A 57,566-nucleotide genomic window follows, 5' to 3' on the forward strand; every position below is an offset into this window, starting at 1 on the left:
TTATATATTGTATATGCATAGTATCAAATGTAAGATTATAATATGTAAAATATCTATAACAATTGCAACATAAGCTTAATTATACGGCAAATTGAACAAAAATTTCAGGTAAATTGTCGAAATCAATAAAATGTCATTAAATAAAATATGGAGGATTCATACATGAAAAAACAACCCTTCTGGAGAAACATCAAGGTAGTGCCCTATCTATATATCCTTCCCAATATGATTTTGTTTATGATGTTTATGATCATTCCGATTTTTATGACTTTTTATTACAGTTTAATGGACTGGAAGGGCATAGGAACCCCCAAGTTCGTAAGGCTGGAAAATTATCTGCGTATGCTGACCAATGAAGTATTTTGGAAAACCATGTGGAATACCGTCATGTACACCCTTATGACAGTGCCCCTGATTATGGCCTTTGCCCTGTTCTTAGCCATACTGCTGAATACGAACCTGCCTTTTAAAGGAGTTTTCCGGTCCTCTATTTATCTTCCTGCGGTAGTGTCTACGGTTGTGGTGGGAATGGTTTTTACCTGGCTGTTTCAGGATCAGGTGGGATTGATCAATTACCTTTTAAATCTCATGGGAATGAAGTCCATTAAATGGGCCAATGATCCCAGGTTCGCAATGCTGATGCTGGTTGCCGGAACAATCTGGCAGCGTACCGGCTATAACATGGTAATTTATCTTGCCGGGCTCCAGGGAATATCTTCGGATTATTATGAGGCAGCGGTCATGGATGGTGCCAACGGGTGGCAGAAATTCCGGTATATTACATTTCCCCTGCTGCGTACAACCCATGTATTTGTATTGGTTACATGCATCATACACAGCTTCCGCTCCTTTGATCTGGTGTATACCATGACAAAAGGCGGCCCGTTAAATTCCACAAAGACATTAGTTATGTACATATATGAAACGGGATTTGTAAAAAATCAGTACGGCCGGGCAGCTTCTGCAGGCGTGATCCTGTTTCTGGTAATGGCCGGACTGACTGCGGTGAGATTTTTAAATAAGGAGGATGAAGCATGAAGCTGAAAAAACGGGTATACGGCATCATCACCTTTTGTATGGTACTTTCCGTGGCTCTCATCACGCTGTTTCCCTTTTACTGGATGTTTATCACAGCAGTGAAGCCTGTAGGAGAAATCTTCGCCTTTCCGCCAAAGCTGATACCGTCCAAGTTCATGCTGGGCAACTTTTTGGAATCCCTTAAAACCACTGACTTTGGAAGGTATTATAAGAACAGCACCATTGTGACAGTCATTTCCACCACAATCACAATTTGCATTAACCTTTTGGCCGGATTTGCCTTTGCCAAGTATAACTTCAAGGGAAAAAACATCTTTTTTATGATCGTTCTCAGCACCCTGATGATTCCTCTTCAGGTGACAATGATCCCTAACTTTATCATTGCCTCCAAACTGGGAATCCGAAACTCTTATGTGGGCCTTTTCCTGCCGCCATGTGCGGAAGCCTTCGGTTTGTTCATGTCAAGGCAATTCATTGAGGAAATTCCCAATGAACTGCTGGAAGCGGGAAGAATTGACGGTGCCACGGAATTCGGCATTTTTACAAAGATCGTTCTGCCCAACGTCAAACCTTTGATCAGCGTATTGGCCATCTTTACGGTGATGTGGAGATGGAATGACCTTCAATGGCCTTTGATCATGGTATCAAAGGATCAATACTATACTGTGCAGTTAGGCCTCTCCATGCTGAACGGTGCACAGTATGTCAATTGGAATCATTTAATGAGCGCTTCACTGATATCAACAATTCCGGTGGTTATAGTATTCCTTGTTTTTCAGAAACAGTTTGTACAGGGAATCGCCTCCAGCGGAATTAAGGGATAATAAAAAACAGGAGGATTGTAAATGAAAAAAACAGGAAAGAGACTTTTGGCACTTGGGCTGGGGCTTATGCTTACAGCCGGATCGGTGGCTGGATGCGGTTCATCCGGCAGCGGGAACACCACACAGGCAGCATCGGAAGGAACTGCTGCACCGACTGAGGGAACATCAGCCGGAAGCGCAGCGGATGAGCTGACGGCAGAAGAAGGGGCTGAGATCGAAATTACATATTGGGAAGGTTCCCAATCGGATAAGGCTGCCTGGGACTGGGCCATTGAAAATCTGCAGAAGGACCACCCGGAGATCACCATTAAGCCCCAGGTCTATCCATCCAATACATACCGGGATCAGCTTGACACCAGAATTGCCGGAAATGACTGGCCTGATGTCATGCGCTACACCTATCAGAGGCTGGGAAAATTCAAACAGACCGACACCATGCTGGATCTGACTCCTTATATTTCTGAAGAAAACTTAAACGACCTTATTCCTGCATTCAGGGCAGCCTGTACCTACAATGGCAAACTGATTGCTATGCCGCACCATACAGATGTAATCGCCTTGTTTTATAATAAGAAGATGCTGGAAAGCTCCGGAATCGAAGTTCCCAAATCCATTGATGAAGCATGGAGCTGGGAGGAACTTACTGAAATAGCCCGCAAGCTGAAGCAGGATAATAGCCTGGATTATGCCATGGCCGGAATATGGGAAAACTCTTCCGGTTACCGCTATCTGCCCTTCATTTATATGAACGGCGGTGCTTTGATGAACGAGGAGCAGACAGAAATCACCATGAATACGCCTCAGGTTCTGGAAGCTCTTAAGCTGTATGAGTCCTGGAGAAAAGAAGACCTGATCAACAATGTAGGATTTACAGCAACTCCTGCTGCCAATATGATGTTTGTGGCAAATCAGCTGGCCTTTGATTTTGCAGGAAGCTGGCACTGCTCTTACATGCAGGAAAATATGCCTGACGGCTGGGGAGTGACTTATATGCCTCAGAGAAACGGCAAGACAGGTTCCGACATGGGCGGAAACGGCATATTTGCTTATAAAGAAACAAAATATCCGAAAGCAGCAGCTATCGTTGTGGAATACCTCACGGCTGCCGAGCAGATGAAAGGCTTTTGTGAAGCCGGAAACTTTATCCCTGTAAGAGAAAGCCTGATGAAAGAAGGCATAAATTTCACGGCATTCCAGGATGAAATGAAGCTGTTTATGGAAATAGCAGGCACCATCGACGCAAAGATGGCTGCTGATGAAACTTCTGTTCCTTTCCAGAATCTGAATGAAAGCTTCAATGAGGCAATGGACCCCATGGTTGTAGATGGCTCCAGTACGGCAGAGGAGGTTGCCGCACAGCTTCAGGAAAACATGAGCGAGATATTAGAAGAATATAAATAAACTGCAGTGACATGAAATGCAAAAATCCGGCCGGATCGTCTAACATGATGATCCGGCCGGATTTACGCCCTTTTAACAGGCTCTATTTCTCATACCGCTCTTTCGTTTTCCCGGACAAACCGGTTCACTACCTTTGCAATCTGAGCCCTGGTATAAGGCTTTACAATGAAATCATATGCTCTTATTTTCCAGGCTTCCAGAGAAAACCCCGGAATTCCTGATAACAGCACCACTTCGGGATGGTTGGGAAGCTCATACAGCTTGGCTGCAAAGGTAATGCCGCTGATATCCGGCATGACCACATCGGAAAATACCAGATCCACTGGATTTTCCTTCACATACTGCATGGCTCCGATTGCTTCGGGGAAGCTACCGCACAGCTCCACCCCATTCATTTCCTTTAAAATACCTGTAATTTTTACCAACAACTCTTCTGAATTATCTACAGCTATGACTCTGATGCTCATAACGCCTCCCGGCCTTTCCTTAAGTCTCAATCATCCTTTAATTTCAGCTTTGCAAATGCGTCTGCAAAGGCTGAATTGATAGGCTCTTCCGCCTCTTTTTTCTGCTTGTTCAAATATTTTGTCACGTCCTTTTTGGACACACCTGCACCTTCCTTGGTTCGCCGGTCCTTAAAGGCAGATAGTTTTTCCTTATAACCGCATTTGCAGACGAAAATCTGTCCCTCTCCCTTGCCTTTCAGCTCCAGCTTTTTGTGGCACACCGGGCATCTGGCATTGCTTGTTCTGGACACCACTTCCCTGTGGCCGCATTCCCTGTCCTGGCAGACCAGCATCTCGCTGTTTTTTCCCTTGACCGACAACATCCGCTTGCCGCATTCAGGGCATTTGGTGTTGGTCAGGTTATCGTGGCGGAAGCTTCCTTCCCCGGACTTGATCTGATGGATTAAATCCCCGGAATAACGGCGGATATCCGTCATAAATGCAGCCCGTTTTAATTTTCCTGCCGCGATTTCCGACAGCTTCATTTCCCAGTCAGCAGTCAGCTCCGGCTTTTTTAAGTCCTCCGGCACAAGGGTCAGAAGCTGCTTTGCCTTGGAAGTGATGAAAATGTCCTTTCCCCGCTTTTCCAACAGAAAGCTGGAGAACAGCTTTTCAATAATATCCGCCCTGGTAGCCACCGTTCCCAGACCTCCGGTTTCTCCCAGGGTCTTAGCCAGTCCGGAATCCCTTGTCTCCATATAGGAAACCGGATTTTCCATGGCAGAAAGCAGGGTAGCCTCGTTAAAGGGTGCGGGAGGCTTTGTCTTTCCCTCTGTCATCAGAATGGTGAGGTCAGAAATCCTGTCTCCCTTTTTCATAACAGGCAGAGTCTGTTCCTTTAATTCCTGTTCCTCATCCTCTTCCTCCTGATTCTCATAGACTTCCTTCCAGCCGGTGACAGTCACAGCCTTGCCTCTTGCTGCAAAAGTCTCTCCTCCAATATCCAAAGTCAGCTCTGTCTGGTCATACTCAAAGGGAGGATACAACACGGCAAGGAACCTGCGGACCACCAGGTCATAGATCTTCCTCTCATCAATTGTCATATGGTCTAATTGGACAAACTGCTCTGTGGGAATGATGGCGTGATGGTCCGATACCTTCTTGTCATCCACAAAAAATGGCTTGGCCTCGATTTTCCGGTTCATAAGCCGTCCCGCCAGCTTGCGGTAAGGGCCTACGCCGCAGGCATCCAGCCTTTCTTTAATAGAAGGAACAATGTCAGAGCTTAAATACCGGGAATCGGTTCTGGGGTAGGTCAATACCTTGTGGTTTTCATAGAGCCTCTGCATAATGTTTAAAGTCTCTTTTGCAGAGTAATTAAAGCGGCGGTTTGCCTCTCTCTGCAATTCTGTCAAATCGTAAAGCTGAGGGGAGTAAACCTTTTTGGGAACGCTTTTCACCTCAGTGATCACGCCTTCTCCCTGATCCTCTGTCTTATTTAAAATGGCCTCCATCCGATCCCGGTCAAAGGAACGGAAACTTTTTGATTTTTCATCCCTCCAGGTAAAGGTGAGGGACGGCTTAGCGCATTTGGCCGCAATTCCGTAATAGGGCTTTGGAACAAAGTTTTTGATCTCTTCCTCACGCTTGGCAATAATAGCCAGGGTGGGAGTCTGCACCCGTCCGCAGCTTAGCTGGGCATTGTATTTGCAGGTTAATGCCCTGGTGGCGTTGATTCCCACCAGCCAGTCCGCTTCTGCCCGGCACATGGCCGCATCGTATAGGTTATCATAATCTTTGCCATTTTTTAACTTGGCAAACCCTTCCTTAATGGCTTTATCCGTAACAGAGGAAATCCAGAGCCGCTTCATGGGCTTTTTATTCCCTGCTTTTTCTAAAATCAGCCTTGCCACCAACTCTCCTTCCCGTCCGGCATCGGTAGCAATAATGATCTCTCCCACATCGCTGCGGTGAATCTGGGACTTTACCACGCTGTACTGCTTGCCGGTCTGCTTGATTACCTCAAGTTTGAACCGGTCCGGTATCATGGGAAGATCCTCCATCTTCCATTCCTTATATTTAGAGTCGTAATCTTCCGGGTCCGCCAAAGTGACCAGATGGCCCAGGCCCCATGTCACCACGTAGCGTTCCCCTTCGATCACGCCGTTATTGCTTTTTTTGCATTGAAGCACCCGGGCAATATCCCTTGCTACCGACGGCTTCTCCGCTATAATTAAAGATTTCATATGTTTCCTCCAGATTTGTGATTCTTTCACAATTATATCCTATCAGGCCCGTTATTACAACCCACGCAAAAAAGCCGCCCCTGTTATGCGGTTACAGGTGCGGCCCTTTTGTAGGAGTCTTAATCTCTCACAGGTCAATGAAAGATAATTTCAGAGGGTTAGTCTGATGTATAGAATATTCACATGTTGTTAGCTATTACTAACTGTTTATATGTTAGCATAGACTAACCAAAAATACAAGCCCTTTTTTGAAACATTTTCTCATTAGTCCTGTTTTTTATGATTTACGGTTTCTGCAATACTTCTGATATAGCAAATATTGTTTTTTATCTTTTTTTCCGGACTCTCTGCAGGAGAAAAATCTTCAAAGGTGATGACTCCGTCATATCTCACCTCTTTCAGTGCCTGGAAAAACTTTTCAAAATCTGCATATCCGTCTGTAAAAGGAGCCCAGTCAGGAACAAACTTTTCCTTTCCCTCCGTTTCCTTTTTCACCCATCTGGCATTTTTTACATGAACCAGGTCCAAATATGGCCCTAAAATCTCCAGGGCCATCTTATACTCTTCAAGCCCTTCATAAATCACATTTCCCGTATCATAAATGACTCCTATGTAAGCCGGATCAAACCGGGAGGCCAAACGAAAAGCAGCGCTGGCACTTGGAACAATGGTTTTCATGTGCATTTCAAAATCAACCTTCACTCCATGCTTTTTAGCCAGAGTTTCCACCCTTTCAAATCCTTCAATGGCCTCGTCAAGCAGTTCCCCGTAAGTCCGTTTAAAATCATAGGAAGGTGCATTGATGCGGATTCTGGCGCAGTCCATCTTCTTTGCTGCTGTCATACAGCGCTCGATTCTCTCCTCGCTGTCCCGGCAGGTCAGGTAAGTGCACAGCATATTAATATGAATGCCGTATTGATGGCAGAGAGCTTTTATTTCCTCCGCCTTTTGATCAATGGTTTCTATGTCAAGGGTACAATGATTATTTCTCCAGTAAGACGGCTCTTCCTTTAAGATTTCCGGGTCGTTTGGAATGGCAGCCACTCTCCAGTCCACGCCGTCATATCCGCATTCCTTCAGTTTTATTAAAGCCTGTTCCGGTGTCAATTCCGGCACACTTACAGTAAACAATGAATATTTCATAGCTTCTCCTTTTCTCGTTAAAAGTTATGCCAAAGGCAGAGATACGCAAAAATGATTCCCTGATTTCCCGTCATTTTCTGCCCATATTTTCCCCTTATGTCCGTTTACAATGCTTTGGGCAATGGAAAGTCCAAGACCAAAGCTTCCGTGACTGCTTCTGGAATCGTCGAGGCGGTAAAAACGCAGGAAAATCTGCTCCAGTTCTTCCTTTGGAATGGGGGTTCCTTCATTGGAAACCTTCAGCAAAAGGGTATTGTGCTCCCCTTTCCCCAAAGCGAGGCCAATCTTTCCTCCGGAAGGACAATACTTCCCGGCATTGTCAAGAAGTATATGGATCACCTGCTGCAAGCGGGCCTCATCACCCATGACTGAAAGATGATCTTCTATTTCATAGGAGAATTCCTTTTCCTCATCATAAATGACAGGTTCATACACAAGAACAGCACTGGTTACCAGGTAACTGAAATCCACGGCAGTATACACCTGGCTCCTCTCCCCATGATCAGACCTTGCAAGGAACAGCATATCTTCCACAAGCTGCTTCATCCGCATGGCCTCTGCATGGATGTGATCCAGCCGCCGGGCAGCTTTTTCATCCTCAAAGGAATTGCCTGTCCGCAGCATACCGGCATTGGATAAAATGACGGTCAGAGGGGTTTTCAGTTCATGGGAAGCATTGGCAATAAACTGCTTCTGCCTGTCCCAGGCAACTTCCACAGGCTTTACCGCCCAGCGGGCCAGAAAAATGGTGATCAGGAAGAATACCGCCATGGAAGCCCCGCCGATGAGGAGAGAATTTCCAATCTGAGCCTTCATCATTTCCTTTTCCATTGATATGTCCGCAAATGCGATCCTGCTGCTGCCTTCCCCTGCCTCCTTTAAATAACGCAGTTCATAATTCGGAAGAATGCCAAGATCAGCTTCCTTGGTTAAAACCAGTTCTGCAAGAGGCTCCACATCTTCCTGGTCAATGAAATGCAGTTGGTTGACCACCGCAGACACGCTCTCATCTTCTTTTATGTCAACCACAAGAACCGGAAAACGCCTGCCCGGTCCCTCTCCTCCAGGGGGAAGAGGTCTTGCATCACCGGCAGGGGGACCGTCATTATAAGGAAAGGAGCCTGTCTTTATAGCCTGGCGGAGCATGCCCTCGCTCATTCTTTCATTGTTTCTCTGAGTAGTCATCATCATGGTGAAGAAAATTGCCAGCAGTATGACTGACACAATGGACATAACAATTAATATAAACTTAATCCGCAGCTTTCTGATCATTCTCTGACCTCCAGACGGTAGCCCACCCTGCGGACCACAGATATTTTTACCTTTGAGCCGATGTGATCCAGCTTTTTCCTCAGGAAAGAAAGGTAGACTTCCACAATACTGTCCTCAGCCTCTCCCTCATAACCCCATATTTTTAAGTAAATGTTCTCCTTTGGCAGCAAAATGCCCTGATTGGCCATGAGCAGCCGGATCAGCTCCAGTTCCTTGGCCCCCAGTCGCACGGAACGGCCTCTGCATATAAGCTCACTGGCGGCAAGGCTGACTTCAATATCCCCATAAGTCAATTCCTCCGACTTCATCTCTCCGCCCCTCCGGGTAATTGCCTTTAGACAGGCCAGAAGCTCCGGAGTTTCAAAGGGCTTTGTCAGATAATAATCTGCACCGTTATTCAGCCCGGTGATACGGTCCTCCAGTTCTCCCTTAGCCGTCAGCATCAGCACTGGAGTAGTATTTCCCTGCTCCCTCATACAGCGGACAATATCAAAGCCATTGATGTGAGGCAGCATGACATCCAGGATCACAGCATCATAAATGCCGGAAAGGGCATGATCTAAGCCCTTTTGACCGTCATGGCAGACATCGGCAGTATCTTTATTTTCAGTAATAATATCGGCAAGAGTTTCTGCAAGGCGTTTTTCATCCTCAACAATAAGAATCCTCATAAACAATTCCTCCTTATGGTAATTATAACATATTACAATGCCATATTACCTCAACAAGTTTAATCAAAGCTTAAACAAATACCGAACACAAAATGTTCACGGTTCCATTAAGCTTTAATTAAGCTTGGGGCTTTAGTATGGGAGCAGGACGGAGGTGAGAACATGAACCAATTAGAATACCGGCACGAATATAAGCATTCCATCAATATGCTGGATTACCGAACTTTGAGACAGAGAATCAGGACAGTGGCCCGGCTTGATCCAAATGCAGGAGCGGATGGCCGTTATCATATCCGCAGCCTGTACTTTGATAACGATGACGATAAAGTGCTGAAAGAAAAACTGTACGGTCTGCCAAACCGTGAAAAATACAGAATACGAATTTACAACGGGAGCGGTGATTTTATCCGCCTTGAAAAGAAAAGCAAGGTCCATGGCCTTTGCAATAAACAATCAGAACCCCTGACAAAAGACCAGGTCCAACAGATACTGGCAGGAGATACCGCCTGGATGCTCTCTTCCGGAACTCCTTTGCTGGCAGAATTTTATGGGAAATTGGCTTTTCAGAGACTTAAGCCTAAAACTCTGGTGGACTACTGGCGGGAAGCCTATATTTTTCCATATGGAAATGTGCGGGTAACCTTTGATTCCGAGATACGGACCGGAGTTTATTCAACCGGATTGTTTCAGAAAGATTTACCTACCTTCAGCACCCAGGAACCGGGACTGCTTCTGCTGGAAGTAAAGTACGACAGCTTTTTGCCTGATGTGATTCGCGATTTGATTCAGACCAACACGCGGCATACGGAAGCATTTTCAAAATATGCGGCCTGCCGCATTTACGGATAAGGAGATTATCATATGAATTTTAACGATTTATTTAAGTCAAGCTTTCTTGAAAATATCACCAGTTTTTCAGCCCTGGACATGGTAATCGCCATGGGGCTGGCCTTTATTTTAGGGCTGTTTATCTTTTTTGTTTACAAAAAGACCTACACCGGGGTCATGTATTCATCCGGTTTCGGGGTTTCCCTTCTTGGACTCACTTTAGTGACCACCCTGATTATACTGGCTGTTACGTCAAACATCATTTTATCCCTGGGTATGGTCGGCGCCCTGTCCATCGTCCGGTTTAGAACGGCAATCAAGGAGCCTCTTGATATTGTATTTCTGTTCTGGTCCATTGCTGCAGGAATTGTATTAGGCGCAGGGCTTTTGCCTCTGGCAATTCTGGGCTCCCTGTTTATAGGCGTAATCCTCGTTGTGTTTGTCAATAAGAAAAGCGTAGATTCTCCTTTTATTCTCATTGTTGAAAGTGAAAGCCCTCAGCCGGAAAATGATATTTTAAACATTATTAAGGCAGGGGTAAAGCGTTACAGCCTTAAATCCAAGACTATTTCTGATTCAGGCATGGAATTCACCCTTGAGGTGCGTTTGACTGGAAATTCCACCCGCTTTATGGCAGATATCAAAGCCATTCCCCAGGTAAAAAGTGCCGCATTGGTCAGCTACAATGGCGACTACATGTCATAAGGAGGTGCCGTCATGATAAAACATAAATGGATAGGAGCAATCACAGCACTGCTCATGGCGGCTGTCCTGTTGCTTCTGGCAGGGGTGTATTTATTTCCGTCTGCCTTAACCACTTTCTCCGGTTCATCAGAACTGCCCTATGTTTCTGCAATGGATAAGACCCAAATCCTGGACGTTCAGATCATTGCCGATGAGAATGATTGGGCTGATATGCTGGATAATGCCACGGCAGAAGAATACATACCGGCTACTGTCGTCATCAACGGCACAAAAATAGAAAATGTGGGTATTCGCCCGAAGGGCAATTCAAGTCTGCGCACAGTTGCCCAGGATGACACAACGGACCGGTACAGCTTTAAAATAGAATTTGACCATTATATTTCAGGCCAGACCTGGATGGGGCTTGATAAAATTGCTTTGAATAACATGCAGGGAGATTCTACCTATATGAAGGAATACCTCTCTTATGACTTAATGGATTATGCGGGGGTAGAAGCACCTCTTTATACCTTTTCCAACATAAGCGTCAACGGTGAAACCTGGGGATTTTACCTGGCCGTGGAGGTGCTGGAGGACAGTTATGCGAAACGGGTATATGGGAACAACCATGGAAAGCTGTATAAACCAGAAAGCATGGACATGGGCGGTTCAGGGCAGAGGAATGAAGGAAATACCGGTGGAAACAGACAGAGGCCGGAACGGCTTCCGGCACAGGAAGGCGTATCAGACGGAAATGCGGACTCTGGAAACACTTCGGGACAGGAAAGAGTAACTGCTGGAAATGCTCCTGTATCGGAAAACACTCCCGCATCGGAGAACATAATCCCTGGAAACACTCCTGCATCGGAGAACAGGCCAGCCAGAAACATTCCAGATGACACATTGCAAAGAGAACAGGGCAGCCCCGGTGGCTTTGGCGGACAGTCCGGCGGTGCAACCCTTCAATATACAGATGACGAAATTTCCAGCTATTCCACCATATTTGAAAGCTCCGTTTTCGACACCTCAGACAAGGATTTTATGAGAGTCATAAACGCTCTTAAGAAATTAAATGCAGGCGAAGACCTGGAAAGCGCTGTAGACGTGGAAGCCACCCTGAAATACTTCGCCGCCCACACAGTCCTTATCAATCTGGACAGTTACGTATCCAATATGTGCCACAACTATTACCTATATGAGGAAAACGGCCAGCTCACCATGCTTCCATGGGACTTTAATCTGGCCTTCGGAGGATTCCAATCCGGCAATGCCTCCTCCGTTGTAAACTTCCCCATTGACACACCAGTTTCCAATGTAAGCCTGGAAGAGAGGCCCATGATCGGAAAGCTTCTGGAAGTACCCGAATATCTGGAACTGTATCACAGCTACTTAACAGAAATCGTTGACGGATATTTTAACAGCGGCTTGTTTGAACAGACCATAGATTCCCTGGATTCCTTAATTTCGCCCTATATTGAAGCCGATCCTACCGCATTTTACGATTACGCTTCCTATAAGAGCGGCGTAGCAGAACTGAAAGAGCTGGGTCTTTTAAGAGCACAGAGTGTTGAAGGACAGCTTAATGGAACAATCCCGTCAACCACTGATGGACAGAACACAGCCCCCGATGCACTGGTGGATGCATCAGATATTGACCTATCCCTCCTTGGCAGCATGGGAGGCGGATTTGGAGGCAGACAGGGCGAAAGCACTACCAAAAAAGAGGAAGGAGAAGAAAGCACCCCATCGGAGGCCCAAGGCGGAGACGGCTTTCAAAGAGGCGGCAGACCTCCCGGCAACATGCCGGAAAATATGCCGGAAGGTATGAACTCTATGTCCCCCCGGGGAGACCAAAGCTTTACAGCAGAAGCATCAACTTCTGCGTCCGGCTTTGATAAAACAGCCTGGATACTCCTGGGCAGTTGTACAGCTTTTCTGTCAGCCGGACTATTATTTGTAATCTTCTTCCGCCGCAGACGCCCTCTATAATCATCTTTTATAATAGAAAGGGGGAGTTGGGAAATAACTTGAAAAATCAGTTATTCCACAACTCCCCTTTTTGGTGCATAATACATCAGCCCGGATTTACTATTCTAATCTTTCGCCCATTTATACAGCCTCCATCTTATTGATGCGTCTTCTCAGGTTTCTCCTTATCAAACAGTATTCCCCACCATATCCAGATACCGTATGGCATTCAAATGAGTGGCTTCCAGCCGGACCGCTTCCTTCAATGCCTCTTTTGCTTCCTCCAATTCCCCAAGCCCCAGCTTTCCAAGCCCTATGAGATAATTGCAGTGAGCTTTGTTTTTCCTGTCCAGGTCATCTTCAAAAATAAGGAAATCTGGCAGTGATACGGCAAAATATTCAATCCTCATCCGGTCAAACATGTGCTGTTCCCCGTAGTCCAGCAGTTTATGAAACCTCGCCTTTGCCTCTGTCAGCCTGCCAAGCTTTGCCTTTGCCAGCCCCTGGTAATAAATCATATCCGCAGGCTGGTCATTATAATACATCATTCCTGCAGGTTCATTGCTGCCCTCTCCGGCCGCTTCAAAGAAACCTTCTGCCTCCTGCTGCCTTCCCAGGTTTTCCATGACAACGCCGAGATAATAATGAATATGATTGTCCTTAGTCCCCTCCAGCTTTCCTTCACCCAGGTTTTCCGGATACACCAGCACCTTTTTTAAATATTCCTGAGCCTCTTCCCATTCCCCTTTCTTCATGGACTGCCTGGCAAGCTCTGTCAGGGCTGTGCTGTACTGGGCAGTCACCTTCCCCTCTCCGCCTTCCCAGGGGTGGAACCTGTTTTCCATTATAAACTTATAAGCCTCTTTATAACGCCCCAGAATATTGAGAAGGGTCGCATATTCGATCATAAGATCATCCCGCTTCATAAACACTTCCCGATTGGATTCATACCGTTTCAAGCGTTCCTCTACCGGCATATCCAGCTTTTTATAAAGCTGGTCCAGTTCCAGAAAGATCCTGGCATCCTGGGGGTTTAAGCCATAAGCCTTTTCCATTGCTTCTCTGGCCTTTTCCCTTTCATTTTCTTTGTTATAATAAGCCAGCGAAAGATTTCTCCAGACAATAGAAAAATCAGGATTTAACCGGGCAGAGCGTTCCCAGTAAGACACCGCAGTCCGGTACTGGATCTTATCATAATATAAATTCCCCAGATAATAACAGGCATTGGCCCCTTCCGGATTCTTCTCTGCAGCAAATTCCAGTACCATAATATCCTCTAATTTATTAGGAAAACAGTAATCCGTGGTGCAGCTTTCCGCCTTTTTCAGCGCCTCCGACGGGTCCTGCCCCATAAGCCCCTGATAATAGGCCTTATAATAATATAGCATGGGCCAATCCTCAGGGCATTGTTCCAGGGCATCCACTGCTTCCTCATACGCACCGAATTCCCCGTAATGCCTGGCAGCCAGCAGGTAATTCTCATGAAATCCCCTGGTCAGCCTGCCTGTCTCTTTCCGTATTTCCTCCCGGCGTTCTTCCTCTATATAAGCCAACTCCATACGGGACACGTAATCAAAGGAGTCTACATTCAGATTTTCATTGATAGCTTTTACAGCCTCCCCTACCCTTCCAAGTCTGCGCAGTAAATAAGCCTTCAAGCCTCTGGCTTTTACATTATGGGCATTTTTCACCAACCCCTTTTCCACCAGCTCCAGGGCACTTTCGTAATTTCTCCTTCCGGACTCGATGCAGGACAGATAATAAAAACTCATCTCCTGCTGCTCACTGGACCAGGTCGCCTTGTAAAATGCATCAAATGCCTCATCAAGCCTGCGCTGATACAAAAGAACCAGGCCCAGATTATAATAAGGTTCCGAATCATAGGGGTTGGGATTTTTCCAGGTTGCCCTTTTAAGTGCCTTTCTGAAACATTCTTCCGCTTCCTCAAAACAGCCTCTGCGCATAAGCAAGGCCCCATATGCATTATTAATGCGGATATCTCCCGGGTCCCTTTTAAGTCCCTCCAGATAATAGGGGTCCGGTCTGTAGGTTGCATGGCGGTACTGTTCAATATGAAGCCCGGTAAGGTACAGCTCCTCATTTGTCATGATCTGCTCCGGTTCCTTTGCCGCCTCGGCAGGACTTGGAATCCTTGGAATCTCTTTTTTTAAGGGAGTGTAGGAAACCAGTTCCCTTCCTTCTTCCAGCACCTGCAGCTTCAGCTTTGTTTCATCCTCCACACCCACATTCAGCTTTGTTTCATAAGTATGGACCGGAGAAAGCAGCACCGTTTCATCCAGAAGGATATCTCCGTCATAAGTAAGTAAAATCCTGGCTTTGGGGTATTCCCTGGTTCCATATGCAATGATCCGGATTTCATCTGCCGTTGTTTCCAGGTTTACTACCGCATGTACAGAAGCATTTTTAACCGCTCCCACAGCCTTGTAAGGCATGAAATACTGGGTAAAGGTCTTTTCCTCCATAGGCTTTAACCATGTAAAATCCGGCTGGTTATCCGTATAAACGCCGGTCATCAGTTCCACATAAGGGCCATCCTCATCGGTTAAGTTCCTGTCCCAGGCTTTTCCAAAGTCCCCGCACCCCCAGGTCCATTGCTTTTTTCCCGGTGAAATATGGTGATCTGCCACATGAAGGATTCCTGCCCTGGCCTGGTAATCATAGCCGCCCACGAAATCAAACCCGCTCTTTTCCGCCATATAAGAAGTGGGAACCGGAATATTCTTATAGCGGGAAATATCCACTCCCTCACTGTAATCATGCTTATAATACACTCCCGTAGCAATGGGGAACCGGGATACATCCCTTTTTCCATGGTCCATGACAGCATGGACATCAGGCGGAAAAATGGACTGGGTATGGTCATTGACCGGAACAGCCGGATTGGCCCACCATAAAAAAGTCTGAGGAAGGGGCGTGGGATTGTAAAGCTGGCCTTTAATCTCTATGTATGCCTTTCCCGGATACAGGGTAAAGCTGGCCTCTCCCTTTGTTCCATACATCTGATCCACATCGCAGATGCGGCATGTTTTTGATCCGTCCTCCCGTTCAATCAGCATGTAATCCACAGGAGAGCAGGTATTGGGTCTGTGATGCTGGGGCCAGTTAAATTCAATTCCTCCGCTGATCCATGGGCCGCAAAGCCCTACCAGGGCAGGTTTGATGACCCGATTATAATAGACAAAATCGTATTGATTTGTTTTGTCAAATGCCCTCTGGATTCTTCCTCCCAGCTCCGGAAGTATCATGACCTTTAAGTACTCATTTTCCAGCCATACGGCCCGATAGGTTTTATCAATTTTTTTATCATATATTTTTTCCACCGCAGGATAAGGATAAATCCTCCCTGAACTTCCCTGGTAAACCCGCCTTTCAAGAAACATGGGGTTCTTATCCGCCTCGCCTGCTTCATAGGTGGGAATGACAATGGACTCCTCCCATATCTTCACTGTTTCCATCTTCTGCCTCCTTTTTAGTTCTTGCCTATACTATATAACCTATATCTTTTAATTTCATTACATTTAGTTGCTTTATAATTTATAAAAATTGCTCTCATAGAATTGACTAATCTCAGTTTTTTTTCTATAATGATTTCACATACAAGGAAAGGAGGCCCTTCCATGCTCTCAACAGAACGAGGCATTATGACCGGCTCCGATTATTACGTCTATACCCCCAGCACTCAGGCAAAAAACCTCTTCTTATACCCCATTAATATGGGCTTATTCCGGTATCAGCCCGGTTACTCCCTCCACAGGAACGCCTATGACAGCTTTCTGATCATGTTTATGCGCAAGGGTGAATGCCAGGTGGAAACCGGAGGGCGGACCTTTTATGCCCATGCCGACCAGGTGGTCCTGTTAAACTGTTACGAACCTCACGCCTACTGGACTTCCAAAGGCTGGGAAGCGGAATGGCTTCATTTTGACGGCAGTGCTGCCCCAGGGTATTATGATGCGATTCTGGCAGGCGGTTCTCCTGTCATCACCTTAAGGGATACCTACCGCCTGGAAAAATATCTTCACAAGATTTATCTGCAGTTTAAGGAACGCATTTCCGTGAAAGAAGCCCTGCTTAATAACTACATTGTCAACATCCTGACTGAACTGCTGGTCAATAAGGATATGGAACATTCTGAAAACATTTCCTCCAGCATCATTGAGGATACCATTGCCTATATCAACGACCATCTGACAGATCCCCTCACCTTAAAAGACTTATCCGATCAGGCTTCTTTAAGCCCCTTTTATTTCAGCAGATTATTTAAAAAGGAATCCGGCTTTTCTCCTCATGAATACGTCATCGCAGCACGGGTCAACAATGCCAAGTTTCTTTTAAAATCCTCTGATACCAGCATCAAGGATATCTGTTACAGCACAGGCTTTGCCAGTGAAAGCAGCTTTTGCACCACCTTTAAGAAGGTAACAGGAACCACGCCTTCTGAGTACCGTTTTTCCATCCGAAGCTGAAAAAACAGCCCTGCATTGCAGAGGCTGCTTTTTCATTCTCAGGCAATTTATTCCGCTGCCTTGCCCATCACTTCTTTGTAATTTTCAGGTGTAACGATCACTGCATCCACTGCCGTTTCCATGGGAACTTCTTTTCCCGCAATCACATCGTATAAAACCTTGACAGAGCCGGCTCCTACGGAGTCAGAAGAAAAGTAAGCTGCTGCCTTCATGCTGGTTCCGTCAGCTCCCTTATTGTTCCATTCATCTTTCGCCAGGTAACCGCCTAATCCTACTACACACCCATCTTTATCAAGGCCTGCACTCTCCAAAGCCCGTACCGCTCCTATGGTTCCTTCTTCATTGGCTCCGGTTATGAGCCACTTTTTAATTTCCGGATGGGCGGTGATCACTGATGTAGCGGCAACATTGCCTTTTTCTGTGGTTCCGTCATAATCTGCTTTAAAAATCCGCTCCTTGGCAAAACCTGGGCTTACCTCAGTGAATTTGTCATACTCTCCCTCAGCACGGGGCACGCAGGAAGAAACCGTATCCATGGTCATGATGAGAAGTCCGCATTCAGGGTCTTCTGCCAGATTGTTTTCATTGGCATAGTCAGCCAGCCATTGTCCGTTTGCCTCTCCGATTACATATGCATTGATTCCCACCCACGGAGCAATTTTATCTCCTGCATCGGTCTGAAGGGCATCATCAGCCGCCACAATGGGGATTCCAGCTTCCTTGCACTTGTCAACAACCGCCTGGGACATGGTCTGATCGGGAATGCAGGTTACAATTCCCTTTGCCTTGTTGGCAATGGCATTGTCAATGGCCTTTAAATATTCTTCAGGGTTCATCTTTGCATCCACATAAATGAATTCATCTCCCTGTTCCTCCACAACTGCCTGGGCCGCCGCGCCCTCATCAATAAACCAGGTCTGGTCCCCCGCCTTGTAAATGCCGTAAATGACTCCCTTTTCCGTACCGCCTGTCGTACTTTCTCCCAATTCCGCCGCCTTGGTTGTCTCCGCTCCTGTGGTGGCAGGGGCAGCCCCTTCATCTGAAAATCCGCTGCATGCTGTCAATCCTGCCGCCAATGCTGCTGCCATCATCAATACTGTTGTTTTTTTCATTGTGTAACCCTCCTGTTTTATATTTGATCTATTCTAAGAAAACCTGACGGTTTCCCCTGGAATCTTTATAAGTTCTTCATAGACGCCGCCAGCAAATCCTTCTCCCTCTTCTGTTTTCTGACATAGTCCGTCGCCAGAGCAAACAAAAGCAGACCGCCTTTTGCTACATACTGCCAGAAGCTGGGAACATTGACCATGGTCAGTCCCGTATTAAAGGACTGGATCAAAATAATGCCCAGAATCGTTCCCCCCATATCTCCCACACCGCCTGCAAAGGAAACCCCTCCTAAGATAACGGCAGTAATGGCATCAAACTCCAGGTTTATATTGGCCGCCGGCTGGCCTGAGTTCATGCGGGCCGCAAAAATAATGCCGCCGATGGAACAGAGAATTCCCATCATAATATAAGAAGTAGTAATAATTCGTCTGGGATTTAATCCGGCCAGCCTGGCCGCCTCCCTGCTGCCCCCAATGGCATATATGCTTCTTCCGAATTTGGTTCTGGCAAGGATGATTCCAAACAGAACCATGCAGATCACCATAATCCACACGGAAAGAGGAATGTTTAAAATTCTGGCTCTTCCCAGGATGATAAATGTCTTATTGCTGATGGAAACCGGCTTCCCTCCGCACAGAATATAGGCAAAGCCTCTGATAATGGACTGGGTCACCAGGGTTGCAATAAATGCCTCAAGGTGAATCCGGTTCACCATAAAAGCATTAAAAAGCCCCACCAGAATGCCGCAGCCAATGGTGATCAGAACCGCAGCCCCAAAAGGCACCCCTTTGCCCACCAGCAATGCCGCCACAACACCGGAAAATGCCGCCAGAGAACCGGGAGATAAGTCATTTTGTCCCGCAATGATCAGATATGTATGTCCCACCGCAACCAGCCCCACAAGGGATGCCGCAATCAAAATGTTGATCATATTGGTGACAGAAAGGAAGTTCTTGTTCAGTGCGGTAAAAAGTGCAAATACCGCCCCAATAGCCGCCAGCAATACGATCTTGTCACCGTTAATTTTTAATCCGCTTTTCTTATTGATCCCCATTATTCCTGTACCTCCCCAATCATGCCAAGGCTTAAAAGCCGGCTTTCCGTCGCTTCTTCCGCCTTTATTTCTCCTGCGATCTTCAATGATTTCATGACAATGATCCGGTCTGACAGCCCGATGACCTCCGGAAGTTCGGAAGAAATCAGGATGATCCCCAGTCCCTGTCTGGCAAAATTGCAGATCATCTGATAAAATTCTGATTTGGCCCCTACGTCAATTCCTTTTGTGGGCTCATCCAGAATGAGCACCTTGGGATTGGTGCTGATCCAGCGGGCTACAATGCATTTTTGCTGGTTTCCTCCGGAAAGCTCCACAATCTTTTTATCCGGAGAATGGGTTTTAATCTTAAAATCCCGGATTCCTTTTAAGGCCTGCTTCTCTTCCTTTTCCCGGCTGACAAATCCCAGCCTTCCCGAATTGGCATCCAGAAGGGAAATATTAATATTGTGGCTGATGCTTAAATTAGACAGGATCCCCTGAAGCTTTCTGTCCTCCGGCACCAGCACAATTCCATGCTCCATAGCTTCCCTGGGAGACCGGTTGCGTATTTTCTTTCCCTCCAGGTAAATCTCTCCACTCCTTGCAGAATCAGCTCCAATGACTGCCCGCATCAGTTCTGTCCTTCCCGCCCCCACAAGGCCGGAAAATCCCAGAACCTCCCCCTTTCTAAGCGTAAAAGAACTTTCCTTTACATAATCGGAGGACAAACCTTTAACCTCCAGAAGGACCTCTCCCACCTTTTTATTCCTATCCAGATTCCGGTAAATATCTCCTAAATCCCGCCCAACCATCATGCGGATCATCTCTGCTTCCGGAACCTTTCCCGTTTCCACGGTTCCCACATAGCGGCCATCCTTAAAAATTGCCACCTTATCCGTAATCCGTTGAATTTCATCCATGCGGTGGGAAACATAAATAATGATCTTTCCCTCTGATTTCAGCTTTTCAATGATTTTAAACAGGGATTCGATTTCCGAATCCGAGAGGGAGGCAGTTGGCTCATCAAAGCAGATTACCTTTAAATTCTCCCTGGAATAGGCTTTCATGATCTCCACCATCTGCTGATAGGCAATGCTCAAATCCTTCACTTTTACAGATGGACTGATGGGAAGCCCAAAGTCCTTAATGATTCCCGCTGCCATCTCATTTGCCCTGCGGCTGTCAATGAACCCCAGCCTGTTTACAGGCATTCTTCCCAGATAAATATTCTCTGCCACCGATAATTCCAGAAGAATCTGCCGTTCCTGGTATATGACAGAAATCCCGTCTTCAATGGCTTGATGGGGCGACTGAAAATGCTTTTCCACCCCATCCAGAAGATATTTCCCGCTGGTAGGCTGGTAATCTCCATTCAGCACCTTTAAAAGCGTAGACTTACCGGCTCCGTTTTCCCCCAGAAATGCCAGCACCTCTCCGGAATGGGCCTGAAAGGAAACCTGATCCAGGGCCTTTACTCCCGGAAAGTATTTGGATATACTTTGAAATTCCAGCACACTCCCCATCCCTCTCCCTCCTTCTTTCACACGTTGTGCAACCATTCACTAATCTTATTATACCGCTTATTTTCCACTCATCATTATTTTCATTTGCTCTGTCATTGTTAAAACTTGCTTTTCTTTTGACATCCTGTTTTTCTTTTCAAATAAATCTATTATACTTATTTTAAAATGGGGGAGAAAAATATGAAGATCACAACCACAGAATTATCAGATAAAAACAGAAGCTTGCACACCATCTACCACATGTCCACCAGTCTTGGCATGGTGGTTTCCATTACGGCCCTTGGAGCTGCCATTCAAAAAATTGCCATAACCGATAAAAACGGAAACTTAAAGCCCATTACCCTGGGCTTTGAAAATATAGAACAATATGAACGCTGTAATTGCTATGCCGGCGCCACCTTAGGCCCCAATGCAGGAAGAATCCGGAACGGCCGCCTACCTGTAAACCAGCATGTCTGCCAGTTGACCTTAAACGAACGCAGCAGCCAGCTTCACGGCGGCATAAACAATCTGTCTGCCTGTCTCTGGCAGGTGGAATCCTTTTCCTGCGGCTTGGAATCCGCCTCCATCCTGTTGTCCGCCAGCCAGCCCCACGGCCTGGATGGCTATCCCGGCAATCGGGTCTATTATACCAGATATACTCTGGAGGACACCAACTGGCTTACCATAGAATACAGGGCCAAAACCGATGCTCCTACCTATATTAACATGTCCAATCACACTTACTGGAATCTGTCAGGGGATTTCTCCCGCCCCGCCCTGAAACAGGAGCTTCAGATTTTCGCCAACAGCGTGTGTATAAACGATCAGGATCATCTGCCTGTGGATATTGTTCCCGTGGCAGACACAGTATTTGATTTTCGCCGTATCAGGCCAATAAAATCCGCCGCCCATTCCCCCTCCAGTTCCGTATACCTGGAACAACTGGAGATTGGAAGGGGGTATAATAATGCTTATATACTCAATAAAAATCATGCCTTTCGAACCCTTCGCTCCGTCAATCACACAATGCCTCTGAAAAAAGCCTGTATTCTCCGGGACCGTGAAACAGGATTGACCTTAAAGATGCTGACCGATGCCCCTGCCCTGGTCCTTTATTCAGGCGGATTTTTGACGGACAACATCCCCTTGTATAACGGTGCTTTTGCCTCCCCTTCCTGTGCCATTGCACTGGAAGCCCAGGATGTTCCTGATGTTATGAATATTCTGCCTGACGGCTACCGGCTCACCACACCGGACAGGCCATTTCACCGGACCATCCGGTATCATATATAGAACCTCAGGCAAGCCCCGGTCCATTTCCCTTAGATGTAATATTCAACAGGGATAACGCTGTCCTCGAAAAATTCAGAATAGATTTCTTTTCTGATTTTTACAAAGTCAAAGCTGCTTCTGTCTCTGGGCCTCCCCATGGAAACCGGAATGATCTTTTTTATCATACCGGGACGCTTAGACATGATAAAAATACGGTCACTTAAGAAAATAGCTTCATCGATATCATGGGTAACCAGAAGCATGGTAGTCTGTTCTGCCTGCCATATTCTAAGAACTTCATTTTGCATATTGATCCGGGTCAGGGCATCTAAAGCTCCAAAAGGTTCATCCAGAAGCAGTACGGAGGGCTGGTTGATTAAAGCTCTGGCAATGCTGACCCTCTGCTGCATTCCTCCTGATAACTGCCTTGGCAGAGATTTTTCAAAGCCGCTTAAATTCACCAGACGGATGTGCTCCCTGACCAATTCCTTCTTTTCCCTCTCCGGCAGAGGCTTATGAATACCAAATTCTATGTTCTGTTCCACATTAAGCCAGGGGAATAATCTGGATTCCTGGAATATCATTCCCGTTTCTACAGAGGGCTTAAGGACAATCCGCTCCCCTACTTTCGTCTCGCCTTCAGAAGCTTTTTCAAGACCGGCTATAATCCGAAGCAGGGTGCTCTTTCCGCAGCCGCTGGCACCCACAATGCTGATAAATTCTCCGCTTTTAATTTCCATGTTAATATCTGACAAGACTTCCAGATTACCGCTCTCAATCCGGAAATATTTCTTCACTCCGTCAACCACCAGATTTTTATTGACTTCCATCGGCCTCACTCCTGTTCTTCTGCTGTATTCCACCGCAGCACCCTTTTTTCTATTCTGATTAAAGCTGCATCTATGATAAGCCCTATCATACCGATAGAAACTACCCCGACCAGCATAATATCAGGCTGGGATAACTCTCTGGAATACATAATTAAATATCCGATTCCCTTCGCTGCTGCTATCATCTCCGCCGCTACCACACAGGACCAGGCAGCTCCGATTCCCAAACGGATACCGGTAAAAACCGAAGGCAGGGCAGAGGGTATCATGACCTTTGTGAGTATCTGCCTTTTGTTCTTCTCCAAAATATAAGCCACTTCCAGCAGCTTCTTATCTGCATTTTGAATTCCTCTGACAGTATTGAGCAAAACAGGCCAGAAACTGCCAATGGCAATTAATGTAACTTTAGAGCCCTCATCAATTCCCATCCAGAGAATCAGTACAGGAACCCAGGCAATAATGGGTATAGGCCTTAAAACACCTATGAACACTGCTGATAACTCATTGACCTTTTTCGATAAGCCAATGAGAACACCCAGAAATAATCCCAGGAAAGTACCTGCCAAAAAACCCTTAATTACCCGTATCATACTGACCAGCAAATGCTTCTGCAAATCACCTGTCCCTATCATTTCCACCAGGGTATTCCATAGAATGGAAGGCCTGGGAAGGATAGACTGGTTAATAGCGCCTGTTTTTCCAAACCATTCCCACAATACCAGAAAGATGACTGGCAGAATTGCTCCTGCCGCCATCTTTCTGATTTTATTTTGGTAATTCCTGTTCTTCGAATTTTCCATATGATTTCCTTTTATTCTGTTATTCCCGCTGCTTTTAAAAATGACAGGTCAATGACCGACTCTATGTCCACATCACTCCGTATGGTTCCCTGCTTTCTTAAGTAATCAGCAGTCTCTTTAATGGAATCAATTTTTTTCTGATCTAAAAATAAGCTGCGGTCAAATTTTTCAAAGGTAGCAGCAAATGCAGAGGAATCCAATCCGCTGGCCTTTGCCAAAATATCCAGGGACTCTTCCTCATGTTCATCAGCCCACTTTGCAGCACGGTTGAGTACCTTCAGCAGTCTGGCAGATATTTCAGGATTTTCTTCCAGAAATGCCACATCTGCAATAATTACATTTACATTATACTTATAACCGGTTCCATCCTGAATCACATCGGCCACATCAGAGGATACGCTTTTCGTAATATAAGGCTCCCAGGTGACACCTGCGTCAATGGAACCGCTCTCAAGTGACGTATAGATATCGCCCGGAGACAGGTTTAGAAGTTCCGCATCGTTTACAGTCAGCCCTTCTGCCTCCAGGAATTTCAGCAAGAGCTGGTGCCCCACACTTCCGGCAGTATAGCCGATTTTCTTTCCCCTGATATCAGAAAGTGTTTTAATTCCCGAGTCAGCAGATGCAATCAGCGCATTTCCCTTTTCCGTAGAGCCATAGGAACCGATAATCTTAAGAGGAAGATTGTTTGCTTTTCCCTGTACCGCAGGCTGATCTCCCACCAGGCCAAAATCCACCTCTCCCGCCGCAAATGCTTCTATAATAGGAGGTCCTGAAGCAAACTGCTTCAACTCGACGGTAATACCGTCTTTGGCAAATTCCTCTTCAAAAAACCCCTGATCTCCGGCAATTAAAGGCTGTGTATGTCCGGGCTGGTGAGCCAGGCGAATAACCAGATCACTTTTAACATGATCCTGCCCGGCAGCTTTCTGGCAGCCTCCTAAAATTCCAATCACAGCAAATACTGCCATAATTCCTGCTATTATTTTCTTCATAAACTCTCCTCAACTTTCTTTTATTTGACGAGCCACCGGTCCAAATGTCCTAATATCGGATGTTCCTTTTCTTCTGCTGCTCTCCTCTTTTTAAAGGATTCTTCCACAACTTCCTCAGGCTCAATAATCCAGACGGTGGATAAATCCATATCCCCGTGCTTTTCCTGTATTAGATTGTAATGACGCTGGAATTCCCTGCCTGCAATAACCGCCTTGCGGGGTACTCCTTTAATTTGATAACTGGTTCCATCCGATCCAAGGATATTAACCGCCACCGGCTTCTTAAACCAGATGCTCCACACCATATTTTTATTGGTCCGGGAAGATTCAAGGAGTTCGTAGAATTCCAGGTTCCCTTCGTCATTGATGTGAAGGGAGCCCTTGTAAGCAACATGGGGATTGCCTTCACGGTCTACGGTGGCTATGGCCTTGACGGTGGTTTTCTCTAAAAGCAAAGCTTTGATTTCTTCATTTAATATTACTGCCAATTTTCTTTCCTCCTACACTCTGGATAAATCTGTATCAGGATGATTGCCGCATCTGCGGTAATTGTCCATATCCACATGAATGCCATATTTTCTGCGCAGGCTGTCAAGGCCTTCTGAAATTCTCACATAATATTCCAGAGAGGGGCTTTTCTGATTAAAGAAGAGAGAGCCTGGCGCCACCGTCCAGACACATCCCACCGGACTTACTCCGTTTCTGCAAAGCTCCTCTGCTTCTGTCAGAATTGTTTCAATTCCCTCCTCCTCCGTCTTAAAACCGTAAGGCTCTGCCATTTCTGTTCCCACCACAAGACCTGTATTAACGTATCCCCTGCCAAAGATATCAACAGCTTTATACAAACGCTGCTTCCATTCTTCATAACCAATCTTTGCAGCTTTTCCCGGGCAGATCCAGTTAAACTTTTCTTCATTCAGAATTTCAATATCTGCAGTATAGCTCATCAGACCTGTTTCTTCATACAGCCGTTTTAACTGGCGCTCATTAAAGGCAGTGCCGATGAGCTGGCTTGGAAACCGTTTCCCACCAAAATTTTCTCCAATCCGTTTTAATATCTCAATATAATAATCCACTTCCTTATCCAGCAGTTCCTCTCCGTCTAAAATGGTTCCTCCGGTGAGAAATATGCTGGTGTATCTGCCCTTTTCTTTCAGTGCCTCTTCTACCGTCTCGCCTATGTCATCTATACTTAGAAACTGTTCCTTGTCACTGGATTTATATGCCGCTGCAATGGAACAGTATTTGCATCCATGACCGGGCGTCTCCCAAAACTGGCAGAACTGGTTGGGGTTAATGTCAATGCGCTGGGGCCTGGCCCAGGCAATCTGCCACATGGGTTTCCCGCTTCTTGTGACCTTGTCATAAAATTCCGGTTTCTCCCAGTATTCTACCTCCTCGAAAACTTCTCCCTCATCGCTCAAGACAATTTTCCCATCTATTACATCAACTACAAAAGGATCCCGTTTCACTGGAGTTCCCCGGTAAGTACCGCCTGTTAATACACTTGTGCCGTCTCTAAGCATCAGGGACACCGGTGTGTTATCAGACTTTTCTCCTGCAAAATTTCTATGTACAGTCTGGTGTATGTTATGGTTCACCTTTTGCAGCGCTGCATCAGTGAAAATGACGCCCCTTCTTTGAACATCCGTCTTAATAATGATAAATGGTGAGATGTGAGGATACTTTTCAATCACTTCTCTTAGGCTTAGCTCCTTTTTTCTCCAATCCCTGTCATATACTGCTTCAGCCATGTTCTATGTTCCTCCTTGTTCCGCAGAGAGTCTGCACACGTTTCAAATCCCGGTTCCTTTATCACTTTTCCTGATTATGAGGTACTTCTTCCGCATAAAACTCCAGGGCTTCTTTTAAAGGTTCCACTTTACTCACGGATTCCCAGGGAAGATTCAGATCAGTTCTGCCGAAGTGTCCATAAGCAGCGGTCTGCCTGTAAATCGGACGGCGCAGATCCAGTTCCCGGATAATTGCCTGAGGACGTAAATCAAATACCTTATTTATGGCCTTTATGATTGTGTTTTCCTCATACTTTCCCGTACCAAAGGTCTCTACAGCAATGGAAACAGGTCTGGCGACGCCAATGGCATAGGATATCTCAATCTCCGCCTTATCCGCTGCTTTTGCGGCTACAAGAGTTTTGGCAATCCAGCGTGCTGCATAGGCGGCCGAACGGTCCACCTTTGTCGGGTCCTTGCCTGAAAATGCACCTCCGCCGTGCCTTCCTGCTCCGCCGTAGGTATCTACAATTATCTTACGTCCTGTAAGCCCCGAATCACCCTGAGGTCCGCCTATGACAAATCTGCCTGTAGGGTTTATATAATATTTCGTATCAGCGTCCAGCAAATTGGCCGGAAGAACCTCTTTGATGATTTTTTCTATAACATCTTCCCGGATTGTTTCCAGAGCCGTTTCTTCTGAATGCTGAGTGGAAACCACCACCGTATCAATACGGGCAACATCACCTTTATCGTCAAATTCCACGGTCACCTGGGATTTTCCGTCAGGGCGCAGATAGGGGAGGATTCCCTCTTTTCTGACTCTGGCCAGCTGCTTGGTTATCCGGTGGGCAAATGAAATGGCAGGAGGCAGATACTCGGGAGTCTCATTGGTTGCATAGCCAAATATAATGCCCTGATCCCCGGCTCCGATGATGGAGTCATCATCGTCATCACCTTCCCTAGCCTCAATTGCCTGGTTGACACCCTGGGCAATATCGGGAGATTGTTTGTCAATTGCAGTAAGCACTGCAATGGAATCTGCATCGAATCCGCCTATATTTTTTTCATAACCAATGCTTCTGACGGTTTCCCGGATAATTTCCGGAATATCCACGTATGCAGTAGTGCTCACTTCTCCCGCTACCAATGCCAACCCTGTAGCTACCACAGTCTCTACCGCCACTCTGGCAAAAGGATCTTCTGCTATGAGGGCATCTAAAATGGAATCCGATATCTGATCCGCTATCTTATCCGGATGCCCCTCTGTTACTGATTCTGATGTAAAAAATTTTCCCATTTTCATTTCCTCGCTTTTTTTTATTCACTTGCTGAAATTTCCGCTGCTTCTTTTCTCTTCATTTCCATCAAGTCCTTTTTTACCTGTTTGTCAAATTCCAAATAGATCCGATTCAAAAAGGAATTGTGCCGACCTCTGCTGCTGGTTCCGGTTATATTTGATAATTGCGCTTATATAATCCTCCGCAAGCCGTAAGGCACCGTTAATCCCGATGTATGTAGAGCCCAGCACGATCTGATTTTCAAGAGGATACTCCACCGCCAGGCTGGCAATCTTAAGTTCCTCTCCAAGTCTGCTTTCCAGAGAACTGCCCAGAATGAACCGGGAACCGGAGCTGACAGCCCATTGCCCGGGCGTATGGGGCGGCTGTCCGTTCTCCTGGTGATCGGCTGGGATGATTTGAACGTCATCCGCACCCAGATACCGGCTTAAGAAATTACCATAGCCTCTCCCATAATTTTCATCGGAGACAACGGTAAGGTTCTTCCTGACATCTTCCGGATAATAATAATCAAGAATCCGCTGAAAGATATGCCGGAATTCCCTTTCCCGTTTTCCGGTATATTCCTCAATCTTTTCCAAAGGCAGGTTTAAAGCATCTCCCACTGTTTTTAAAAACTCACCCACAGCGTCAGGGCCTACCGGAATATCCGGTATCAGGAGCCAGGGCACCCCGAAAAGTTCTTCCAGACGCCTGGCTGCCTGCACACCCCATCTGGAGAATACAAGGGTGAGAGATGCCTCTGGCAGACGGCATAGCTGGGACCAGCCATTTTCATGAAATAAATAATTGGATGATATTCCAATGCCGTTTAACAAAGAGGATAATTCTCTTAAGTCGTTCTGGAAATGAATATTCACCCCCGGGATAATGCCAAACAGGTTAACAGATATCCCCTGACCGGAGGGAGCGGCTTCCTTTGAGTCTGATACCAGAGGCAATGCCCTTATGAGATTATCCATAAATACTTCATAACCGGCGTGAGGCAGGCCCTTGAAGCCGGCCGTTTCACTTCCGAAAACCGGTATGCCCTGACCGACGGCTTCTTTTACCATAGCCGGAATGTCGTCTCCCACCATGGCCGCCTCACATCCGTTTAAAACTGCGTAAAGATTTGCTTTTACAACCTTTGCCGAATTTTTTATCTGCTCACGCAGCCGGGAGCCGCCGCCGAATACCACATGGCGCTCCAGTACATTGGTGGACGGTATTTCGGGACCGCCGTGGAAGCCGTATCCTAAGCCTGCTCCATAGTCTGACAGGCTTCCCTGCAGGGCGCATCCCCCGTTGGAATGCACCAGAGGAACAATTCCGGGAATTTCCAATGCAGTGCGCAAGGCCCCCTGAAAAGCGCAGCCATAGCGCCCTTTCTGCAAACAATCATGTGTCATCTTCAGTTGACCTCCCTCTTTATATACCAGTCTCCCCGCCGCCTAAGCCACTCTTCCCTGTAATAATCCGAAGCAGCACCCACATCTTTTAGGGAACCGGAGCCTGTGCTTTTCAGCTTAACCGCCGTGTCAATAAAAGCCCGTATCCCGTCATATCCGCACAGTGGAAACTGTCCGCTGTAAAATGGGACGATCCCAAGCCCGGCTGCCACAGGGGACAACTCACCGCTGCCCACATAATAATCCGGCTTTGATTTACTTAAGGCATTTACGATTTCAAAAGGCTGCCCGTTTGCTACGACAGCAGTAATCAGGCCAGAAACATGGGCATCTGCCAAAACAGATTCAATTTCCTTTAATTGCTCCCGGTTCTTTTCATCCACATACGGAAACACATAGCCTGTTACAGTCCCTCCCAGGGAAATGATAAGCTGGGTAATGCTTTTCGCCGCATGAACCTCCAGCTCCAGGAAAAAGGACTTTCCTGCCAGGGGCTGCTTCAAAATATCCTCCTGCAGACTTTCTTCCTGCTGCCGGATGAACGCGAAGGCTTTTTCTTCCGCTTTAAATGCAGTTCCCAGAACCGTTAAAAACTCTCTGACCGATTCCAGGGAAGCAGGATAACCGGCTTCCAGATAAGGAACGCCAAAATCGTCCCGAAGCCCCTCACCCAGCAAATGGCCCTCGCTCCGGTTGACAGCGATGGAAGCTGCCGCCAGGGAAGCGTTTTGGATCCCATCTACGGAAGAAAACAGCGGAAGCAAATGCCAGCGGATTCCCAATGCGGATATCAGCTTTGTTATAGCTGTCAAATCCTGTATGGATTCGGAAACCGAGATGAGATTAAGAAACTCCATTTTCGGAGGCTTTCTATTTTCCGGATTGTCTTTGTCACGGATCAGATACCGTAAAAAAGCATGAAATACAATATCATAGCCGGAAACCGGAGTTTTCGATTTAAATCCATCCGTATTTATAAACAAAATGGGAACGTCCGTCTCTTCTGAAAGCTCCAATATGACCGAGGAAACATCATCATTACTGATTGCCGTAACGGGCGTTCCCACGATAAACACTGCGGCCGCACCATGCCCAAGGGCCTGACGGACGGTTTTCCTAAGCTCATCATCTCCCCCCAGAATGGTATTGCGTTCATTGAGCCCGGTGGTATAAATGGGCGCCGTCTGAATCCGGTTGAAATACTTCCAGGCCGCAGAGCAGCCTGCACTGCCATGAACCACCACCGAAGCGCCTCTTATGGTAGCCAATATGGCGAGGGCATATAAAATTTCATCATTTCCAGTCTGGGAAAATGTGCGCAGCCGCTGCTCAATCTCACCTTGGGTATGGCTTATAAGCTGACCTAAGTCTCCATGATAATTGCTGAGGGCAGCCGTTCTTTTTTCTCTGACGGGAATGGTTCGTTGTGTTCTGACTCCCATGTTTTACCTCTCTTTACATAAAACTGTATATGTTAGATCGCTTCAAAGGCCGATACTTCGCCGGAATTTAAGCTGTATATCTTATCGCCCCAGAGCCTTGCCCACTCCCGAAGGTCTGCCGCACCCAAAGGATTTGGAACAACCAGTTCTTCATTTCCCGCTACGTACTCTGCCAGCTTGCGGTACAAATCTGCATGCTCTGATTTCGGATTGGCTTCAATAACGGTTTTCCCATACAGCTCACTTTGGGAAACCACCAGGGACCGGGGGATATGGCCTGCTACTGTGGTTCCTGTCTTTTCAGCAAAATCATTGACGATGGAATTGGAATAGCCTGCCGAAAGTCCGTTTGCAATAATGCCTCCCAGCTTCGCCCCTCCGGTAGGAGCGTACTTGTTTATGGCCTTAAAAAGATTGTTAGCCGCATAGATGGCCATGAAGTCTGAAGAACTTACCACATAGGCCCGGTCCGTAATTCCGTCCCTGATAGGAACTGCAAATCCTCCGCACACAACATCTCCCAGCACATCATAGAGAACAAAATCCGGTTTAAACTCTTCAAAAAGATGAAGCTCCTGAAGCAGGGTGACGGCGGCATTTATTCCCCTCCCGGCGCAGCCTACGCCGGGCACCGGGCCGCCGGATTCGATACAAAGGACTCCGCCGAACCCTACTGCTGAAATATCCTCCAAGTGCACCCGGGAGGCACCCCTCATACTATCCAAAACCGTAGGCAGATAATGATTTCCCCGCAGTGTATTGGTGGAATCACTTTTGGGATCGCAGCCAACCTGGATCACCCGATAACCAGCCTCTGCCAGTGCGGCGCTTATATTGGAAGTGGTGGTAGACTTACCGATTCCTCCCTTTCCGTAAATGGCAATGTGTTTGCCGATTTTATCACTCATACTGACCCAATCCTTCCTTCGAATAAAATAAAACTGATTAACTGTACCATACTGAAATATTGCTTACACTGCCTTGTGAAGCTCAGGATAGTTGGAATAAGAGCGTTTGACGTCAATTCCCTCCAGAATACGGTATAAATCAAAGGGTACGGCATCTGATCCTGCATTGGCATCTCTTAACTGATCCCAGGTAACTCCATGCTTGCGGTACAAGGCAACGGTCCGCTCAAATACTTCCCAGTGCCAATCCGGATCAGGTGTCCGGTGGCCCTGCAGAGCGGAGCCCACATTGACATACCACTGGCTGGGCTGGGCGATTACGCCGTTTTCCACCAGATATTCAATTCCAGTCATGAGGGATTCCTTAGGCTCTATGCCTGAGACCAAGGTTGAACGGACACGGTACTTTCCGAACAATTCAACCTCATATTTAAGGGCTGCCAGCCAGTTTGACCTGCCTCCGCACTCCTGGGCCTTTCCCGGGCAGATTAAATCAAACATCTTCTCGCTCCAGACTTCCATATTAGTGGCAAAGGTACGGTATCCCGCCTCCTTATATTTCTCCAGTACCGTCAGATCCTTGGGTGCTCCCACACATGCTGTTCCGTTAAAATCCTCAAGGCCCGTTGCGTTCTGAATTGCTTCGGCAACGTCTAAATAGTATTCAACCTCCCGCCGTTCCGGAACAAATCCGCCGCTTATAGTCACATGATCGAAACCATACCCTCTGTAGCCTGCCCCTACGGCTTCCCCCACCTGTTTCGGGGTTTTCCAGCTGATTCCCTGGGCGTCTCCGTATATGGATTTAGTAGTGTTTATATTGCAGAATAAGCAGTCCAGACCTTTGTCCTTTAGAGAGCATTCATTGCTGTAAGATACGAACAAAGCTCCATGCCCGTTGTCGGTGGCTATGGTCCGGAAAGAGGTTCCGTCGGAAGCGGACAGTTTATAGTAGGGTGATCTTGTGACAAAATGTAAATTTTCAAAAACCGGAGTATTGCGGTCAAAAACATGGTACTGGCCGTCTATGTAACGTATGGACAGGGGACTATCCTGATTCCAGCGTATCCCTACCCTGAATTTCCCCTTAGGAGTCAGGAAACAGGCCGGGAACTCCACATCCTTGTGGGCGTGTTTATCTGCTGTAAACAAGACATGGACCGTTTCCTGAATCTCACCGCCAACATCCAGATCTTTGAAAATATCCACCGGAAAGCTCAAACCTTCCACCAGAATCCGGTTTTTTAACTGCGCTTCTTTAATCAGTTCTTCCTTGCTATAATCTAATAAACTTCCCATGCTAAACTCCTTCTGCTGCACCCGGCAGCTCATAATATGTTGTTAATACACAATTCATTTAAATTCTCTTATTGTCATATATACCATAGGGCTTAAGAACCACCTTGCCGAACATCCGGATCAGCCGGTCTGACAAATAGCCCATCAGTCCCAGAACCAAAAGCCCGATAAATATCCAGTCGGTCCTAAAATACAGCCTGGAGGTATAAATCAAAAATCCAACGCCTTCCTTTGCCGCCAGCATTTCAGCCGCAACAATGGAGGTAAATGCACCTCCAAGAGCCAGGCGGATGCCTGTAAAAATATGAGGAACCGCAGATGGGATTATGACAAAAAATACGATTTGCCATTCCTTTGCCCCCAGGGACCTGGCGGCCTCAACCCTGTGAATCTCCACGCTCAGCACACCTGCTATGGTGTTAATGAGGAGAGTAAAGATGGTGGCATACATAATGAGAACTACCTTGGACTTCTCCCCGGCTCCAAACCACATGAGAAACAGGGTCAAAAATCCGATGGCCGGAATAAAACGGAAAAAGTCGATGAGCGGTTCAAAAATGAGCCGCAGCAGTTCAATCCGTCCTATAATGACTCCGGCAGGAATGCCAATCACCATTCCAAGCACCCAGCCGGAGCAGACCCTCTTTGTACTGATTAAAATATACTTGCCAAGGGTTCCGTCTAACATGATCTCTTTCATCCCGGCAAGTGTCTCCCATGGGCTGGGAAGAAAGTCAACTGTATACAGCAATGAAGCAATCCCCCATACCGTAAATAAAACAGCCCAGGTAAGTATGCCTTTCTTTGCCAGGAAAAGTAATTTGCCGTAAACAAACCGGCCTGTGCCGGCTTTCTCCGGCACGGTATCTTTTACCGTATTCTTTTGACCGAAAATGGCCGCTCCTATATTTTCTACCATACTGCCCTCCTTTTTTAAATGTTCTGCCCATAGTCAAAATGCCCCTGTACCTGTTCAAATAATTTATTAAATTCTTTTGATGTTACGTTTCTTGGATAATCCAGACTCACGTTATAGATTTTATAAATCGTAGCTTCCGGAGATTTTGACATGATGCTGATGCGCTGACCCAGAAGAATCGCTTCCGTGATGTCATGGGTCACAAAAATGATGGTCTTTTTCGTCTGCTGCCATATTTTAACCAATTCTATCTGCATCAGACGCCGGTTATGGGCGTCGAGAGCCCCGAAGGGTTCATCCATAATAAGGATTTCAGAGTCATTGGCAAGGCTTCTTGCAATCTGGAGGCGCTGCTTCATGCCTCCTGACAATTCGTTAGGATATTTTTTCACATGCTCTTCCAAGTTTACCAGCGTTATATATTTGGAGGAAATGGAGCGCCGTTCCCTGCTCTTTATTCCTTTCATCTTAAGCCCGAATTCCACATTCCCCCCAACGGTCAGCCATGGGAAGACGGCGGAATCCGCATTTTGAAACACCACACCCCGGTCCTCTCCCGGCTTTTCTACCTCTTTTCCACCCACCCGGATACTTCCTCCGGATTTGGGTATGTATCCGGCAATGAGGCTGAGCAGGGTGGACTTGCCGCAGCCGGATGGGCCCAAAAGGATGTGGAATTCTCCTTTATTTATCTTTAAGTTGACATTTTCCAGTACAAACGGCGCCTCCTGAGTATGGCCGTCTGAAGCATCGTAGGCCTTGGAAACCTGGAAAATCTGAATAAAGCCTTGTTCTGCTGCCTCCATAAATTACCGCCTTTCTTTTTATTTTCCGGCTGTTACCCGTTCCGGGTAGACTTCTCTGAGGATATCCAGGTTAATGTAATCACGAATGTCAAAATCATATTTTACCAGCTTGTTTTTAATGGACCATTTGGTGACGCTGTCAATCTGGTTTAAATCCTCATTGGAAAACCGTATGTCAAACTCAATGCTTTTTAAAGCCTTTTCAATGTTTTCAGAGGGTATGCCAAAGTTCGCCTGTATAAGTTCTGCGGCATCACCCGGATTTTCATTGATATAAACAGACGCTTCATCAAGAGCTTTTAAAAGCCTTCCAAGTCCTTCCTGGTTTTCTTTTATGAAATCTTTTTTTACTGTAATAAAACCCCTGGGAGCAAAGTTAATCAGAGAATAATCTCCAATGGAAACACCGCCCAACTCTTTCACCTGACTCTCTATTTCTCCTCCGGCCCAGATGGCATTGGCTTCTCCCGATTTCACCAAAGCCATACCTACTGCCGTACTGCTGATGTAAAGAGGATTCACTTTGGAAGAATCAATGTCGTATTGGTCGTATAATTGCTCCCAAATATATTCATTCACAGTTCCCTTTTGTACAACAACGGACTTACCTTCCAAATCTTTCGGCTCTTTAATTCCGTCTTCAAGCACGTATAAACGAACTCCATCCATTTTGTTTCCCGCTGTAAAGGCGATAAACTGAAGCTGGCTTTCTCCTCCCAGCCTGCTGATGGCGGCAAAATCCATGGCCTCTCCCATATCTGCCTGATCCAGAATAACGGCATTTACTGTGTCTATTCCATAGGCGTAAGTCTGGAACTCCGGCTCTATGTTGTACTTTTCGAATATGCCTTTATTTTCGGCTACCCAGAAAGGATAGGCAAAGGTTCCTGAGTCTATGGCTACCGTCAATTGAAAGGGCTCCGAAGTTTCTGCCCTTGCCGTCCCGGTTGATGTTTCCTTTACTTCCTCCTTAGCTTCGGCCTCCGCCTGCCTTGAGCAGCCGGCAAGAGCCGGCAGAAGCAGCAGTGCAGCTAAAAGAACAGCTATTGATCTCTTTTTATTTAATTTCATAAACAATTTTCTCCTCTTCATTTTCGTTTAAGTTCTCCGGCAGTTACAAAAATCACAAAAAGTGCACATATAAGTGGTCTTAAAATATCTGTTAATAAGAAAATACTGAAGCATTAACAACATTCGCTTCTCCTTTCTGCCGTCTGCGATGCAATATGAATGGTTTTCGAAATTTTTAAACAAAAAAGGCGGGTACTTATAATACCCGCCAGGCTCTGCTCGCTGAACTTTCAGGTATTATAACGCATGGGGAAACAGACTGTATTCATACATACGCATACAGTCTTACAGCAACAATTCATAGAAGCAGCATTTACCCAATGATTTTTTTCAACTGATAACACTTTGCTTTGCATATACAATCCATCCTTTCTTAATTTCCGGACCCTGCTTTCCGGAAACACTTCCTGAACTTCGTGAATACTCTTTTCTTTATTCACGATTTTCTTTCCCGTAGTATTTTATCTGGCATCTTAATACATATTTACATATTTGTAAAGTATGTTATTCCTTTTTAGTTCAGCACTTAAGATAGCTTCTATATATATTTCGAGGAACGCATATGTTTTTATTTATATATTCCTTGTTTTTCCAAGACGGATTTTCCAAATAAAATCGTCGGACCAGTAAAAGAGTGGTTACTGAAGAACTGGAAGCCCAGGAATAAATACACATATAGACCTTGTCTATAAACAGCCTTCATTTATAGCACATTTCGATTTGACTAATATATAAGGCTAATGCATAATAGAATAGATTTTCTTGGAATACCAACTTTTACTGCATATTTTTTACATTCTGATACAAAATAATCTACAAAAATGAGACAGGTGCATCCGTGATAGAAATAAAAAATATAAATAAAACCTTTGGAGATCTGCAGGTCTTAAAAAACGTCAGCCTGACCATAGAAGACTGTCAGGTATACGGGCTTACAGGTCCCAGTGGAGTGGGAAAATCCACACTTTTAAATTGTCTGGCCGGGTTGGATTCTTATGATTCCGGCTCTATTGTCGTGGATAGCGTATGTCTGGAAGCCCTGGGAGAAAAGCAGGCAAGGCTTTTCCGCAAAAACATGGGAATGATCTTCCAGAACTTTTCCCTGGTCAGCCGGAAAAATGTATATCAAAACATCGCCCTTCCCATGGAATGCTGGGGCGTTCCAAGAGGCGACATTAAAAAAAGAGTATATGAACTGTCGGAAATGGTGGGATTAAAGGACAAGTTAAAATCCAGGCCCTCAGAGCTGAGCGGCGGGCAGAAGCAGAGAGTAGCCATTGCCCGGGCCCTTACCATGAATCCCAAGTACATACTTTCCGATGAAAGCACCTCTTCCCTGGACCCCAGTATCACTTCTTCCATCTTAAATCTGCTGGAAGAGATACGGAAAGAAATGGGAATCACCATCATCATGGTTACCCATGAAATGCCGGTGGTGCAGCAGTTCTGCCACAAGATGGCAATTCTGGAGGAGGGAGAAGTATCAGCCCAGGGAGATGTAAAAGAGCTTTTCCTTCAAAAGCCCCCTGCCCTGCAAAAGCTTCTGGGAACAGGTGAAAGAAACCATATTCCCTCATCAGGTGTCAACCTCACAGTGGACCTTTCCTTCGGCACCTTACTGTGGCAGCTTGGAAAACTGCTGAAAAATCCCTATACCATGGTGGATTCAGACTTTTTTCAATTCCGTGACCAAAAATACGGCAATGTGACCATAAATGTAGATACGGAAGATCTGCTCATTTGCGAGAACTATCTCCAATCCCATGGAATCAGTTACCGGGCTGAGAGGAGGGCACCTTGATGAACACCATATCCTTATGGCTGGAACGGTCCTATTTATTTCAATACTTTCCATCGGTCATTGTACCGGCTATCTTCGCCACCCTTCAAATGGTTTTTGTCTCCGCCATTTTATCCATTTTTTTTGGCATGATCCTTGGCATTATTTTGTTCGTGACAGATAAAAATGGGCTTTCCCCTAATCAAGGGGTAAATTATATCCTTGGGAAGGTGACGGACATCATCCGTTCATTTCCCACCATGATTTTAATTGTTGCCATTGCACCTCTCACCAGGCTGGTGCTGGGAACCAGAATCGGAACAGAGGCGGCCATATTTGCAATCACCATCGGCTGTACCCCATTTGCAACCAGAATGACAGAAAATTCCCTTCAGACGGTGGACCCTCAGCTGATCAAAGCGGCTAAGGCATTCGGCGCTTCCAAGCCCCAGATTGTATATAAAATCATGCTGGTGGAAGCCTTGCCCAGCCTGGTGTCCAACTTTACCATCATGCTGATCAATATGCTGAACATGACAGCCATGGCAGGAGCCGTAGGGGCCGGGGGCCTTGGAGCAGTGGCACTGACCTATGGCTACCAGCGGTTTGATTATGCAATCATGTACTTTATTGTTGTAATCCTCATTCTATTGGTTCTTCTGATCCAGGGATTGGGAAAATTGATATATAACAAATTGAATTGACAAAAGGAGAAAAAAAGTGAAAAAGAGAACTTTATTATTAACATTGGCTGCCATGGCAGCAATCGCAGGAATGACCGGATGCGGAAAAAACGATGCTGCACCCAAAACAGCAGAGGCTACCCAGCCTGCAGCATCCCAGGAATCCCAAAAGGAAACTCCTAAGAAAATTGTAATCGGAGGAACCGCCATTTCCCAGGTTTACTACGATGCCATCAAGGATATTTTTGAAGCCAAAGGATATGAAACAGAGTTCAAAACCTTTGATGCCAACCCAGTGGTTTTAGAAGCTTGTGCAAGCGGCGAAACAGACATGGCTCTTGGTCAGCACAAGAAGTTTGTCATGAGTTATAATGAAAACAACGGAGCAGCCCTTGACATGACAAAGCCATACGCCATGTATACCGGAATCGGCCTGTACTCAGAAAAACATGCCTCAATCTCAGAATTTCCCGACAATGCAAAAATTGCGGTCATGAACGATGCCATGAATGAGGACATTGTTCTCAGGATTTTAGAGCAGGAAGGCCTGATCAAACTCAATGCAGAACAGAAACAGGCCACTGTTGCCGATATTATTGAAAACCCCAAAAACCTTGAAATCATTGAAATGGAACAGGGACAGACTGTAACTGCCCTGGCAGATTTAGACGGGGCATGTGTGTTCTTTACCCACATGGCCGCTTCAGGCAAGGACGCTTCTTCTTACATTGCAAGAGACAATTCCATGATCAACTACCCTATGGGTGTCATTGTAAGAGAAGAGGACGCAGCTTCCGACTGGGCTGTTGCCTTTGCAGAGTGCTTCAAGGATCAGACCGTTCAGGAAAAGATAAACAAAGCATTTCCAAATGTATTTGAATTCTATACCAGTGACGACCAGGTGAAAGAATAATGTATGATCAATGGAAAGAAGATACCGCTAAATTATATGCTTCCCTGGATTTGACCCGCAGGGCCGTAGGGGTAAAGCTGATTGAAGCGGAAACTGAGTTCCAAAAGACAGAAGCTGTTTTACCTAAAAGGCCCATCCGCTACTGCCAGATGGTGAAAGGCGCTTCAGCAGGCCACAGCATCAAGGCTCATGCAGGCTCCTTTTCCTGTCAGAGCGGCCCACGGGTCCTGGGAATCAATCCGGCTGACGAGAAAAATGCTCACGGTGAAAACTGGGCCAGACTGGGACTGTATTCCAGCCAGGAATTGAGCGCAGAAATACGGGCTGGACTTTCCTATTCCTCAAAGCCCATGTACGGGGTGCTGGTACAGCCTCTGGAAAAATATGATGCCAGGCCGGATGTGGTGGTGATTATAACCAATCCCTATCATATTATGAGAATTACACAGGGATACGCTTACTCCTATGGCATGCCCAAAAATATTAATATGCTGGGGAATCAGGCTGTCTGCCTGGAATGCTCCGCAAGGCCTTATGTGACCCAGGATATGAATATTTCTCTTCTGTGTACCGGAACAAGGCATATGACAGTGTGGGGAAAAGAGGAAATGGCCGTGGGAATCCCTGCATCAAGATTTTCTAAAGTGGTTGACGGAATTTTTAAAACCATTAACATTATGGAAGACGATGAGAACAAGAAAAGGATTGCCGCTAATTTTGCAGAACTGGGAATTCCCTTTGAGGTAAAATATCAGTACAATTATTATAAGGATTGTTAAAAAACAATTTTAAATTTCACAAAAAATGAGCATGAAAAGCTGCCAAAAGAATCCGGCATACTTCATGCTCATTTTTTTATCTGTGTAAATCAGAAGGCAGCTTATGACCGCCTTCTTGAAAATGCATTGATAACGGACAGCAAGATAACTGCGCCTATAACGGAAACAACCAGGCTCCAGATATTAAACCCTGTAATGCCGGTTCCGCCCAAAATACTCATGATAAATCCGCCAATCAAACCTCCCGCGATTCCTGTTGATATGTTGGCAAAAGCACCCATTGTCTTGTTATTTCCGGTAAACATACTGGCAATCCAGCCAGCAAGAGCACCAATGATGATCCAGCTTATAATTCCCATAATCAATTCCTTCTTTCTAAAATTTTATGTGTAACTTCATTTGCAATCATTTATCTCCCTGATAATCCGGTGAATCATTTTAGATTTTACCAGAACCACAAAGGCATCCTTGTATTAATATTAGGATACCATATATGAGATTTTACCATTATCAAGGATTTACCATTATATTGTACCAAATTTGCATTTTTTATACACAACAAAAAGTTTAGAATTTTCAGCATCTTTTCATCATTATTTAAAATGAAACGCTTAAATAAATAGGAGGAATTTTCATGGATCTCTCTCAATCAAATTTTTCGTTCCATACAAATGGAATCCGGCATATCCGCATACTGCCCATAATTCGGCATGATCTTATATCCCAGCTTTTTATACATATGACAGGCCGCCTCCAGCATTTTACCCGTCTCTAAAATACACCAACGGTATCCTTTGATTTTTGCCTTTGCCTCTAATCTCCGTACCAATTCCGCTCCCAAACCCGTATTTCGATGGGAGGATTCCACATAAATACGCTTTAATTCCGCATGATCCTCATCATACATTTTAAAAGAGCCGCACGCAACCGGTTCTCCTTCCTCATATACTACAATCACATCGTGAATACTGTCTCTTTTGTTATACTGTTCATACTGACTTCTTTGAATTCTTCCTCCAACAAGTTCATCAAGAGCACAATCCAACTTGATGCAAAGCATTTCAAAATCCCGGTCTTCTCCATCTGTATCCCGAAACTCCAATTCAGATAAGTTCCCCAGCTGTGCTTTTGCCTTTTTGCTGAATTTATGGATAACAGCAAAATACGCTTCATCAATCATCTGAAACAACATTTCCAGATCAGAAAACGTATCCAGATTAACAGTATTCCAATACAGCTGCTGAACCGGCGGACAGTGATACCCCCGCACTATGCTATCCGGATAAAGCTGCCGGTAAAGACTCGCTTTATCCGGCTCACATTTCAATGTTATCCTATAAAACCCTTCTTCCGGATTGAACTGTGCAAATATCTTTCCCATGACTTTATAACAGATTGGATATTCTCCAAACGGCCTTGTCTCATATGCTCCAGGATGCTTTAAGCAATACTCTTCTATGGCCTGAATTACGTTTGTATTATTCTTCATGGCTTGTCTCCTAAGTTGAATAGAAATCAGCAACATCAATGATTAAATTCCTGTTAATAAGCAATTATATACTATATTACCACTTACCACAACATGACTGCAAATTCCGATGAATATTTTTAAAGAAACGTTGCTGTTCATAACTAACTATGCAAAAAGACCTCACATTCTCATGTGAAGTCTCTTTCTATCAGCAGACCTAATCTCCGACTGCAAGAAATCTTAAAAGTTGTTTATCAGGGTGCGTTTTCATTTTGATTTAGTTTGTTTTTATACCGCAAAATAATTTTTACTAATATTGAATTATCCTTTTTCATATGCTATAATACGGTTAAGAGGAACAACCATCCACAAGGTGGTTGACCGATTATATGAGAAGCAGAGCCACCCAGATCACCGTCAAGTATATCAGGGTGGTTTTTGCTATGTATTACTTACTAAACGTAAAAACGAATGTAAGTAATGCCAGAAGAAAAAGACCAAAAGTCATTAAATCCTTAAAGTCAAATTTCATAAGCATCACCCCCATCCTATAAGGATGAGGTCAGCACACCCTGCAACATGATTGCTCCATGACAGCATTTTACCATATCTTTTCAGGTGTGACAACTTATATAAGCCCACTTTACCTTACCTATTAAGCAGCTGAAAAAACTCTCTAAACTCCTCCTCTCCGGGTCTGCCATTATAACGCCAAAGCCCAAAAGAATCTGCGGAGTATTTCACCAAAATTTAATGTAAATTCGCACAAAATCATGAAATAAAAAAAGACCCAACATTTTCATGCAAGGTCTTTCCATTTGTTTATTATTTGTTTAAGCCTGTACTACACAAGAAGAAAAAAGCGATAAAACGCTTTATTCCATTGTATAAGGCATAAGAGCGATATGTCTTGCTCTCTTAATAGCAACAGTAAGCGCTCTCTGATGCTTTGCGCAGTTGCCTGTAATACGTCTTGGAAGGATTTTTCCTCTTTCAGACACATATCTTTTTAACTTATTTACATCTTTATAATCAATAACGCCGTTCTTCTCTCCGCAGAATACACATACTTTTTTTCTTCTGCGCATGCCGCCTCTTCTAAACTTAGCGCCATCAGCCTTATCATTTTTGTTATATGCCATTGGTCTTGCCTCCTGTTAGATTTAGTTGAATGGAAGTCCTTCGTCTTCGACTCCATCCGGAATGTTCATAAATCCATCGCCGATTGCACTGGAAGGTGTCGGTCTGGAGGTGGGCTGATAACCGCCGCCTTCTCCTGAGGATCCTCCCTTGCTGTCAGCGAATTCCTGATCTTCTACAATCACATCGGTTGTATAAACCTTTATGCCGTCTTTATTCGTATAACTTCCAGTCTGGATCCTTCCGGAAACCAATACTCTCATACCCTGACGAAAATACTTCTCTGCAAACTCTCCTGCCTTGTCAAATGCAACACAGTTGATAAAATCTGCAGTCTGCTCATTGCCGTCCTGATTCCTGCGCCCTCTCCGGTCAACTGCAAGGCTGTACCTTGCGATTGCCATAGCGCGCTCTCCCTGGGAATATCTTACTTCTGGATCACGGGTCAATCTGCCCATAAGGATTACTTTGTTCATACGATCACGCTTTCTTTATCTATTATGCCTCTTGTCTTACGCATAAGTATCTGATAACCGGCTCCATAATACGAATGTGTGATTCTAACTCATTCGGTGTTGTGGAATCGCCATCAAACTTGATGAAGTAGTAGAATCCCTCTTTCATTTTCTGAATTTCGTAAGCTAATCTCTTCTTACCCCATTCATCAATGTTAGTTACAGCGCCATTAAAGCGAGTGATGTAGCCTGTAACCTTTTCAAGAGCTGCTGCTCTCTCTTCATCCTCGAGTTTTGCGTTAAGAACAACGGTTAACTCATATTTGTTCATGCTTGTTTACCTCCTTGTGGTCTCTGGCCCCTGATTTCAGTTTCAGGAGCAAGGATTTAATATGTCACAAAATGATATTATACCGGAAAATTTTTATAAAAGCAAGCATTATTCTTATTTTCCGGCATTTTTTTAGTGTTTTTCGGCGCATTTCTCTGACCAACAGCATTTAAGCCTTCGGCGTTCCATCAGGAGACTTCAATCCTCTGGTATTTTTCTCCACCAGCTTCCTTGCTACCATGATCTGATGGGAACAGCCCATGCATTTTAAACGGAAATCCGCCCCTACCCGCAGGATCTCCCATTCCTGGCTTCCGCAGGGATGGGGCTTTTTTAACTTTACAATATCTCCGACTTCATAAATCATTCCATACACCTGCCCCGTCCGTTTTTACAGTCCTTTTTAACAATTGCCAATTATTTTAAAATGGAATCAATCTGCTCCAGCTCTTCCGCTGTAAATTTCAGGTTCTTTAAGCAGTCCACATTTCCTTCCAACTGCTTTACGCTGCTGGCTCCGATCAGTACGGAGGTCACCGCTTCTTCCCGAAGCACCCAGGAAAGTGCCATCTGGGCCAGAGTCTGTCCCCTCTTTACTGCCAGTTCATGAAGCGCCTTAATCTGGGCCAGCTTATCGTCAGTAAGATAACGTCCGCCTACCGTAGTTCCTTCCCTTGACGCTCTGGAGCCTTCCGGAATACCATTTAAGTAACGGTCTGTCAGTGCTCCCTGAGCCAGAGGGCTGTAACAGATGCAGCCTGCTCCGTTTTCCAAAAGAGCGTTAAACAGCCCCTTCTCTGCGTCTCTCTCAAACATGTTGTATCTTGGCTGGTGAATGAGACAAGACACTCCCTGAATTCTCAGCATCTGAATCGCTTCTCTTGCCTCCAGCTCACTGTAGTTGGAAATTCCCACATAGAGAGCTTTTCCCTGTTTTACAATGTCAGCCAGTGCTCCCATTGTCTCCTCCAGAGGAGTTTCCGGGTCCGGCCTGTGGTGATAGAAAATATCCACATATTCAAGTCCCATACGCTTTAAGCTCTGATCCAGGCTGGACATTAAATATTTTCTGGAACCCCAGTTCCCATAGGGTCCGGGCCACATATCAAAGCCTGCCTTGGTGGAAATAATCAGTTCATCCCGGTAGGTTACCAGGTCACTTTTTAATATCTCCCCGAAATTTTCCTCTGCTTTTCCCCTGGCAGGAGCACCATAGTTATTTGCCAGATCAAAATGAGTGATTCCCATGTCAAAAGCTTTTAAAAGAATCTTCCTCTGCTCTGATACCAACTTTTCCAGACCAAAATTCTGCCACAATCCCAAGGACACCTTAGGGAGCAGAATTCCGCTCCTTCCGCAACGCTTATACTCCATCTTCTCATATCTGTCTTCTGCTGCATGATACATGATGTCGTTCCTCTCTTTCTGCAAAACCTTCTATAATAACTTTACGTAATTTCATCAAAAAATACTCCATTTAAAAGCCGGATACGCTCTGCCAAAGCCATGCTCTCCTCCGGTACTGACGGCTCGCTGTACCCAAAGAGCCAGGAGGTCAGTTCTCCGATTCCCATGGACAGATGAGGTTTGATCCCGGCATCTCCTTCCACACGGACCAAAGAGGATCCATTGTGATCCAGCTTCCACCGGTATATTCCTGCATTCTGCTGGATAAAGTTATCCTTCACCTCAAGAAGCAGCTCCATCTCACTGGCCGGACAATCCTCTTTTAAGCAGATCACGGAAACAAACTGCTCTAAATGAATAATTCTTCCCATGACGGCAGGCTTTTTCGGCCCTGTTTCCTTTATATAGTCAGGAAGACAGATCAGCTCTCTCTTATTTTCCGCTGTTTCACCGTAATAAGCCCAAATACCGGCCAACTGCTCTTCTTCGTCTCTTGTATAGAGAAGAATCAGATCGCCCTTATCGCTTCTCACCTCACGGCACAAGTCCCGGTAATAGCCCTCATCCCGCAGGGCATAGACCTCATAAGACTGTTCCAGCTGCCTGCCTGCAAACCGTGCCGCTTCCCTGCACTGTCCGGACTGCTCCACAAGAGCCCGCCTGCTGAGCTGGGAAAGCCCTTTTTCATTCAGCTCCTGAGACGGCAGGTCACAGATATAGGTATAATCAAAGGGGCGGTAAATGGCTGGGTCAGCAGGAACCAGAAAGCTAAAGCCCATCCGCTCCACATACATATCGGAAAAGCAGCGGAGCAAAAGCCGCTTCATATATCCCTGATGCCGGTACTCCGGATCAGTAGCCACTCCTGCAATATAATCAGTTTTCCAAAGGCGGTCCCTGATCACCACATCATAAGGATTGCGGTGAAGCATAGCTACCACCCGTTCTCCATCCCAGGCAGCCAGAATCTTATTCCGCTTCACCCGGTCCGAATAATAGTAGTCCATAAAGCTTTGGGAATCCTCATCAAATACCTTTGCCCACAATGCCTTACTTTCTATTTTCTCATCCTGCTTCAAATACCTCATCATAATTAAAAGCCCTTCTGGATCACTCCGTATTTCCTGGCAAAGCCAATGGGGTAATAGGACATTTTCGCCTGTCTTAAGCCCTCCATTCCCACATCGTCTTCCCTGTTTACCAGTACCAGTTCTTCCGTATAAGCATGAATCAGAAACTGCTGATTAATAAACTGATAAAGACCCTTTATATTGGGGTCTGCCTTTTCAATATGAATGACAGCCATTTTTTCAAGGGCATTATAAGTGCCAATGGTAAATGCCTTCAGCTTGCCGTCAATATAAATCCCAGCCATTCTGGCGTGATGCATGGCGCAGTTTTTCAATATATCGTGGACACCCATTACCTCATATTCAAGCTGACGCTCATATTCCGGGGACTCCACTTTATTCTCCCACCATTTGTCCAGGAATTCCAACACATCGTCCCGACCTGAGCAGTAAAGCGTTCTGTATTCATACCGTCCTTCATATTCCCTTAAAAATGAATTCAAATGATTCTTTTTCTTATGAAGCTTCTTTCCCGCAAGAGTTCTCATGGCCTGGGCATCATAAAGATAATCTTTTAAATCCTCTTCCTCCCTGACCTCAAACTTTTCCGGATCCAGATTCAAATATTTAACTGCATCCTCATCTGCAATATAAATGCGGAGAGGCTTTTTTAAAACCTGGTTAAAGTAATCCGTTATTTCCTGAAAATAATGGGGAAGATCTTCTTCCCTGCACATGGGCATGGCTGAAAAGGGTTCTCCGTCCTTTTCCATTAAAAACAGCAGCGCCCGGTTATCGCTGATTGCATACTGCACATGATAGTACTCCCTCCAGATAAAACTGTCTAAGTATACACTGTCACATGCCTTGTTGGGCCGTAAGCCGTAAAACGGAATTATTCTGTCAATATCCTGGGCTTCCAGCCTCTTAAATTGTAAATTCATAATCGTTCCCTTCTATAATTAGTATGAGTTCCCCAAGCCTTCCCGCTTATGGAACTTTTTAAATATTCTTAGCTTTTTTTAATAAAATCAGTATTGCATTTGGGACAGTGAATGCTGATTCTTCCTTTCCCTCTTGGAATCCTGATTTTCTGACCGCATCCCGGACATTTATAAATGTGGTATTCCCTGATCTGGCTGAGTTTAAAACGCCATCTCCGGAATTTTTCCGTAAATCGAAAACAAATTCGTTCAAACCGTTGATTTTCTTCAAACCGTTTTCCGATATTCTTAGAAAACATACGGAAGCAGCACCATACCAGACAGACGGAAGACGCTGTATTAATCCATGGATTCCTGATAAGCATTCTTACCACCATCAAAATAAACGCCGTCCAGATCAGAAATTGTCCCAGCTTGTCTGCGCCGTACCTTCCGATCATAAACCGCATAAAATGCTCTCTAAACCGATTCATACCAATGTCTACCATTCCTCTCTGTTTTGCCTTAACTATAATAATGTATCAGGGGAAAGTCAATGTTCCGGCAGGAAATTTCATAATCTTTTCAGAATTGCCCCTCAGATCTATTTCATAACAATTATAACACCTTTTTCTAATTATTGGCAACAATGGAGAAATTTTATACGAATTAAAAAATGCCGGAGGCCCCATATAAACATGGGGTTCCCGGCATAAAACACTTATTTTGCTGATTCCAGCTGCTTTTTGATGTCGCCTACCATAAACGCTGCAACACCTGCCGCATCTTCCTGTCCATAGCTTAACATCTGCATTCCCATATAATAAGTTCCATCAGGGTTCTTAAGGGCTGACCGCTCAAATACAGGGTCAAACTTAAAGGTAGTCCATTCCATTACCTTTACATTGGCTTCTGCCGCAAGACTGGCTGACAAATCCAAAGATTCCAGGGCCTTTTTATTTGCAGGCACACCGCGGCTGTCACCGAGGATTCCTGCGCCTTCGGCTTCTCCCAGCAGGAACTGAATCAGAGCTGCTGCCTCTGCCGGATGAGCTGAAGTTTCAGGTATTGCAAACACCATGGACGCCTTAATCATACCGCCCTGGTGATCGCCCATCTTAATGTAATCGCCCACTTCAAACTCAAAGCCAGGGGCTGCCTCTTTAAATTTCTGTAAGTTGCTGTCCCATATATACATTCCTGCATAATGTCCGTCAATCCATCTCTGGTTGGTATCCACCAGCTCAGAACCATCTCCTGCCAGAACCTTTAATGTAGGAATTACATGTTTTTCTTCCAGAAGACTGATCCATTCCAGACCTTCCTGAACCTCTGCTTCCGTATACTGAAGCTCATAATTTTCTACCCATGGCTTTCCGTATTTGCACTGTAAATAGTATACCATCAGGGTCATACGGTCCAGTTCATTTAAAATCAGAGGATAGTAAGTACCGTCTTCATAAGCGGCAAACGCATCTCCAACTGCGTACAGTTCTTCCAGTGTGGTTGGAATCTCTACGCCTACATCTTTTAATCTTGTGGTGTTCCAGAAAAAGGCCCGTCCCGTATTGCTGACAGGCAGCGACTGCAGCTTTCCGTCTATGGTATAATAATCCAGGTCAGATTTATCATATGCGCTTAAATCAATGATATCTGACGCCTTATTCAAGTCAAAAAACATAGCTCCGTCAGGAGAATAATTAAATACCCAGTCCATGTTAAGCTGAATCACATCTGCACCGGAACCGGATTTTAAAGACAGTGCCACCTTCTCCTCATGGCCTGTAAAGGATTCATACTCCGCTTCTACTTTGATGTTGGGATACTTTGCCTCAAATGCCTTGATGGCCTCCAAGGTAGCCTGATGCCTGCTGTCTCCGCCCCACCAGTTCATACGCAGGGTAATGGGGTCAGTGGTGTTCACAATAAGACCCTCTGCCTCATCCGATTCCCCCTTCCCAGCGCTCTCTGTCTGGGCAGCTGCTGTTGTTCCCTCTGTTGCCTTACTGTTCTCCGTCGGCATACAGCCTGCCAGGGATGCTGCCACAACTCCTGCCATTGCAAGGGCAGCAGCTTGTCTGAATCTGTTTTTTTTCATTGCCTTCCTCCTCAATTCTTAATTATATAGTTTTTAACCTTTTACCCCGCCTGCTGCAATCCCATCCACAAACGATCTCTGTGCCAGGAAAAAAACAGTTAAGGACGGAATAATCGCGATCAGCGACATTGCCAGAACACGGTTCCACTCAAATCCCACATCGGCATCCATGGACATGCGCAGAAAGATGGAAACAGGATATTTTGAAACCGTATTTATATAAATCAATGGTCCCATAAAATCATTGGAAGTCCACATAAACTGGAATAATGCACAGGATACAATGGAGGGCTTCAACATGGGCACAATCACATACCATAAGGTCTGCATCACATTACAGCCGTCAATTTTTGCCGCCTCTTCCAGTTCTCTTGGAATCCCTCTGAGAAACTGAATCAGCATGTATACAAAATAAGTATCACCGGCAAAGAGAGAGGGAATGATCAGCGGAAAATAAGAATCCAGCCATCCGATCTGATTGAACAAAATATACTGAGGTACATTCAGTACAACCTGAGGAAGAAACAGGGTGGATAATAAAACCGCAAAAGAAAACTTCTTTCCAATGAAATGAAACCTTGCAAAGCCGTAAGCAGTAATGACTGCTGACAGGACCGTTACCGCCACCTTAGGAATCACAAACTTATATGTATTTCCCATAAAGTACAAAAGCGTCATTCCTTCATATCCCTTAAAGCCCCTCACATACCCCTCTAAAGTAGGAGCCTGGGGAATAAATCCGATACCGGAAAAAATTTCCGCATTGGTTTTAAAGGAAGCTCCCACCATCCAGATCAGAGGATATACCATTACAGTTCCTACTACAATGAGGAGCAGATACCGCAAAAACAGGTTGATTTTATTTCTTGTCTCTTTTGTCATTGCGTCTACCTCCCATCCTCGTCACCGTAATAAACCCAGTATTTCTGGCTTACAAAAGCTATAATCGTAAATGTGGTAATGATCAGGAACAAAAGCCACGCAATGGCGCTTGCCATTCCCATTTCATAACTCTTAAATGCATTGTTATAAACCAGCAGGGATACCAGGGTTGTGGAGCGGAGAGGGCCTCCTCTGGTGATGATAAAGGGACCGTTAAACTCCTGGAACTTGTGGCAAAGCTGAGTTACAAAGTTGTAGAAAATAACCGGGGTAATAAGAGGAACCGTTATCTTGAAAAACTGTCTCCATTTTCCTGCCCCGTCAATGGAGGCCGCCTCATATAAGTCTGCTGAAACTCCCTTTAATGCCGCCAGGAAAATAACCATAGGCGATCCGAACTGCCAGATCCGCAAAAGCACGATGACAAAGAACGCCCCTCCCGGATCTCCCAGCCAGTTAAATGGATCTGCACCAAACCTTGCAGAAATCATATTAAACAAACCGTCTGTCTTAAACAGGAACCTCCACAGTACTGCAATGGATACGGAACCTCCTAAAATAGAAGGAATGTAGTAAGCAGTCCGAAAGAAGTTCACACCCTTGATCTTAAAATTCAATATGTAGGCAATGAACAAGGCAAAAGCCAGTTCAAGAGGCACTGTAATAAATGCGTATTTAAAAGTTTGTCCAAATGCCATCATGGTCAGCTTATCACTGAGGATTTCCCTGTAATTCTGAAGGCCCACAAAAGACGCAGGACGGAATAAATTATATTCATGAAAGCTGTAGGTCAAAGACGCAACAAAGGGATACAGCTTAAAAATGGCAAATCCGATCCACCACGGCAGAATAAACAGAAAGCCAAAATTCTTTTTTACAAAATCACGGGGATTTTTATACCTTGGAATATTCATTGTTTTCGTTTTTTTACGTTGTGTTCCCATGGCCCTTCCTCTCCAATTTCTTTTTATTTTTCTGCATAAAATACTCTTTTGCTTTCCAGAAGTCCATGCTTTTCCAGCTTCTCAATATCCATGCGCTGAGGATTTCCCGGCATATCAGACTGGCAGTAAAACCTTCCGCCCCGTTCTTCAGGCTGGAATAAGGTGTATTCTCCCACCGGCCTGCTGATGGGCTCATGGTATTCGATTTTCTCATTCTCCTCATATAAGCATCCAAAGATCGCATTGAGATAGATTCTGCCTCCGGAAGAGAAGGTCACCCCCTTTTCCCTTGCCAGATCACGGATCTTAAGGAGATCGTCAATCCGGCTCATGCGCCCCATAGAAGGCTGTAAATGGTCCACACCCTTTTCCACATAGGTTTCATAAGCATAAAACGTTCTCATGGATTCTCCAAAGGCAATGGGCATGGGCACTCCCATCTCTTTCAGCCTTTTGATCCCGTTCATATCATGGGAATGAACCGGCTCCTCAAGCCATGCAAGCCTATAAGGCTCTGCCAGCCCGGCAAACCGGTGGGCGTCCTCCACCTCCCAGCGCTGATTGGCATCCACTGCTATTCCCATATCCGGTCCGAGGGCCTTCCGAACCTTTTCAATACGCCTCAAATCCCGTTCCATATTGGTTCCGTCATCGCTTCCCACTTTGAATTTAACAGTCTGATAGCCTTCCTCCTTATAACGCAGCATATCCTCTACCAGCTCCTCATCCTCCAGAAGAAGGGACCCTCCGCCCTTATAAGCTGCTGCCCAGTCCTTTTTGGCTCCAAGGAACCGGTGAAGAGGCTTTCCTGCCCTCTGGGCCAGAATGTCCAGCATCATTAAATCCAGTTGCCCCACTTCCACGGCCTGACCGCTTTGAAAGCCTGCATTTCTGATCTTCCAGTACAATGTGTCTCTCCACTGATTGTAGCTTTTGGTTTCCCCGTTTAAGATCATTGGAAGAATATTTTTTACAAAGCTTCTTCCCACCGTTAAATGGGCACATGCGCCTTCTGAATCATAGAGCTCCATACACCCCTGCTCCGGAGCATTTTTCCCCATGCCTCCTGTTCCATCCTTAAATGGCTTTGGAAGCGGGATGGGATGAAAGTTATAATAAACCGCCTTTACGAATTTAATGTTGTCTTGAAAATCAAATATATTTTTCATATGTTCCTCCATCATGGCCCCGCCTGAATTTCTTACATATGCCAAAGTATAACTGCATATTCCCTGCCGGGCAAGTGACAGAATAGCCTAGAAAATGCATGCATAATTTACACCTCATGCACGCATTTCATTTTTTACCATATTCATTTCATCCAGCTCTTTTTCGTTGCAAAATCATTTCAGCTTGAAAGAATACAATCCCCTATTTTTCATCAATTTCAAATTTTTTTATCTTTCTCCACAAGGTAGTGGTGCTGATATTCAGCTCCCTGGCCGTGAGGATACGGTTTCCATTATATTTTTTCAGCACTGCTTTCAAAAGTGTCCGTTCCGGATTTTCATCCGGTTCCCTCTCCCCATTCCCGTCCGGCCCTTCCGCTTCCGCCGCTGCATAAATACTGGTATCCCGGTGATACAGCTCATCCAAAAGATCCCTGACATATTCCTCTGTAATAGCTCTTTTGCCCACGGTCAGAATCATGCGTTCACAAAAAGCTTCCAGCTGAATGCTGTTTCCCTCCCAGGAATACTCCAAAAGGGCTTTTTTAGCACCGGCTGTCATCACATGATACCTGGAATACTGTTCCATATATTTTCTGGTATACAGATTCAGCAGATACTCCACATCCTCTCTTCTATCTTTTAGATTGGAGATTTTTAAGCGAAGGGACTTTAAGGTAAAATACAGATCAGAACGAAACCTGAATTCCCGGCGAAGTTCCGTTAAGTTCTTGGCAGTACAGGCAATGATTCTGGTATCAATCATTAAAGTGTCCTCAACCCGGCCGCTTCTCATAAGACGTTTTGTCCGTATGACCTTTGCCAGATTATATTGGGCAGGCAGGGTCAGCTTGTCAATGCTCTGTATCACCAACGTTCCATGGTTAGCCTCTGCAATGGCTCCCGGTTCCAGCTCACCGGTTCCCTCATTGCCGCTGCCAAACAAGGTCCTCATTTGCTGGTCCTGGGACAATCCAGCCATGTTGATCATAATAAAAGGCCCATTTTTTCTCATACTGTAATTATGGATTCCCTGGGCCACGGCATCCAGCTCCGGGCCTGATATGGCTTCAATCAGCATAGGGCTGGAGGACTGGGCATACAGCCGGGCCAGCTCCACCACCTTTCTCATGTCCTTTAAATTCCTGCTGATATCATCAAAGGTTCCATAAGCTACATATCCCCTTAAATACTGTTCCTTCCTCACATCCTTATCATTCATGTCAAGCCTCTTCAAACGGTTGCATGAGATGATGGCCCCGTCAATCCCCTTCCCCACCACAATGGGTTCTGCCGATACCACCAAAGACTGGTCCTGAAGGGTCAAAAACGTGGAATAATTCTCTGCCTTCCCTTCCAGAATCTGCTTCAAAGCCTTCTCATCCAGACCGCTTAAAAGGCCGGCAACAGGCTTTCCAATGCATTTTTCCGAATTACACCCAAGGATCTGCTCCATGGCCCGGTTCATCACAAGAACTTTGCCTGCCACACTGATCTTGATGATTCCGTTAAATGCGCTGTCCAAAATAGTGGAAAACTGAGCGTAATTGTGCTGCTCAATCTCCGCCATATAATACAGGGATTCCGCATTCTTAAGAGCCACCCGTATGGCTTCCCCTGTAGAAGACATGTAAATCCCCGGTATTCCCATCTGATAGGCCCCGTCAAGGGCCGCTTCGCCTCCGATGATGATATCCAGTTCATCTTCACCGGCCCTCTCCATGGTATTTCTCCATTCCTCCAAATCCTTTAAGATATAACGCCTTAAATCAACATGGTACAGCTCATTAAAATAGGTAGTATCACTGAGCATATCCCCCCAGCCGAAAATGCCGATTCTGGGACAGTCCCTTTCCACGATGCCCTTTGCCCTCATGACCAAAAGCCCAAGCTCCTGTGCCGTCATGACGATTTCCGCCACCGCCACATTGGTATGGCTCTTGATTTCAACCGCCTGCCTTCCCCGGGCAATGATAATATTGACCCCCTCTGAAATAGCTTTCTGGGCTTCTGTCACCGCATCTTCCGTCCTGATCTTTTTCAAAATGATCACATGATTGTCTTTTTCCTTTAAAATTTTCTGTGCCTGCTCATACATTTCATCGCTTGGCACAAACAATGCAATCCCCGACATCCATTTCCTCCTCTTCCCGAACCATAGCCTCAAACCGGTTTCTCACAAAATCCAGATATCCCCTCCACTCCGACCGGTCAACAAACGGATTAGGGCCTTCCGGATGAGCCTCCATAAACTGCCTCTTCTCAACCGTCCGGTTATGCCCCGTGTGGTTGCCCAGCATAATATCCACCCGCTCATCATACACCTTCTCCAGCCCCTTTAAAAAATCACTTCTGCAATGGCTGTTTCCATACCTCTCAACAAAAGAACCGCACATGGTATTAAGGCCTGCACCCCCATGCATTCCTGCAATCAGGCGGCCCCTGTCTCCTTCAATCTCTGTAAAAAAGGATATTGTACCGTCAGAATGACCGGGTGTGGTAACGATTCTGATGCTGGTATTTCCAAGAACGATCACATCTCCATCCTTCATAATCCGGTCCGGAACGAAAGGCTCAAAATATTGGCATCCGCTTGCCTCTGTCAAAGCCAGCTCAGGCCGTTCCCGGAACATAACTGCATCGCCTTCTCCAAGATACGTCTGTGCCCCTGACAGTTCTTTTAAGAGAGCCGTCCCTCCAAAATGATCGAAATGGCCGTGAGTATGTAAAATACAGCGGATATTTCCAGGGTTAAATCCCAATTCCCATATGGACTGAACCAGCATGGCTGATGTAGAAGGATAAGTGGTATCAATGAGAATCAGCCCTTCCCCAGTGTCAATCAGATGAGAACCCACACTTTTGTTTCCTACAAAATACAGGTTCCCGTAAATCCGGAAAGGCGGGATTCGGTATTTCTCAGGGCGGCGGTAAAAATCCTCCCTTGCTTTGATGTTGAATTCATATTTTGATATCATATTTCCCCTTTCTTCTACGGAAAGACCATCCCTTAAAAAGCAGTTTTACAGATATCATTATATCCTTTCGGACTTTGCATTGCTATTTCCATACTAACCAATCCTGATCCTGTCTTTTATGAGTTTATTACAGTTTCACTGTTTCTGCAAGGTTTCTGTTTCATACCTTTCATCTTTCTTTCAATCTTGAAACAAATTGAAAAATCCATGTCAATATTTTCCCTGTTTCCATACACAATTCAAACTTTTCGTCATATAAAACCATTATAAGGAGTGATGAACCTATGCATAATTTTCTTCTGTTAGGCGGCGATTCCAGGCAGGTTTTTTTAAGCCGCATTCTGGCCGGAAACGGTTTTAAGACAACCATTCACTATGACAGCAGCGATTCCTCTTTTTCCATGGAAGAAGCCATAAAAAACCACAATGTTATACTTTGTCCCATTCCATTTACCAGGGATAAAAGCAGCCTCTTTTCAGCTAATCCCATGGATGACCTGGGAATCGGAAACATTCTCAGCCTTTTAACCCCCGGACACATCCTGTTTGGAGGAAGCATTCCGGACTATGTAAAAGAATATGCAAAAAAGAACGGCATTGAATGCTTTGACTATATGGACATGGAAGATGTCACCATAAAAAATACCATAGCTACTGCAGAAGGTGCCATTGCCGAGGCAATCAAACTAAGTCCCGGCTGCCTTCACAAAAGCAAATGCCTGGTAACAGGATTCGGAAGGTGCGGAAAGACCCTGGCACTGAAACTGAAGGGGCTGGACGCCTCTGTAACCATAGCTGACCGCAAAAACACCCAGCTTGCTTCAGCCAATTCCATGGGGTTTGATACCGTGTCTCTTCATGACATGGATTCATCTATGGGAAATTATGAATTTATCTTCAATACCATACCGGCACTTATTTTTGAAGAAGACTTAATCCGCTCCATGAATCCGGAAGTTACCGTTATTGATATTGCCTCGGCCCCGGGCGGCATTGATTTTGAGTTTTGCAGACAACAGAATATCCGGGCCAAATTATGCCTTGGACTGCCGGGAATTTATGCACCTCAGACATCTGCTGAAATCTTATTCCAAGGTATTGTTAAAAATCTATCATAAAGGAGTCTTACAATGAAACTGGAAGGAATGAAAATCGGCCTGGCCTTTACCGGGTCCTTCTGCACCTTTGACAAAATAGAAAAAGAAGTAAAAGCCCTGGTGGAAAAAGGCGGAGACATCTACCCCATTTTTTCAACAAATATCCAGACCACCAATTCCCGGTTCGGGGATACGGGAGAATATATGAAACGCATTTCCGCCATAACCGGCCATGAACCCATATTAAACCTGGAGGAAGCAGAGCCTATCGGTCCCAAGGGCTATCTGGATATTCTTCTCATCGCTCCCTGCACCGGAAACACCCTTGCAAAGCTGGCTAACGGCATTACAGATACTCCTGTTCTCATGGCTGCCAAGGCCCACTTGAGAAATTCAAAGCCCCTTGTCATTTCCCTTTCCACCAATGACGCTTTGGGGATTAATTTTAAAAATGTAGGGGAATTGTTTAATGTGAAAAATATTTATTTCGTTCCCTTCGGCCAGGATGATCCTGTAAAGAAGCCCAACTCCATGATCGCACATACCCATCTGATTGCCGACACTCTGGAGCTGGCACTGGAAGGAAAACAGATACAGCCGGTCATTTTATAACCGGGAAGAGGAAGCAGCAGGAACTAAATAACCGGTTCCTGCTGTAATAAGCCTGAACACATCTCACTACTCCCTCTATGCCTCATATAATATTAATGTCATCAATTATAAAGGAGTGAAATTATGCCCCCATTTCCAAATCAAAACACAGGCCCGGGCGGTGCTATGCCAGCGGGACCTCCCCCTTCCGCCACACCTCAAAGAAATGCCCAGACCCGCGGAGCAACAAAAATGGTAAGCCCCGGCTCTATCAACAACTGCATTGGACGATTTACTTATGTATGGCTGAGCAACGGACAGGAATTTTGGTTCTTTCCTGTCCAGGTCTGGTTTAACAGCGTCGCAGGCTTTCGGTGGGACAGAAGATTCGGCTGGTCCTACACCGGAATTTCCTTAAACCGCATTGACATGTTCACCTGCACCTGATAAAACAAGGAAATTTTAAGCCTAAAAAAATAATTTAAAAAAAATCAAAAAAGGCCAAGTGTGACAGGTACTTTTCGATATTTTCAACATAACATAAGGCAAATTGTTTTATTGAAAGGCAATCATATTATGGCTTCTTGCCCTGTAGGATTTTTTTCTTATACCATCAGACCCGGCGATACGCTGTGGCTGCTTTCCCAGCGTTATTCTACTACCATTGATGCAATTACATCTGCCAATCCCGGCCTGACTGCAAACAATTTACAAGTGGGAAGGGTCATCTGCATTCCCGCAAGAAGGCCCCGTCCTCCGGTTACGCCGCCTTCTTCCGGCGGGTCTTCAGGAGGCGGCACAGCCCCTTGTCCCGTAGGTCTTCGCACCTATACCATTCAGAGAAATGATACCTTATGGATGCTTGCCCAGCGCTATTGCACCACTGTAGACACCATCAGGGCCTTAAATCCCGGCTTGAATCCCAACAACATGATGATTGGCCAGACAATCTGGATACCGGCCGGATACCGGCTTCCGGAACTGCCCATCTGGTTCCGCTCCCAGGCAATTACTCCGGGGGAAACCAATAACAGCAATGAAATAAACTCTTCCACGGAAGAAACCTGCTTATACACCATTGAAGCCGGGGATACCCTATGGCTGCTTTCCCAGCGTTTCCGGACCACAGTGGAAAACATCATGGCCGCAAATCCCGGTGTAAATCCCACTAATTTATTTATCGGCCAGGTAATCTGCGTTCCCAGAGGCGGCAGCAATGTTCCTCAGCCTGCGCCAATGCCTACACGGCCTACGACGCAGCCTATGCCGGCTCCTATGCCTACACAGCCTACGACGCAGCCTATGCCGACTCCAATGCCTACACAGCCCACGACGCAGCCTATGCCGACTCCAATGCCTACACGGCCTACGACGCAGCCTATGCCGACTCCAATGCCTACACAGCCTACGACACAGCCTATGCCGACTC

Annotated in this window: 54 protein-coding genes; 16 read left to right on the forward strand and 38 right to left on the reverse strand. The window is 45.6% G+C overall.

Features of this window, described 5'->3' with window-relative positions:
- Positions 1–162 precede the first annotated feature (162 nt).
- From V7M78_RS18685 to V7M78_RS18695, 3 genes are read left to right on the forward strand one after another with little or no spacing between them, the layout of a single operon-like run.
- Entirely contained in the window at positions 163–1,038 is an 876-nt protein-coding gene (locus V7M78_RS18685) for a carbohydrate ABC transporter permease (protein ID WP_333651884.1), read from the forward strand.
- Positions 1,035–1,862 carry a carbohydrate ABC transporter permease gene (locus V7M78_RS18690; protein ID WP_333651885.1) on the forward strand — a complete coding sequence of 276 codons (828 nt, stop codon included), beginning with the start codon at positions 1,035–1,037 and terminating at the stop codon, positions 1,860–1,862. Before V7M78_RS18685 ends, V7M78_RS18690 begins: the two co-directional genes overlap by 4 nt.
- A gap of 21 nt (positions 1,863–1,883) precedes the next feature.
- Positions 1,884–3,263, forward strand: a complete 1,380-nt coding sequence (locus tag V7M78_RS18695; RefSeq protein ID WP_333651886.1) for an ABC transporter substrate-binding protein — start codon at positions 1,884–1,886, stop codon at positions 3,261–3,263.
- Between the two features lie 89 nt (positions 3,264–3,352).
- On the opposite strand, the gene V7M78_RS18700 is transcribed toward V7M78_RS18695, so the two are convergent.
- From V7M78_RS18700 to V7M78_RS18720, 5 genes are all read right to left on the reverse strand, one after another.
- Positions 3,353–3,730: a LytR/AlgR family response regulator transcription factor gene (locus V7M78_RS18700; protein WP_333651887.1), complete on the reverse strand. Its 378-nt coding sequence runs from the start codon at positions 3,728–3,730 to the stop codon at positions 3,353–3,355.
- A 26-nt stretch (positions 3,731–3,756) separates the two neighbouring features.
- Positions 3,757–5,955 carry a DNA topoisomerase III gene (locus tag V7M78_RS18705; protein ID WP_333651888.1) on the reverse strand — a complete coding sequence of 733 codons (2,199 nt, stop codon included), beginning with the start codon at positions 5,953–5,955 and terminating at the stop codon, positions 3,757–3,759.
- Between the two features lie 264 nt (positions 5,956–6,219).
- The gene (locus tag V7M78_RS18710) at positions 6,220–7,098 is read right to left on the reverse strand and encodes a sugar phosphate isomerase/epimerase family protein (RefSeq protein WP_333651889.1); all 879 of its coding nucleotides are present in this window, start codon (positions 7,096–7,098) and stop codon (positions 6,220–6,222) included.
- Between the two features lie 24 nt (positions 7,099–7,122).
- Positions 7,123–8,370, reverse strand: coding sequence for a sensor histidine kinase (locus tag V7M78_RS18715; RefSeq protein WP_333651890.1), 1,248 nt, complete (start codon positions 8,368–8,370; stop codon positions 7,123–7,125).
- Positions 8,367–9,041: a response regulator transcription factor gene (locus tag V7M78_RS18720; protein ID WP_333651891.1), complete on the reverse strand. Its 675-nt coding sequence runs from the start codon at positions 9,039–9,041 to the stop codon at positions 8,367–8,369. Before V7M78_RS18720 ends, V7M78_RS18715 begins: the two co-directional genes overlap by 4 nt.
- 162 nt (positions 9,042–9,203) lie before the next feature.
- Between V7M78_RS18720 and V7M78_RS18725 the strand changes: the two genes are divergently transcribed.
- From V7M78_RS18725 to V7M78_RS18735, 3 genes are read left to right on the forward strand one after another with little or no spacing between them, the layout of a single operon-like run.
- On the forward strand, positions 9,204–9,890 hold the full coding sequence (locus tag V7M78_RS18725; protein WP_333651892.1) for a polyphosphate polymerase domain-containing protein: 687 nt from the start codon (positions 9,204–9,206) through the stop codon (positions 9,888–9,890).
- Between the two features lie 12 nt (positions 9,891–9,902).
- Positions 9,903–10,574: a DUF4956 domain-containing protein gene (locus V7M78_RS18730; RefSeq protein WP_333651893.1), complete on the forward strand. Its 672-nt coding sequence runs from the start codon at positions 9,903–9,905 to the stop codon at positions 10,572–10,574.
- A gap of 12 nt (positions 10,575–10,586) precedes the next feature.
- Positions 10,587–12,542 carry a CotH kinase family protein gene (locus tag V7M78_RS18735; protein ID WP_333651894.1) on the forward strand — a complete coding sequence of 652 codons (1,956 nt, stop codon included), beginning with the start codon at positions 10,587–10,589 and terminating at the stop codon, positions 12,540–12,542.
- Positions 12,543–12,709: 167 nt separating this feature from the next.
- On the opposite strand, the gene V7M78_RS18740 is transcribed toward V7M78_RS18735, so the two are convergent.
- Positions 12,710–15,997 (reverse strand): DUF5107 domain-containing protein, encoded by a 3,288-nt coding sequence (locus V7M78_RS18740; RefSeq protein ID WP_333651895.1) that lies wholly within the window; start codon positions 15,995–15,997, stop codon positions 12,710–12,712.
- Positions 15,998–16,159: 162 nt separating this feature from the next.
- Here V7M78_RS18740 and V7M78_RS18745 point away from each other — a divergent pair, with 162 nt between their 5' ends.
- Entirely contained in the window at positions 16,160–17,008 is an 849-nt protein-coding gene (locus V7M78_RS18745) for a helix-turn-helix domain-containing protein (protein WP_333651896.1), read from the forward strand.
- 47 nt (positions 17,009–17,055) lie between these two features.
- Here V7M78_RS18745 and V7M78_RS18750 read toward each other — a convergent pair whose 3' ends face one another.
- From V7M78_RS18750 to V7M78_RS18760, 3 genes are all read right to left on the reverse strand, one after another.
- On the reverse strand, positions 17,056–18,120 hold the full coding sequence (locus tag V7M78_RS18750; protein ID WP_333651897.1) for an arabinose ABC transporter substrate-binding protein: 1,065 nt from the start codon (positions 18,118–18,120) through the stop codon (positions 17,056–17,058).
- A 65-nt stretch (positions 18,121–18,185) separates the two neighbouring features.
- The gene (locus V7M78_RS18755) at positions 18,186–19,172 is read right to left on the reverse strand and encodes an ABC transporter permease (RefSeq protein WP_333651898.1); all 987 of its coding nucleotides are present in this window, start codon (positions 19,170–19,172) and stop codon (positions 18,186–18,188) included.
- Positions 19,172–20,677, reverse strand: a complete 1,506-nt coding sequence (locus tag V7M78_RS18760) for a sugar ABC transporter ATP-binding protein (protein ID WP_333651899.1) — start codon at positions 20,675–20,677, stop codon at positions 19,172–19,174. Before V7M78_RS18760 ends, V7M78_RS18755 begins: the two co-directional genes overlap by 1 nt.
- Before the next feature lie 180 nt (positions 20,678–20,857).
- Here V7M78_RS18760 and V7M78_RS18765 point away from each other — a divergent pair, with 180 nt between their 5' ends.
- Positions 20,858–21,952 (forward strand): aldose epimerase family protein, encoded by a 1,095-nt coding sequence (locus tag V7M78_RS18765; protein ID WP_333651900.1) that lies wholly within the window; start codon positions 20,858–20,860, stop codon positions 21,950–21,952.
- Between the two features lie 29 nt (positions 21,953–21,981).
- On the opposite strand, the gene V7M78_RS18770 is transcribed toward V7M78_RS18765, so the two are convergent.
- From V7M78_RS18770 to V7M78_RS18830, 13 genes are all read right to left on the reverse strand, one after another.
- Positions 21,982–22,761, reverse strand: coding sequence for an ABC transporter ATP-binding protein (locus V7M78_RS18770; protein WP_333651901.1), 780 nt, complete (start codon positions 22,759–22,761; stop codon positions 21,982–21,984).
- 5 nt (positions 22,762–22,766) lie between these two features.
- On the reverse strand, positions 22,767–23,561 hold the full coding sequence (locus V7M78_RS18775) for an ABC transporter permease (RefSeq protein ID WP_333651902.1): 795 nt from the start codon (positions 23,559–23,561) through the stop codon (positions 22,767–22,769).
- A gap of 11 nt (positions 23,562–23,572) precedes the next feature.
- Positions 23,573–24,556, reverse strand: coding sequence for an ABC transporter substrate-binding protein (locus tag V7M78_RS18780; protein ID WP_333651903.1), 984 nt, complete (start codon positions 24,554–24,556; stop codon positions 23,573–23,575).
- A gap of 20 nt (positions 24,557–24,576) precedes the next feature.
- Complete coding sequence (locus V7M78_RS18785) at positions 24,577–25,044, reverse strand: pyridoxamine 5'-phosphate oxidase family protein (protein ID WP_333651904.1); 468 nt, start codon at positions 25,042–25,044, stop codon at positions 24,577–24,579.
- 12 nt (positions 25,045–25,056) lie between these two features.
- A complete protein-coding gene (locus V7M78_RS18790; RefSeq protein WP_333651905.1) occupies positions 25,057–26,310 on the reverse strand; it encodes a radical SAM protein in 1,254 nt (417 codons plus the stop codon).
- A 61-nt stretch (positions 26,311–26,371) separates the two neighbouring features.
- Positions 26,372–27,589 (reverse strand): methionine adenosyltransferase, encoded by a 1,218-nt coding sequence (metK, locus tag V7M78_RS18795; protein ID WP_442914678.1) that lies wholly within the window; start codon positions 27,587–27,589, stop codon positions 26,372–26,374.
- 90 nt (positions 27,590–27,679) lie between these two features.
- Positions 27,680–28,981, reverse strand: a complete 1,302-nt coding sequence (locus V7M78_RS18800; protein WP_333651907.1) for a nitrogenase component 1 — start codon at positions 28,979–28,981, stop codon at positions 27,680–27,682.
- A gap of 2 nt (positions 28,982–28,983) precedes the next feature.
- Positions 28,984–30,423, reverse strand: coding sequence for a nitrogenase component 1 (locus V7M78_RS18805; protein ID WP_333651908.1), 1,440 nt, complete (start codon positions 30,421–30,423; stop codon positions 28,984–28,986).
- A 32-nt stretch (positions 30,424–30,455) separates the two neighbouring features.
- The gene (locus V7M78_RS18810; RefSeq protein WP_333651909.1) at positions 30,456–31,331 is read right to left on the reverse strand and encodes a nitrogenase iron protein NifH; all 876 of its coding nucleotides are present in this window, start codon (positions 31,329–31,331) and stop codon (positions 30,456–30,458) included.
- A 63-nt stretch (positions 31,332–31,394) separates the two neighbouring features.
- Positions 31,395–32,630 carry a radical SAM protein gene (locus V7M78_RS18815; protein WP_333651910.1) on the reverse strand — a complete coding sequence of 412 codons (1,236 nt, stop codon included), beginning with the start codon at positions 32,628–32,630 and terminating at the stop codon, positions 31,395–31,397.
- Positions 32,631–32,688: 58 nt separating this feature from the next.
- Positions 32,689–33,549 (reverse strand): ABC transporter permease, encoded by an 861-nt coding sequence (locus V7M78_RS18820; RefSeq protein WP_333651911.1) that lies wholly within the window; start codon positions 33,547–33,549, stop codon positions 32,689–32,691.
- Between the two features lie 14 nt (positions 33,550–33,563).
- A complete protein-coding gene (locus V7M78_RS18825) occupies positions 33,564–34,355 on the reverse strand; it encodes an ABC transporter ATP-binding protein (RefSeq protein ID WP_333651912.1) in 792 nt (263 codons plus the stop codon).
- 18 nt (positions 34,356–34,373) lie between these two features.
- On the reverse strand, positions 34,374–35,426 hold the full coding sequence (locus V7M78_RS18830; RefSeq protein WP_333651913.1) for an ABC transporter substrate-binding protein: 1,053 nt from the start codon (positions 35,424–35,426) through the stop codon (positions 34,374–34,376).
- Positions 35,427–36,264: 838 nt separating this feature from the next.
- Between V7M78_RS18830 and V7M78_RS18835 the strand changes: the two genes are divergently transcribed.
- The 4 genes from V7M78_RS18835 to V7M78_RS18850 are packed head-to-tail and all read left to right on the forward strand — an operon-like array spanning position 36,265 to position 39,581.
- Entirely contained in the window at positions 36,265–37,227 is a 963-nt protein-coding gene (locus V7M78_RS18835) for a methionine ABC transporter ATP-binding protein (protein WP_333651914.1), read from the forward strand.
- Positions 37,227–37,910, forward strand: a complete 684-nt coding sequence (locus V7M78_RS18840; protein WP_333651915.1) for a methionine ABC transporter permease — start codon at positions 37,227–37,229, stop codon at positions 37,908–37,910. Before V7M78_RS18835 ends, V7M78_RS18840 begins: the two co-directional genes overlap by 1 nt.
- A 16-nt stretch (positions 37,911–37,926) precedes the next feature.
- Positions 37,927–38,802: a MetQ/NlpA family ABC transporter substrate-binding protein gene (locus V7M78_RS18845; RefSeq protein ID WP_333651916.1), complete on the forward strand. Its 876-nt coding sequence runs from the start codon at positions 37,927–37,929 to the stop codon at positions 38,800–38,802.
- A complete protein-coding gene (locus V7M78_RS18850) occupies positions 38,802–39,581 on the forward strand; it encodes a DUF169 domain-containing protein (protein WP_333651917.1) in 780 nt (259 codons plus the stop codon). The genes V7M78_RS18845 and V7M78_RS18850 overlap by 1 nt, the downstream gene beginning before the upstream one ends.
- Before the next feature lie 101 nt (positions 39,582–39,682).
- Here V7M78_RS18850 and V7M78_RS18855 read toward each other — a convergent pair whose 3' ends face one another.
- The 16 genes from V7M78_RS18855 to V7M78_RS18930 form a co-directional block, all read right to left on the reverse strand.
- Complete coding sequence (locus tag V7M78_RS18855; protein ID WP_333651918.1) at positions 39,683–39,940, reverse strand: GlsB/YeaQ/YmgE family stress response membrane protein; 258 nt, start codon at positions 39,938–39,940, stop codon at positions 39,683–39,685.
- A 290-nt stretch (positions 39,941–40,230) separates the two neighbouring features.
- Positions 40,231–41,070, reverse strand: coding sequence for a GNAT family N-acetyltransferase (locus V7M78_RS18860; protein WP_333651919.1), 840 nt, complete (start codon positions 41,068–41,070; stop codon positions 40,231–40,233).
- Between the two features lie 857 nt (positions 41,071–41,927).
- Complete coding sequence (gene rpsR, locus V7M78_RS18865; protein WP_077613124.1) at positions 41,928–42,194, reverse strand: 30S ribosomal protein S18; 267 nt, start codon at positions 42,192–42,194, stop codon at positions 41,928–41,930.
- A gap of 21 nt (positions 42,195–42,215) precedes the next feature.
- Positions 42,216–42,668 carry a single-stranded DNA-binding protein gene (locus V7M78_RS18870; protein ID WP_333651920.1) on the reverse strand — a complete coding sequence of 151 codons (453 nt, stop codon included), beginning with the start codon at positions 42,666–42,668 and terminating at the stop codon, positions 42,216–42,218.
- 22 nt (positions 42,669–42,690) lie between these two features.
- Positions 42,691–42,978, reverse strand: coding sequence for a 30S ribosomal protein S6 (gene rpsF / locus V7M78_RS18875; protein WP_333651921.1), 288 nt, complete (start codon positions 42,976–42,978; stop codon positions 42,691–42,693).
- A 169-nt stretch (positions 42,979–43,147) separates the two neighbouring features.
- On the reverse strand, positions 43,148–43,345 hold the full coding sequence (locus V7M78_RS18880; protein WP_333651922.1) for a DUF951 domain-containing protein: 198 nt from the start codon (positions 43,343–43,345) through the stop codon (positions 43,148–43,150).
- A gap of 50 nt (positions 43,346–43,395) precedes the next feature.
- Positions 43,396–44,385 (reverse strand): L-glyceraldehyde 3-phosphate reductase, encoded by a 990-nt coding sequence (mgrA, locus tag V7M78_RS18885; protein ID WP_333651923.1) that lies wholly within the window; start codon positions 44,383–44,385, stop codon positions 43,396–43,398.
- A 41-nt stretch (positions 44,386–44,426) separates the two neighbouring features.
- On the reverse strand, positions 44,427–45,476 hold the full coding sequence (locus V7M78_RS18890) for a GNAT family N-acetyltransferase (RefSeq protein ID WP_333651924.1): 1,050 nt from the start codon (positions 45,474–45,476) through the stop codon (positions 44,427–44,429).
- Between the two features lie 2 nt (positions 45,477–45,478).
- Entirely contained in the window at positions 45,479–46,399 is a 921-nt protein-coding gene (locus V7M78_RS18895; protein WP_333651925.1) for a DUF2156 domain-containing protein, read from the reverse strand.
- Positions 46,400–46,467: 68 nt separating this feature from the next.
- Positions 46,468–46,872: a hypothetical protein gene (locus V7M78_RS18900; RefSeq protein ID WP_333651926.1), complete on the reverse strand. Its 405-nt coding sequence runs from the start codon at positions 46,870–46,872 to the stop codon at positions 46,468–46,470.
- 227 nt (positions 46,873–47,099) lie between these two features.
- Positions 47,100–48,476 (reverse strand): ABC transporter substrate-binding protein, encoded by a 1,377-nt coding sequence (locus V7M78_RS18905; RefSeq protein WP_333651927.1) that lies wholly within the window; start codon positions 48,474–48,476, stop codon positions 47,100–47,102.
- A 33-nt stretch (positions 48,477–48,509) separates the two neighbouring features.
- A complete protein-coding gene (locus V7M78_RS18910; RefSeq protein ID WP_333651928.1) occupies positions 48,510–49,358 on the reverse strand; it encodes a carbohydrate ABC transporter permease in 849 nt (282 codons plus the stop codon).
- Between the two features lie 5 nt (positions 49,359–49,363).
- Entirely contained in the window at positions 49,364–50,272 is a 909-nt protein-coding gene (locus tag V7M78_RS18915; RefSeq protein ID WP_333651936.1) for a carbohydrate ABC transporter permease, read from the reverse strand.
- A 53-nt stretch (positions 50,273–50,325) separates the two neighbouring features.
- Entirely contained in the window at positions 50,326–51,471 is a 1,146-nt protein-coding gene (locus tag V7M78_RS18920) for an enolase C-terminal domain-like protein (protein WP_333651929.1), read from the reverse strand.
- A gap of 202 nt (positions 51,472–51,673) precedes the next feature.
- On the reverse strand, positions 51,674–53,605 hold the full coding sequence (locus tag V7M78_RS18925; RefSeq protein WP_333651930.1) for a sigma 54-interacting transcriptional regulator: 1,932 nt from the start codon (positions 53,603–53,605) through the stop codon (positions 51,674–51,676).
- Positions 53,571–54,449, reverse strand: coding sequence for an MBL fold metallo-hydrolase (locus tag V7M78_RS18930; RefSeq protein ID WP_333651931.1), 879 nt, complete (start codon positions 54,447–54,449; stop codon positions 53,571–53,573). The genes V7M78_RS18925 and V7M78_RS18930 overlap by 35 nt, the downstream gene beginning before the upstream one ends.
- A 284-nt stretch (positions 54,450–54,733) precedes the next feature.
- Here V7M78_RS18930 and dpsA point away from each other — a divergent pair, with 284 nt between their 5' ends.
- The 4 genes from dpsA to V7M78_RS18950 form a co-directional block, all read left to right on the forward strand.
- Positions 54,734–55,567 carry a dipicolinate synthase subunit DpsA gene (gene dpsA / locus V7M78_RS18935; RefSeq protein WP_333651932.1) on the forward strand — a complete coding sequence of 278 codons (834 nt, stop codon included), beginning with the start codon at positions 54,734–54,736 and terminating at the stop codon, positions 55,565–55,567.
- A gap of 12 nt (positions 55,568–55,579) precedes the next feature.
- A complete protein-coding gene (locus tag V7M78_RS18940; protein ID WP_333651933.1) occupies positions 55,580–56,158 on the forward strand; it encodes a dipicolinate synthase subunit B in 579 nt (192 codons plus the stop codon).
- A gap of 123 nt (positions 56,159–56,281) precedes the next feature.
- Positions 56,282–56,584 (forward strand): hypothetical protein, encoded by a 303-nt coding sequence (locus V7M78_RS18945; protein WP_333651934.1) that lies wholly within the window; start codon positions 56,282–56,284, stop codon positions 56,582–56,584.
- Positions 56,585–56,713: 129 nt separating this feature from the next.
- Positions 56,714–57,566 (forward strand): LysM peptidoglycan-binding domain-containing protein (locus V7M78_RS18950; protein WP_333651935.1); only part of this gene is annotated, 853 nt, incomplete at its 3' end.

It is taken from the genome of Lacrimispora sp., assembly GCF_036758025.1.
GTDB lineage: Bacteria > Bacillota > Clostridia > Lachnospirales > Lachnospiraceae > Lacrimispora.

Excerpts from the sequence above, each read along its gene's own strand:
- V7M78_RS18685 (WP_333651884.1), top strand. The coding sequence starts at position 163 with ATGAAAAAACAACCCTTCTGGAGAAACATCAAGGTAGTGCCCTATCTA.
- V7M78_RS18690 (WP_333651885.1), top strand. The coding sequence starts at position 1,035 with ATGAAGCTGAAAAAACGGGTATACGGCATCATCACCTTTTGTATGGTA.
- V7M78_RS18695 (WP_333651886.1), top strand. The coding sequence starts at position 1,884 with ATGAAAAAAACAGGAAAGAGACTTTTGGCACTTGGGCTGGGGCTTATG.
- V7M78_RS18700 (WP_333651887.1), bottom strand. The coding sequence starts at position 3,730 with ATGAGCATCAGAGTCATAGCTGTAGATAATTCAGAAGAGTTGTTGGTA.
- V7M78_RS18705 (WP_333651888.1), bottom strand. The coding sequence starts at position 5,955 with ATGAAATCTTTAATTATAGCGGAGAAGCCGTCGGTAGCAAGGGATATT.
- V7M78_RS18710 (WP_333651889.1), bottom strand. The coding sequence starts at position 7,098 with ATGAAATATTCATTGTTTACTGTAAGTGTGCCGGAATTGACACCGGAA.
- V7M78_RS18715 (WP_333651890.1), bottom strand. The coding sequence starts at position 8,370 with ATGATCAGAAAGCTGCGGATTAAGTTTATATTAATTGTTATGTCCATT.
- V7M78_RS18720 (WP_333651891.1), bottom strand. The coding sequence starts at position 9,041 with ATGAGGATTCTTATTGTTGAGGATGAAAAACGCCTTGCAGAAACTCTT.
- V7M78_RS18725 (WP_333651892.1), top strand. The coding sequence starts at position 9,204 with ATGAACCAATTAGAATACCGGCACGAATATAAGCATTCCATCAATATG.
- V7M78_RS18730 (WP_333651893.1), top strand. The coding sequence starts at position 9,903 with ATGAATTTTAACGATTTATTTAAGTCAAGCTTTCTTGAAAATATCACC.
- V7M78_RS18735 (WP_333651894.1), top strand. The coding sequence starts at position 10,587 with ATGATAAAACATAAATGGATAGGAGCAATCACAGCACTGCTCATGGCG.
- V7M78_RS18740 (WP_333651895.1), bottom strand. The coding sequence starts at position 15,997 with ATGGAAACAGTGAAGATATGGGAGGAGTCCATTGTCATTCCCACCTAT.
- V7M78_RS18745 (WP_333651896.1), top strand. The coding sequence starts at position 16,160 with ATGCTCTCAACAGAACGAGGCATTATGACCGGCTCCGATTATTACGTC.
- V7M78_RS18750 (WP_333651897.1), bottom strand. The coding sequence starts at position 18,120 with ATGAAAAAAACAACAGTATTGATGATGGCAGCAGCATTGGCGGCAGGA.
- V7M78_RS18755 (WP_333651898.1), bottom strand. The coding sequence starts at position 19,172 with ATGGGGATCAATAAGAAAAGCGGATTAAAAATTAACGGTGACAAGATC.
- V7M78_RS18760 (WP_333651899.1), bottom strand. The coding sequence starts at position 20,677 with ATGGGGAGTGTGCTGGAATTTCAAAGTATATCCAAATACTTTCCGGGA.
- V7M78_RS18765 (WP_333651900.1), top strand. The coding sequence starts at position 20,858 with ATGAAGATCACAACCACAGAATTATCAGATAAAAACAGAAGCTTGCAC.
- V7M78_RS18770 (WP_333651901.1), bottom strand. The coding sequence starts at position 22,761 with ATGGAAGTCAATAAAAATCTGGTGGTTGACGGAGTGAAGAAATATTTC.
- V7M78_RS18775 (WP_333651902.1), bottom strand. The coding sequence starts at position 23,561 with ATGGAAAATTCGAAGAACAGGAATTACCAAAATAAAATCAGAAAGATG.
- V7M78_RS18780 (WP_333651903.1), bottom strand. The coding sequence starts at position 24,556 with ATGAAGAAAATAATAGCAGGAATTATGGCAGTATTTGCTGTGATTGGA.
- V7M78_RS18790 (WP_333651905.1), bottom strand. The coding sequence starts at position 26,310 with ATGGCTGAAGCAGTATATGACAGGGATTGGAGAAAAAAGGAGCTAAGC.
- metK (WP_442914678.1), bottom strand. The coding sequence starts at position 27,589 with ATGGGAAAATTTTTTACATCAGAATCAGTAACAGAGGGGCATCCGGAT.
- V7M78_RS18800 (WP_333651907.1), bottom strand. The coding sequence starts at position 28,981 with ATGACACATGATTGTTTGCAGAAAGGGCGCTATGGCTGCGCTTTTCAG.
- V7M78_RS18805 (WP_333651908.1), bottom strand. The coding sequence starts at position 30,423 with ATGGGAGTCAGAACACAACGAACCATTCCCGTCAGAGAAAAAAGAACG.
- V7M78_RS18810 (WP_333651909.1), bottom strand. The coding sequence starts at position 31,331 with ATGAGTGATAAAATCGGCAAACACATTGCCATTTACGGAAAGGGAGGA.
- V7M78_RS18815 (WP_333651910.1), bottom strand. The coding sequence starts at position 32,630 with ATGGGAAGTTTATTAGATTATAGCAAGGAAGAACTGATTAAAGAAGCG.
- V7M78_RS18820 (WP_333651911.1), bottom strand. The coding sequence starts at position 33,549 with ATGGTAGAAAATATAGGAGCGGCCATTTTCGGTCAAAAGAATACGGTA.
- V7M78_RS18825 (WP_333651912.1), bottom strand. The coding sequence starts at position 34,355 with ATGGAGGCAGCAGAACAAGGCTTTATTCAGATTTTCCAGGTTTCCAAG.
- V7M78_RS18830 (WP_333651913.1), bottom strand. The coding sequence starts at position 35,426 with ATGAAATTAAATAAAAAGAGATCAATAGCTGTTCTTTTAGCTGCACTG.
- V7M78_RS18840 (WP_333651915.1), top strand. The coding sequence starts at position 37,227 with ATGAACACCATATCCTTATGGCTGGAACGGTCCTATTTATTTCAATAC.
- V7M78_RS18850 (WP_333651917.1), top strand. The coding sequence starts at position 38,802 with ATGTATGATCAATGGAAAGAAGATACCGCTAAATTATATGCTTCCCTG.
- V7M78_RS18855 (WP_333651918.1), bottom strand. The coding sequence starts at position 39,940 with ATGGGAATTATAAGCTGGATCATCATTGGTGCTCTTGCTGGCTGGATT.
- V7M78_RS18860 (WP_333651919.1), bottom strand. The coding sequence starts at position 41,070 with ATGAAGAATAATACAAACGTAATTCAGGCCATAGAAGAGTATTGCTTA.
- rpsR (WP_077613124.1), bottom strand. The coding sequence starts at position 42,194 with ATGGCATATAACAAAAATGATAAGGCTGATGGCGCTAAGTTTAGAAGA.
- V7M78_RS18870 (WP_333651920.1), bottom strand. The coding sequence starts at position 42,668 with ATGAACAAAGTAATCCTTATGGGCAGATTGACCCGTGATCCAGAAGTA.
- rpsF (WP_333651921.1), bottom strand. The coding sequence starts at position 42,978 with ATGAACAAATATGAGTTAACCGTTGTTCTTAACGCAAAACTCGAGGAT.
- V7M78_RS18880 (WP_333651922.1), bottom strand. The coding sequence starts at position 43,345 with ATGATTTATGAAGTCGGAGATATTGTAAAGTTAAAAAAGCCCCATCCC.
- mgrA (WP_333651923.1), bottom strand. The coding sequence starts at position 44,385 with ATGTATCATGCAGCAGAAGACAGATATGAGAAGATGGAGTATAAGCGT.
- V7M78_RS18890 (WP_333651924.1), bottom strand. The coding sequence starts at position 45,476 with ATGATGAGGTATTTGAAGCAGGATGAGAAAATAGAAAGTAAGGCATTG.
- V7M78_RS18895 (WP_333651925.1), bottom strand. The coding sequence starts at position 46,399 with ATGAATTTACAATTTAAGAGGCTGGAAGCCCAGGATATTGACAGAATA.
- V7M78_RS18900 (WP_333651926.1), bottom strand. The coding sequence starts at position 46,872 with ATGAATCGGTTTAGAGAGCATTTTATGCGGTTTATGATCGGAAGGTAC.
- V7M78_RS18905 (WP_333651927.1), bottom strand. The coding sequence starts at position 48,476 with ATGAAAAAAAACAGATTCAGACAAGCTGCTGCCCTTGCAATGGCAGGA.
- V7M78_RS18910 (WP_333651928.1), bottom strand. The coding sequence starts at position 49,358 with ATGACAAAAGAGACAAGAAATAAAATCAACCTGTTTTTGCGGTATCTG.
- V7M78_RS18915 (WP_333651936.1), bottom strand. The coding sequence starts at position 50,272 with ATGAATATTCCAAGGTATAAAAATCCCCGTGATTTTGTAAAAAAGAAT.
- V7M78_RS18920 (WP_333651929.1), bottom strand. The coding sequence starts at position 51,471 with ATGAAAAATATATTTGATTTTCAAGACAACATTAAATTCGTAAAGGCG.
- V7M78_RS18925 (WP_333651930.1), bottom strand. The coding sequence starts at position 53,605 with ATGTCGGGGATTGCATTGTTTGTGCCAAGCGATGAAATGTATGAGCAG.
- V7M78_RS18930 (WP_333651931.1), bottom strand. The coding sequence starts at position 54,449 with ATGATATCAAAATATGAATTCAACATCAAAGCAAGGGAGGATTTTTAC.
- dpsA (WP_333651932.1), top strand. The coding sequence starts at position 54,734 with ATGCATAATTTTCTTCTGTTAGGCGGCGATTCCAGGCAGGTTTTTTTA.
- V7M78_RS18940 (WP_333651933.1), top strand. The coding sequence starts at position 55,580 with ATGAAACTGGAAGGAATGAAAATCGGCCTGGCCTTTACCGGGTCCTTC.
- V7M78_RS18945 (WP_333651934.1), top strand. The coding sequence starts at position 56,282 with ATGCCCCCATTTCCAAATCAAAACACAGGCCCGGGCGGTGCTATGCCA.